This window comes from Streptomyces sp. NPDC111744 (assembly GCF_055634995.1).
Window position 1 is genome coordinate 112,245 of record NZ_JBVKCG010000016.1, and the last position, 53,793, is coordinate 166,037.

General features: G+C 71.7%; 56 protein-coding genes and 3 pseudogenes (2 of these 59 running past the window's edge). 29 read left to right on the forward strand and 30 right to left on the reverse strand.

What is annotated here, in order from left to right:
- Both ACZ7OO_RS30355 and ACZ7OO_RS30360 read left to right on the forward strand, forming a co-directional pair.
- Positions 1–142, forward strand: partial view of an ABC transporter permease gene (locus ACZ7OO_RS30355; RefSeq protein WP_471509557.1) — the final stretch only. The gene continues 2,510 nt to the left of window position 1, outside the view; the window shows 142 of its 2,652 coding nt (coding positions 2,511–2,652); its start codon lies off the left edge, out of view; its stop codon occupies positions 140–142.
- Positions 143–198: 56 nt separating this feature from the next.
- Entirely contained in the window at positions 199–945 is a 747-nt protein-coding gene (locus tag ACZ7OO_RS30360; RefSeq protein WP_471509559.1) for a response regulator transcription factor, read from the forward strand.
- A 69-nt stretch (positions 946–1,014) separates the two neighbouring features.
- Here the strand turns inward: ACZ7OO_RS30360 and ACZ7OO_RS30365 are convergent, their stop codons facing one another.
- Together ACZ7OO_RS30365 and ACZ7OO_RS30370 are read right to left on the reverse strand one after the other, a co-directional pair.
- On the reverse strand, positions 1,015–1,956 hold the full coding sequence (locus tag ACZ7OO_RS30365; RefSeq protein WP_471509563.1) for a lysylphosphatidylglycerol synthase domain-containing protein: 942 nt from the start codon (positions 1,954–1,956) through the stop codon (positions 1,015–1,017).
- Entirely contained in the window at positions 1,953–3,449 is a 1,497-nt protein-coding gene (locus ACZ7OO_RS30370) for a hypothetical protein (RefSeq protein WP_471509566.1), read from the reverse strand. Before ACZ7OO_RS30370 ends, ACZ7OO_RS30365 begins: the two co-directional genes overlap by 4 nt.
- A 745-nt stretch (positions 3,450–4,194) precedes the next feature.
- On the opposite strand from ACZ7OO_RS30370, the gene ACZ7OO_RS30375 reads away from it, so the two are divergent.
- Complete coding sequence (locus tag ACZ7OO_RS30375; protein WP_471509568.1) at positions 4,195–5,280, forward strand: C40 family peptidase; 1,086 nt, start codon at positions 4,195–4,197, stop codon at positions 5,278–5,280.
- Positions 5,281–5,284: 4 nt separating this feature from the next.
- A complete protein-coding gene (locus tag ACZ7OO_RS30380; protein ID WP_471509570.1) occupies positions 5,285–6,199 on the forward strand; it encodes a hypothetical protein in 915 nt (304 codons plus the stop codon).
- 257 nt (positions 6,200–6,456) lie between these two features.
- On the opposite strand, the gene ACZ7OO_RS30385 is transcribed toward ACZ7OO_RS30380, so the two are convergent.
- Positions 6,457–7,146: a M24 family metallopeptidase gene (locus tag ACZ7OO_RS30385; protein ID WP_471509572.1), complete on the reverse strand. Its 690-nt coding sequence runs from the start codon at positions 7,144–7,146 to the stop codon at positions 6,457–6,459.
- A 275-nt stretch (positions 7,147–7,421) separates the two neighbouring features.
- On the opposite strand from ACZ7OO_RS30385, the gene ACZ7OO_RS30390 reads away from it, so the two are divergent.
- Positions 7,422–7,841 carry a TOBE domain-containing protein gene (locus tag ACZ7OO_RS30390; RefSeq protein ID WP_471509574.1) on the forward strand — a complete coding sequence of 140 codons (420 nt, stop codon included), beginning with the start codon at positions 7,422–7,424 and terminating at the stop codon, positions 7,839–7,841.
- 372 nt (positions 7,842–8,213) lie between these two features.
- Here the strand turns inward: ACZ7OO_RS30390 and ACZ7OO_RS30395 are convergent, their stop codons facing one another.
- Entirely contained in the window at positions 8,214–8,576 is a 363-nt protein-coding gene (locus tag ACZ7OO_RS30395; RefSeq protein ID WP_471509576.1) for a hypothetical protein, read from the reverse strand.
- A gap of 88 nt (positions 8,577–8,664) precedes the next feature.
- On the reverse strand, positions 8,665–9,183 hold the full coding sequence (locus ACZ7OO_RS30400; protein ID WP_471509578.1) for a winged helix-turn-helix transcriptional regulator: 519 nt from the start codon (positions 9,181–9,183) through the stop codon (positions 8,665–8,667).
- 97 nt (positions 9,184–9,280) lie between these two features.
- Between ACZ7OO_RS30400 and ACZ7OO_RS30405 the strand changes: the two genes are divergently transcribed.
- On the forward strand, positions 9,281–10,780 hold the full coding sequence (locus ACZ7OO_RS30405) for an MFS transporter (RefSeq protein WP_471509580.1): 1,500 nt from the start codon (positions 9,281–9,283) through the stop codon (positions 10,778–10,780).
- Positions 10,781–10,862: 82 nt separating this feature from the next.
- On the opposite strand, the gene ACZ7OO_RS30410 is transcribed toward ACZ7OO_RS30405, so the two are convergent.
- The gene (locus tag ACZ7OO_RS30410) at positions 10,863–11,360 is read right to left on the reverse strand and encodes a PaaI family thioesterase (protein ID WP_471509582.1); all 498 of its coding nucleotides are present in this window, start codon (positions 11,358–11,360) and stop codon (positions 10,863–10,865) included.
- A gap of 93 nt (positions 11,361–11,453) precedes the next feature.
- Here ACZ7OO_RS30410 and ACZ7OO_RS30415 point away from each other — a divergent pair, with 93 nt between their 5' ends.
- On the forward strand, positions 11,454–11,924 hold the full coding sequence (locus ACZ7OO_RS30415; protein WP_471509583.1) for a winged helix-turn-helix transcriptional regulator: 471 nt from the start codon (positions 11,454–11,456) through the stop codon (positions 11,922–11,924).
- A gap of 189 nt (positions 11,925–12,113) precedes the next feature.
- Positions 12,114–12,950, forward strand: coding sequence for an ATP-grasp domain-containing protein (locus ACZ7OO_RS30420; RefSeq protein WP_471509584.1), 837 nt, complete (start codon positions 12,114–12,116; stop codon positions 12,948–12,950).
- 236 nt (positions 12,951–13,186) lie between these two features.
- On the opposite strand, the gene ACZ7OO_RS30425 is transcribed toward ACZ7OO_RS30420, so the two are convergent.
- Both ACZ7OO_RS30425 and ACZ7OO_RS30430 read right to left on the reverse strand, forming a co-directional pair.
- Complete coding sequence (locus ACZ7OO_RS30425; protein ID WP_471509585.1) at positions 13,187–13,834, reverse strand: superoxide dismutase; 648 nt, start codon at positions 13,832–13,834, stop codon at positions 13,187–13,189.
- A 48-nt stretch (positions 13,835–13,882) separates the two neighbouring features.
- A pseudogene (locus ACZ7OO_RS30430) lies at positions 13,883–14,341 on the reverse strand (sigma-70 family RNA polymerase sigma factor); the annotation flags it as partial.
- Between ACZ7OO_RS30430 and ACZ7OO_RS30435 the strand changes: the two are divergent.
- On the forward strand, positions 14,294–14,500 hold the full coding sequence (locus ACZ7OO_RS30435) for a hypothetical protein (RefSeq protein WP_471509587.1): 207 nt from the start codon (positions 14,294–14,296) through the stop codon (positions 14,498–14,500). The pseudogene ACZ7OO_RS30430 and the gene ACZ7OO_RS30435 sit on opposite strands and share 48 nt — an antisense overlap.
- Positions 14,501–14,593: 93 nt before the next feature.
- Here the strand turns inward: ACZ7OO_RS30435 and ACZ7OO_RS30440 are convergent, their stop codons facing one another.
- The gene (locus ACZ7OO_RS30440) at positions 14,594–14,743 is read right to left on the reverse strand and encodes a hypothetical protein (protein WP_471509589.1); all 150 of its coding nucleotides are present in this window, start codon (positions 14,741–14,743) and stop codon (positions 14,594–14,596) included.
- Positions 14,744–14,883: 140 nt separating this feature from the next.
- Positions 14,884–16,023: an SGNH/GDSL hydrolase family protein gene (locus ACZ7OO_RS30445; protein ID WP_471509591.1), complete on the reverse strand. Its 1,140-nt coding sequence runs from the start codon at positions 16,021–16,023 to the stop codon at positions 14,884–14,886.
- 297 nt (positions 16,024–16,320) lie between these two features.
- Between ACZ7OO_RS30445 and ACZ7OO_RS30450 the strand changes: the two genes are divergently transcribed.
- A complete protein-coding gene (locus tag ACZ7OO_RS30450) occupies positions 16,321–16,674 on the forward strand; it encodes a VOC family protein (protein WP_352223221.1) in 354 nt (117 codons plus the stop codon).
- A 46-nt stretch (positions 16,675–16,720) separates the two neighbouring features.
- Here ACZ7OO_RS30450 and ACZ7OO_RS30455 read toward each other — a convergent pair whose 3' ends face one another.
- On the reverse strand, positions 16,721–17,503 hold the full coding sequence (locus ACZ7OO_RS30455; RefSeq protein WP_471509593.1) for a DUF899 family protein: 783 nt from the start codon (positions 17,501–17,503) through the stop codon (positions 16,721–16,723).
- A gap of 536 nt (positions 17,504–18,039) precedes the next feature.
- Between ACZ7OO_RS30455 and ACZ7OO_RS30460 the strand changes: the two genes are divergently transcribed.
- Both ACZ7OO_RS30460 and ACZ7OO_RS30465 read left to right on the forward strand, forming a co-directional pair.
- Positions 18,040–18,876, forward strand: a complete 837-nt coding sequence (locus tag ACZ7OO_RS30460; protein WP_471509595.1) for an ANTAR domain-containing protein — start codon at positions 18,040–18,042, stop codon at positions 18,874–18,876.
- A 49-nt stretch (positions 18,877–18,925) separates the two neighbouring features.
- Complete coding sequence (locus tag ACZ7OO_RS30465; protein WP_471509597.1) at positions 18,926–19,777, forward strand: YihY/virulence factor BrkB family protein; 852 nt, start codon at positions 18,926–18,928, stop codon at positions 19,775–19,777.
- 8 nt (positions 19,778–19,785) lie between these two features.
- On the opposite strand, the gene ACZ7OO_RS30470 is transcribed toward ACZ7OO_RS30465, so the two are convergent.
- Both ACZ7OO_RS30470 and ACZ7OO_RS30475 read right to left on the reverse strand, forming a co-directional pair.
- On the reverse strand, positions 19,786–20,976 hold the full coding sequence (locus ACZ7OO_RS30470; protein WP_471509598.1) for a PP2C family protein-serine/threonine phosphatase: 1,191 nt from the start codon (positions 20,974–20,976) through the stop codon (positions 19,786–19,788).
- Positions 20,973–22,556, reverse strand: coding sequence for a sensor histidine kinase (locus ACZ7OO_RS30475; protein WP_471509600.1), 1,584 nt, complete (start codon positions 22,554–22,556; stop codon positions 20,973–20,975). The genes ACZ7OO_RS30470 and ACZ7OO_RS30475 overlap by 4 nt, the downstream gene beginning before the upstream one ends.
- Positions 22,557–22,727: 171 nt before the next feature.
- Here ACZ7OO_RS30475 and ACZ7OO_RS30480 point away from each other — a divergent pair, with 171 nt between their 5' ends.
- From ACZ7OO_RS30480 to ACZ7OO_RS30495, 4 genes and pseudogenes are all read left to right on the forward strand, one after another.
- Positions 22,728–23,048: a hypothetical protein gene (locus tag ACZ7OO_RS30480; RefSeq protein WP_471509602.1), complete on the forward strand. Its 321-nt coding sequence runs from the start codon at positions 22,728–22,730 to the stop codon at positions 23,046–23,048.
- A gap of 3 nt (positions 23,049–23,051) precedes the next feature.
- Positions 23,052–23,483 carry a response regulator gene (locus ACZ7OO_RS30485; protein WP_471509603.1) on the forward strand — a complete coding sequence of 144 codons (432 nt, stop codon included), beginning with the start codon at positions 23,052–23,054 and terminating at the stop codon, positions 23,481–23,483.
- 68 nt (positions 23,484–23,551) lie between these two features.
- On the forward strand, positions 23,552–23,731 hold the full coding sequence (locus ACZ7OO_RS30490) for a hypothetical protein (RefSeq protein ID WP_471509605.1): 180 nt from the start codon (positions 23,552–23,554) through the stop codon (positions 23,729–23,731).
- Positions 23,732–23,800: 69 nt separating this feature from the next.
- Positions 23,801–24,130: pseudogene (locus ACZ7OO_RS30495) on the forward strand (maleylpyruvate isomerase N-terminal domain-containing protein); the annotation flags it as partial.
- A gap of 117 nt (positions 24,131–24,247) precedes the next feature.
- On the opposite strand, the gene ACZ7OO_RS30500 reads toward ACZ7OO_RS30495, so the two are convergent.
- Positions 24,248–24,595, reverse strand: coding sequence for a helix-turn-helix transcriptional regulator (locus ACZ7OO_RS30500; RefSeq protein WP_471509768.1), 348 nt, complete (start codon positions 24,593–24,595; stop codon positions 24,248–24,250).
- A 121-nt stretch (positions 24,596–24,716) separates the two neighbouring features.
- Here ACZ7OO_RS30500 and ACZ7OO_RS30505 point away from each other — a divergent pair, with 121 nt between their 5' ends.
- A complete protein-coding gene (locus ACZ7OO_RS30505) occupies positions 24,717–25,649 on the forward strand; it encodes an ANTAR domain-containing protein (RefSeq protein WP_471509607.1) in 933 nt (310 codons plus the stop codon).
- Between the two features lie 122 nt (positions 25,650–25,771).
- Positions 25,772–26,761 (forward strand): NAD-dependent epimerase/dehydratase family protein, encoded by a 990-nt coding sequence (locus tag ACZ7OO_RS30510; protein ID WP_471509609.1) that lies wholly within the window; start codon positions 25,772–25,774, stop codon positions 26,759–26,761.
- Between the two features lies 1 nt (position 26,762).
- Here ACZ7OO_RS30510 and ACZ7OO_RS30515 read toward each other — a convergent pair whose 3' ends face one another.
- A complete protein-coding gene (locus tag ACZ7OO_RS30515; RefSeq protein ID WP_471509611.1) occupies positions 26,763–27,872 on the reverse strand; it encodes a sensor histidine kinase in 1,110 nt (369 codons plus the stop codon).
- 1 nt (position 27,873) lies between these two features.
- On the reverse strand, positions 27,874–28,614 hold the full coding sequence (locus ACZ7OO_RS30520) for a response regulator transcription factor (RefSeq protein WP_471509613.1): 741 nt from the start codon (positions 28,612–28,614) through the stop codon (positions 27,874–27,876).
- Positions 28,615–28,744: 130 nt separating this feature from the next.
- Between ACZ7OO_RS30520 and ACZ7OO_RS30525 the strand changes: the two genes are divergently transcribed.
- From ACZ7OO_RS30525 to ACZ7OO_RS30535, 3 genes are all read left to right on the forward strand, one after another.
- Positions 28,745–29,443: a glycosyltransferase family 2 protein gene (locus ACZ7OO_RS30525; RefSeq protein WP_471509770.1), complete on the forward strand. Its 699-nt coding sequence runs from the start codon at positions 28,745–28,747 to the stop codon at positions 29,441–29,443.
- A gap of 134 nt (positions 29,444–29,577) precedes the next feature.
- On the forward strand, positions 29,578–30,204 hold the full coding sequence (locus ACZ7OO_RS30530) for a TIGR04282 family arsenosugar biosynthesis glycosyltransferase (protein ID WP_471509615.1): 627 nt from the start codon (positions 29,578–29,580) through the stop codon (positions 30,202–30,204).
- A complete protein-coding gene (locus tag ACZ7OO_RS30535) occupies positions 30,201–30,911 on the forward strand; it encodes a class I SAM-dependent methyltransferase (protein ID WP_471509617.1) in 711 nt (236 codons plus the stop codon). Before ACZ7OO_RS30530 ends, ACZ7OO_RS30535 begins: the two co-directional genes overlap by 4 nt.
- Here the strand turns inward: ACZ7OO_RS30535 and ACZ7OO_RS30540 are convergent.
- The gene (locus ACZ7OO_RS30540; RefSeq protein WP_471509619.1) at positions 30,800–31,291 is read right to left on the reverse strand and encodes a hypothetical protein; all 492 of its coding nucleotides are present in this window, start codon (positions 31,289–31,291) and stop codon (positions 30,800–30,802) included. The genes ACZ7OO_RS30535 and ACZ7OO_RS30540 overlap by 112 nt on opposite strands.
- Entirely contained in the window at positions 31,291–32,529 is a 1,239-nt protein-coding gene (locus tag ACZ7OO_RS30545; RefSeq protein WP_471509621.1) for a molybdopterin-dependent oxidoreductase, read from the reverse strand. The genes ACZ7OO_RS30540 and ACZ7OO_RS30545 overlap by 1 nt, the downstream gene beginning before the upstream one ends.
- 113 nt (positions 32,530–32,642) lie before the next feature.
- Between ACZ7OO_RS30545 and ACZ7OO_RS30550 the strand changes: the two genes are divergently transcribed.
- The gene (locus tag ACZ7OO_RS30550) at positions 32,643–33,986 is read left to right on the forward strand and encodes a hypothetical protein (RefSeq protein ID WP_471509622.1); all 1,344 of its coding nucleotides are present in this window, start codon (positions 32,643–32,645) and stop codon (positions 33,984–33,986) included.
- Between the two features lie 200 nt (positions 33,987–34,186).
- Positions 34,187–35,950 carry a purine-cytosine permease family protein gene (locus tag ACZ7OO_RS30555; protein ID WP_471509624.1) on the forward strand — a complete coding sequence of 588 codons (1,764 nt, stop codon included), beginning with the start codon at positions 34,187–34,189 and terminating at the stop codon, positions 35,948–35,950.
- A 244-nt stretch (positions 35,951–36,194) separates the two neighbouring features.
- Here the strand turns inward: ACZ7OO_RS30555 and ACZ7OO_RS30560 are convergent, their stop codons facing one another.
- Both ACZ7OO_RS30560 and ACZ7OO_RS30565 read right to left on the reverse strand, forming a co-directional pair.
- A complete protein-coding gene (locus ACZ7OO_RS30560) occupies positions 36,195–37,322 on the reverse strand; it encodes an NAD(+)/NADH kinase (RefSeq protein ID WP_471509772.1) in 1,128 nt (375 codons plus the stop codon).
- Positions 37,323–37,383: 61 nt separating this feature from the next.
- Complete coding sequence (locus ACZ7OO_RS30565; RefSeq protein ID WP_471509774.1) at positions 37,384–37,542, reverse strand: LuxR C-terminal-related transcriptional regulator; 159 nt, start codon at positions 37,540–37,542, stop codon at positions 37,384–37,386.
- A gap of 32 nt (positions 37,543–37,574) precedes the next feature.
- Between ACZ7OO_RS30565 and ACZ7OO_RS30570 the strand changes: the two are divergent.
- Positions 37,575–37,700 (forward strand): annotated as a pseudogene (locus ACZ7OO_RS30570) (ATP-binding protein); the annotation flags it as partial.
- 30 nt (positions 37,701–37,730) lie between these two features.
- Here the strand turns inward: ACZ7OO_RS30570 and ACZ7OO_RS30575 are convergent.
- The 4 genes from ACZ7OO_RS30575 to ACZ7OO_RS30590 all read right to left on the reverse strand — a co-directional run bounded on the left by ACZ7OO_RS30575 (position 37,731) and on the right by ACZ7OO_RS30590 (position 40,995).
- Entirely contained in the window at positions 37,731–38,681 is a 951-nt protein-coding gene (locus ACZ7OO_RS30575) for a serine/threonine-protein kinase (protein WP_471509626.1), read from the reverse strand.
- Positions 38,682–38,773: 92 nt separating this feature from the next.
- Entirely contained in the window at positions 38,774–39,193 is a 420-nt protein-coding gene (locus ACZ7OO_RS30580; RefSeq protein ID WP_471509628.1) for a TIGR03668 family PPOX class F420-dependent oxidoreductase, read from the reverse strand.
- 15 nt (positions 39,194–39,208) lie between these two features.
- Positions 39,209–39,850 (reverse strand): phosphoribosyltransferase, encoded by a 642-nt coding sequence (locus tag ACZ7OO_RS30585; RefSeq protein ID WP_471509630.1) that lies wholly within the window; start codon positions 39,848–39,850, stop codon positions 39,209–39,211.
- A 122-nt stretch (positions 39,851–39,972) separates the two neighbouring features.
- A complete protein-coding gene (locus ACZ7OO_RS30590; protein ID WP_471509632.1) occupies positions 39,973–40,995 on the reverse strand; it encodes a DUF2278 family protein in 1,023 nt (340 codons plus the stop codon).
- 156 nt (positions 40,996–41,151) lie between these two features.
- Between ACZ7OO_RS30590 and ACZ7OO_RS30595 the strand changes: the two genes are divergently transcribed.
- Entirely contained in the window at positions 41,152–41,592 is a 441-nt protein-coding gene (locus ACZ7OO_RS30595) for an SRPBCC family protein (RefSeq protein ID WP_471509634.1), read from the forward strand.
- 84 nt (positions 41,593–41,676) lie between these two features.
- Complete coding sequence (locus ACZ7OO_RS30600) at positions 41,677–42,351, forward strand: Crp/Fnr family transcriptional regulator (protein ID WP_471509636.1); 675 nt, start codon at positions 41,677–41,679, stop codon at positions 42,349–42,351.
- Between the two features lie 201 nt (positions 42,352–42,552).
- On the opposite strand, the gene ACZ7OO_RS30605 is transcribed toward ACZ7OO_RS30600, so the two are convergent.
- From ACZ7OO_RS30605 to ACZ7OO_RS30625, 5 genes are all read right to left on the reverse strand, one after another.
- Entirely contained in the window at positions 42,553–43,710 is a 1,158-nt protein-coding gene (locus ACZ7OO_RS30605; RefSeq protein WP_471509637.1) for an XdhC family protein, read from the reverse strand.
- A 67-nt stretch (positions 43,711–43,777) separates the two neighbouring features.
- Positions 43,778–45,238 carry an NCS2 family permease gene (locus ACZ7OO_RS30610; protein ID WP_471509639.1) on the reverse strand — a complete coding sequence of 487 codons (1,461 nt, stop codon included), beginning with the start codon at positions 45,236–45,238 and terminating at the stop codon, positions 43,778–43,780.
- Positions 45,239–45,387: 149 nt separating this feature from the next.
- Complete coding sequence (locus ACZ7OO_RS30615) at positions 45,388–47,787, reverse strand: xanthine dehydrogenase family protein molybdopterin-binding subunit (protein WP_471509641.1); 2,400 nt, start codon at positions 47,785–47,787, stop codon at positions 45,388–45,390.
- A gap of 5 nt (positions 47,788–47,792) precedes the next feature.
- Positions 47,793–48,350, reverse strand: a complete 558-nt coding sequence (locus ACZ7OO_RS30620; RefSeq protein WP_471509643.1) for a (2Fe-2S)-binding protein — start codon at positions 48,348–48,350, stop codon at positions 47,793–47,795.
- Positions 48,350–49,240 carry an FAD binding domain-containing protein gene (locus ACZ7OO_RS30625; RefSeq protein WP_471509645.1) on the reverse strand — a complete coding sequence of 297 codons (891 nt, stop codon included), beginning with the start codon at positions 49,238–49,240 and terminating at the stop codon, positions 48,350–48,352. The genes ACZ7OO_RS30620 and ACZ7OO_RS30625 overlap by 1 nt, the downstream gene beginning before the upstream one ends.
- A 352-nt stretch (positions 49,241–49,592) precedes the next feature.
- Between ACZ7OO_RS30625 and ACZ7OO_RS30630 the strand changes: the two genes are divergently transcribed.
- From ACZ7OO_RS30630 to ACZ7OO_RS30640, 3 genes are all read left to right on the forward strand, one after another.
- On the forward strand, positions 49,593–51,266 hold the full coding sequence (locus tag ACZ7OO_RS30630; protein ID WP_471509776.1) for a PucR family transcriptional regulator: 1,674 nt from the start codon (positions 49,593–49,595) through the stop codon (positions 51,264–51,266).
- Between the two features lie 261 nt (positions 51,267–51,527).
- Positions 51,528–52,310 carry a hypothetical protein gene (locus tag ACZ7OO_RS30635; protein ID WP_471509647.1) on the forward strand — a complete coding sequence of 261 codons (783 nt, stop codon included), beginning with the start codon at positions 51,528–51,530 and terminating at the stop codon, positions 52,308–52,310.
- A gap of 75 nt (positions 52,311–52,385) precedes the next feature.
- Positions 52,386–52,886, forward strand: coding sequence for a DUF2231 domain-containing protein (locus tag ACZ7OO_RS30640; protein WP_471509649.1), 501 nt, complete (start codon positions 52,386–52,388; stop codon positions 52,884–52,886).
- Positions 52,887–53,132: 246 nt separating this feature from the next.
- Here the strand turns inward: ACZ7OO_RS30640 and ACZ7OO_RS30645 are convergent, their stop codons facing one another.
- Positions 53,133–53,793, reverse strand: partial view of a GntR family transcriptional regulator gene (locus ACZ7OO_RS30645; protein WP_471509651.1) — the 3' portion only. The gene runs 110 nt beyond the window's last position; only the last 661 of its 771 coding nucleotides appear in the window; its start codon lies beyond the right edge, outside the window — the gene reads right to left on this strand; the stop codon is at positions 53,133–53,135.

Genomic DNA, 53,793 nt, shown 5'->3' on the forward strand with positions numbered 1-53,793 from the left:
TCCGCCACCCGCGGCCCTGTCGATCCCCGGCGCCTACCTGGCACTCACCGGGGCAGCCGCCGTCGTCGCCATCCTGGCGGCGGCCCTCAACGGCATCCGCAGCAGCCACCGTCCCGCCGTGGAGGAGCTCCGCGACCTGTGAACACGGCGCGCACCGACGACGAGCCCCTCGCCCCCGCGGCTCCTAGGCTGTCGCGCATGCACACGCCCGCCGCACCGGACCGCAGCCGACTGCGCGTCCTCATCGTCGAGGATGACGAAACCATCGGCCGCCACCTGGAAACCGGCCTGCGTGGCCACGACTACGCCCCGACATGGTGCCGCACCGGAGCGAGCGCTCTGAAGGAAGCGGCTCGGGCACCATACGAGGTACTGCTGCTGGACCTGGGACTGCCGGACATGGACGGCCTGGACGTCGCCCGGCAGGTGCGCGCCCTCTCCCCCGACCTGCTGATCGTCGTACTGACGGCACGGACCGACGACATCGACATCATCGCCGGACTGGACGCCGGGGCCGACGACTACCTGGTCAAACCGTTCAGCCTGACCGTGCTGCTCGCCCGGCTGCGGGCTCATCTCAGGCGGCACGCGGGGGCCGCGCCGGCCCGGGAGCCGGTGCGGCTGGGCGATCTGGTCGTCGACGTGACGGCCCGGCGCTGCGCACTGCACGGTGTCGAAGTCCCGTTGCGGGCCAAGGAGTTCGACCTGCTCGCGGTGCTGGCAGCGCGGGTCGGCGAGGCGGTCTCGCGCGAGACGCTGATGGCCGAGGTGTGGGACGAGAACTGGTTCGGCTCCACCAAGACCCTCGACGTGACGTTGGCGGGCCTGCGCCGCAGACTGACCGAGGCGGCACAGGCGAGCGAAGAGCTGACCCGGTTGCCACGGATCACCACGTTGCGGGGGCACGGGTACCGGCTGGAACGGCCGCCGGATCCGCCGGATTGAGAAGGTGCGCACGGCGCCCCCGGTACGGCAGGCCCGGCGACCAGGAGGAAGGCAAGGCGTCGAGACGGTTCACAGTGCCGAGCGGCGGACCAGGAGCGCCAGGACCAGCAGCCCGGGGGCCATCGGCAGCCACCCGGTCAGCAGGCGGTAGCCGAGGACCGCCGAGACCGCCGCCGGTCCCGGCGCGCCGGCTGCCGTGAGCGCGAGGGCGAGCGCGGCATCCAGCGACCCCAGTCCGCCCGGCGTGGGCAGGAGCGCCGCCGCGCCGCTGGCGATCAGGTAGGCCATGACCACACGGCTCGCGGGGAGGCCGAGGCCGATCGCATGGCCCACGGCAACGACCACCCCGGCATGCAGCAGAGCGAACGCGACCGACCCGCCCCACAGCGCACAGGCCCGTGCCCGGCACCGGTGCACGGCCCGCACGTCGGCGAAGGCCCGGCTCACCACTCGTCTGAGGCGGCCGCTCATAGCGACCGCCAGGGCGACGGCTCCGACCGCCACCGGCACCAGCAGGACCAGCCCATGCGGGACCCGCGCCGAGAGAGGGACCGTGCCGGGCGAGGCGACCAGCAGGGCCACACCAAGCGCGCACCGAACGATCCCGCCGACGGCAGCCTTCACCGCCAGCGCGGTCGCCGAGCACCGAGTGGACAGCCCGCACCGGGTCAGGAACCGCAGGTTGACCGCCGCCGCTCCGGCGCCCGCCGGAAGGAGGTGGTTGGCGGCGCCGGCCGCGAACTGCGCGGCCACCAGCCGCCCCTTGGGCAGCGGTTCGACCACCGCACCCTGCTGCGCCACGGCCGCGCACACCCAGGTGGCCAGGGCGGCGAGGCAGGCGAGCACCAGCCACTCCCCGTCGCCGGCTGCCAGCCGGTCGGTGCCGCTGTCCAGCGTGGCCCGGTGCGCGGCGAGCATCCCGCCGGCGGCGGCGAGCACCACCAGGGTGATTCCCAGCTGGATGTACAGGCGCCTGCCCGCGGTGATCGGCAGGCTCTCGGCCGCGGTCACGACGGTCGCCTCCCCTGCCGTACATCGGGTGCCAGGTACGCCCGAAGAACGCCCACCTGCTCCTCGGGCCAGGTGCGCGCGTACGCGGGCGGACGGCCACCCGGCGGAGCGAGGACAGCGAAGGGTGTGCGGTGAGCGGCACGCGTCAGCTCGGCCAGGGTGGTGCTGGCGTCGTGCCCCGCCGTCTGGGCAGAGCCACAGCCGGTGTAGAAGGCGACTGGGACTGCGTCGTAGCCGCTGAGCAGGCACGGCGGCCGGACCCCAAGTCTGTGGAGGGCGGCGGCGGTGCGGGTCCAGTCGGCGCGGGAGGCGGCGGAGCTGTGCACGGTGTGCTCCAGGACGACGTACTGCACGGCCAGATGGCCTGCCAGGCCGACCGCCACCAGGCCGGCGGCCAGGGTACGTCCGGCCTTGTGGGTCGGGGCCGTGATCAGGTGGACGAGGCCGTGGGCGACGGGGAGGGCGAGCAGGGCGTAAGCGGGCAGCAGGAAGCGGGGGGCCGCGTAGCCGATGAGGAAGAGGTAGGGGACGGCGGCCGTGACGGCGCAAGCTCCCGGGAGCAGGACGGGCATCGCGCGCCGGGCACGTACGGCGACCACCGCGCCGAGGACGGCGAGCAGCGGCAGCGCGAACCACCACAAGGTCACCACCGGACTGGGGACCGATGCGGTGCAGGGCCGGCACAGGGTGCGCCCGCCGAGACTGCGCAACTGGTCGACCACCGCGAGGTGCCAGCCAAGGCCGCCCTGAATGGCGGAGGCGGCAGACAGGCGCTGCGCAAGCCCGCCGTAGCTTGCATACGCCTCGATCACCCACTCGCCGGCACCCGCCACCAGCCCCACGACCAGCACGACGAGAAGACGCGGGCGGCGCAGTGAGAGAGCGAGCAGGGGCAGCACGACGTAGACCGCGTCCATCGGGCGCATCCACGCCATCAGCGCCGCGCCCGCGAACACACCCCACCAGGCCGCCCGGTCCCGTGCGTTCGCCCGGGCGCGCAGGAAGCAACCGACGCAGGCCAGGGCGCCGATCGCGACCCAGTAGTTGGGCATGGCCTGCGGACCGTAGAACAGCGTCACCCACAACGAGGCGAACAGGGCACCGGCCAAGGCCAGGACACCGGGCCCGAGGTGGCCTCGCCAGACTCGCAGGGCGAGGTAGAGGGCCAGGCCGGAGAGGACGGCCAGGTAGATCCGGAGCAGGACGGTGGAGTCGGACCACGATGCGATCGGCGCGGCGAGGAGTGAGATGCCACGGGAGCGGGGGGCGCTGAAGTAGGCGGCAGGAACGTGACCGCTGACCTGGCTGACGTAGACGGTCTCGTCCCAGCCGAGACCGAGATCCGGCCGTACGAGGACGAGCTGGGCGAGCGTGAAGGCGGCCGCCACCGCCCCGAGCCAGGGCTCGCCCCGTGAGCGCCAAGGCCGGACGGCCTGCGAGGGGAGGCCGACGCGCGGGACACCGGTCATCGTGGCGTTCGAGCCGTCGGCCATCTTGCACCTCTCGTCGTCACACGCCACAGGACAGGATCCTCCTACAGCTGGCAGAGGACATCCCACCCTACGACTTGTAGGGTTAGAGGCAGGTGAGAAGGCGCCTTGGCGCTGCTGCCTTCCGTTCAGCGGGCGCCGGGGCGGGCGGTCCCTGATCGTAGGCGAAGATCACCGCCTGGGGCGGGGCGGGAACGACGAGGACCGCACGGCGGAGGACGACCGGGTGGCGGGGACGGACGTCGTCGCTGTCCTGGCTCCCACCTGTCATGCGGCGACGGCCCTGGGGACGGCCGTGATGCTCGCGGCGCAGCGCTCACAGCTCATACCGGTGACGAGGTACTACTTCGGTGCCGTGGCGCAACTCCTGGTGTCGGTGAGGCGGTCGTATGCCTCTTGACACGGATGCACCGGTTGTGCGGCGGTTTCCCCATCACAGGGGAGCACCACGTGGACGAGGCCCGGCTCAGCATCGTCGGGTTCGACACCCCGACCCGGACCAGGGCGGCGGCAGTCCGGGAGCGGTTGGCCACCGCCCTGCCGACCGCGTGACTCGACCTGAACCTGAACAACACTGGCGCCTTTGCGTGCGAGCGCGTTGACACGCGTGGGGATACAAGAGGTGGGCGTTCAGAGGGAGGTAGTGTGTTCGAGGCTCGAACGGTCCTCCATGAGAACCGCGGTGGCAACCGCGATGGGCAAGTCATCCGTCTGAGCCGCCTGCACGCGACCTCTGAAGATGGAGCCGATGAACGTGTCGAACGGCGGCAGACAGCTGCGGAGCGGGGCCACGATAGCAGCCCTCGTCTGTGCCATCACCCTGTTACCCGGCCCGAGTTACGCGGCCCCGCGCGAACCCGATCCGCAGAACGACAGGTCGATCCAGGAAATCCACGACGAGCTGAACGGCCTCTACCGTGCCGCCGAGGTGGCCACCGAGGCGTACAACACCGCGAACGTGAAGGCGACCCAGCAGGAGAAGCGGCTGACGTCGCTCCGCAAGGACCTGTCCCGCACCGAGGGCCGGCTGGACGATCTGCACGACCTCGCGGGTGCGGCCGCCCGGACGCAGTACCGCGGGGGCAATCTCGACTCCACGGGCATCCAGTTGCTGCTCGGCGACCACCCCGACCAGGCCCTGAACGACGCCTCCCAGGCCCGCCAGGCCCTGCGGAACCTGGTCAACGTGTCCGAGAGTCAGAAGAGCGCCCGCGCGGAACTGAGCCGGCAGACCGACGCCGCCGCGGAGAAACTGCGGGAGCTGAAGAGCAGCCGCGCGGCCAAGGCCGCGGCGAAGGGCAAGATCGAGAAGAAGATCGCCGAGGCCGAGCAGATCGAGGCGGGACTCAAGAAGGAACAGACCCGCAAGCTTGCTCAGTTGGAGCAGAAGGAGGCGCAGGAGGCCAAGTCCAAGTGGACGGTCTCCGATTCCGGCGGCGGCACCTCGACCGGTACCGGCTCGGGCAGCGGCCGGACGAAAGCGAGCGGAGCGGCCGCGAAGGCCGTCGACTTCGCGATGGCACAGATCGGCAAACCGTACGTGTGGGGCGCCGTGGGCCCCTCGTCGTACGACTGCTCGGGACTCACCTCCACGGCGTGGGCGGCGGCCGGGCACCCCATACCCCGTACCTCGCAGGCGCAGTGGCAGGGGCTGACCCGGGTCAGCCTGGCCTCCGTGCAGCCCGGAGACCTGATCATCTACTACGACGCCACGCACGTGGGCATGTACATAGGGGGCGGGCAGATCGTCCACGCCCCCCGCCCGGGACGCACGGTCACGACCGCGCCGGCCGCGTCCATGCCCATACTCGGTGTCGTCCGACCCGGAGTCTGAGCGGATGACCTACTCACTGACCCCCCGTAACGAGGGAAACCTCCCCGCGCTGAGCGCACCGCCGCTGATCCGGCTCGACGCCTATGTGGCCGAGGACGGGTCGACGGTGGTCAACGGCCATCTGCTGGACATGGGCGGCACACGGCCCCCCAACGAGGCGATACTCGACGCCATCGCCATGTTCGCCCGCACCCTGCGGGCCCCGGTGGCGGCCACCGTCATCGACCGCACCGTGCAGCAGGTGGCACGTCTGCGGGTGTACCCCGACGGTTCGAGCCGGACCATCGCCGACGAGGAGGACCTGCCGCCCGGGCGCGAGCGTACGGCCGCGGAGGAGGAGTCGTTCCCTCCGCTGGCCCGCGTCGAGCGCATCATCCAGCATGCGCAGCGCCAGGAGCTGCACGCCGCGTTCGTCCTCGCCAGCGCACTGCGGGAGCATCTCACGCTGCGCAGAGGCGCGGAGGACGAACTCTCCCTGGAGGCCCGGGCGATCGAGGCGTATCTCGCGTATCAGCGCGGCGACTACATGCTCTCCACCGTCCTCGCACTGACCGTCGCACGTATCCGCTGCCGCACCGATCTGAACCGGGCGGCACCCGAGGTGGCCCGCGCCACCGCGGCGTGGCAGCGGCTGCTCGACGAGGGCCAGGTGGCCACCCGGGGGCAGGAGTTGCTGCACATGTGGGAGCACCTCTCCTCGGAGGGCCTGCTGCTGGAACCGGCCCACCAGGCCATGGCCCAGGCCGTCCGGATCCGGCTCGAACGGGGCGGCCGGTCCGTACCGGCCGGAGCCACACCACCGGCCGTGACCGCGGGCCAGGGCCCGATCGCTCCCGAGGACAGACCCCTCAAGCCCACGCGACGGGGCCTGCGACGTTTCACCCGCCGGCCCGGCCGGTCCACCGAGCCATCGCCCTAGGGCCTGTCTGACAATTCCCGTCTGCCTCGCGACGCCATGCACGCTCCCCCAGCCTTCGGCCGGGGGGACCCCCACTCGCCGCACCGGGCGCAGACCCAAGTACGTCCAAGTACGAGGGCCTACGCCCGGCACGCCGAGAGCACGCACCTGACGCCGCGAGGCCGCCCTCCGGGCGACGACGGGAATTGTCAGACAGCCCCTAGGCCGGAGCAGCGGCCTGCTGCCGGGGAGGAGAGCCGAGCGCTGCCCGTGCCGGTTCAGAGTGTGAGCAGCTCCTCGTAGAAGCCGCCGAACTCCCGCTGCCGTTCGACGAGATGGATCTCCAGGATCCAGTGGCAGGTACGACCCGCCTTGTCGGTGCGGCGCAGGCGCGTGTCGTTGGCGGGTGCGATGTACGACTCGGTGTCCGCGCCGTCGATCTTCTCGTGCGGGAACTCGCCGACCAGGTGGCCGGCGTGCCACCCGCCCAGCTCCCAGCCCGCCTCGGCGGCCAGCCGCTCCACCTCGGCGTACAACTGCCTCCCGGTGATGTCCGGATCGGCCTCGAAGAACCGCTTGCCGGAGGTGAAGACCCTCGGCAGGTCGTCGCGGAGCCGTCGTTTTACCGGGTCGTCGCCGAGTACGAAGGTCCGCCCGAAGTCGGCCTCGTACTCCTCGAAGATCGGCCCGAAGTCGGCGAACACGATGTCGTCCGTGCCGATCACCCGGTCCGGCGGGTTCTCCCGGTACGGCTTGAGCGTGTTCGGGCCCGAGCGCACGATCCGCTTGTGCCAGTGCCGGGTCGTACCGAAGAGTTCGTTCGCCAGGTCACGGACGCGGTCGCTCACCGCCCGCTCTCCCTCGCCCGGCGCCACCAGCCCCCGCTTCTCCATCTCGGCGAAGAGCCGCACGGCCTTGGCCTGGGCGTCCAGCAGTCGTACCGCACGTGTGGGTTCGTCATGAGCCATAGCACGGAAGGTAGATTTCGCTGCACTCGTGAGTCAATCACATTGGACTAAGCCTGCTGTGACGACCTCGGTGCCGCGCCGGTGGGACGGCGGGCTCGGCGGCCGAGGATGCCGTTGCGCCGCTTTCTCGGATTCCCCAGGGCCGAACGGGCACACGGGTGGTGAATGAGACGGGAGGCACAACGGGCGTTGCCAAAGCGGCTGGTTTATGGACTCATGATCAGCACAAAGCATGGCAATTCACCCCTTTCCCTCTGTCTGTGAGGCGCCTCGTCATGAGTCTGAGCATCCGCAACCAGATCCCCGGCACCGTCACCGCCGTCACCCCCGGCGAGGTGATGGCGACCGTGAGGGTACGCCTGGACGGCGGTCAGGAACTCACCGCCGCGATCACCCTGGAGGCGGTCGAGGACCTGGGGCTGGCCGAGGGGTCGGCAGTCCGGGCCATGATGAAGTCGACCGAGGTCGCCCTCGCGACGGGCCCGGTGGAGGGGCTGTCCATCCGTAACCAGCTGCCCGGCACGGTCAGCGATATCGCCACGGGCGGGGCGATGGCCACGGTCAAGGTCGTGGTCGACGGGGGCGAGCTCACCTCGGCGATCACCAAGGACGCGGTCGCCGACCTCGGTCTGACGGCCGGTTCGCCGGTCGTGGCGCTGATCAAGTCGACCGAGGTGTCCCTCGCGACCGCGTGACTCCGGTCGTACCTCGTCAGGCGTTGATCGGCCCGGTTTCCTCACGCAGGACCCGGGCCTCGCGCCCGTCGAGAGCGGCGAGCACCTCGGCGCACACGGCGGGTGCCGTCTCGGCCGGGTGCGGGCGCCGAGGTCCAGGCCGATCGGGCCGTGGATACGTCCGATGTGGGTCTCGTCGAGGCCGGCCTTGGCCAGGGCCTGGGCGCGGGGCCTCAGCACGCCGTGAGCCCAGCGCCGCCGACGTAGGCGATGCCGTGGTCGGCGCGGGGTGCAGGGCCGGGATCTCGACGTCCGGTTCATGGCTGAGGACGATCAGGCAGGCGGCGGCCGGCTGCTCGGCGAGGAGCTTGACGGTGTCCTGGGCGGGGGCCGTCACGGTGGCCTGCCGGCCCAGCAGCCGGGCCTCGAGAAGGAGTTCGGCGAGTTCGCCGCCTCCGGCGATGACCGGACGGGGTACGGCCGGGGTACGGCCGGGAAGGCCTCGATGAGGACGAGTCCGTCGTCCGTGAACCGGGTGTCGCGGCCGGCGCGGCGGCGGGCGAGCAGGTGCAGGGCGCGTTCGACGGCCTGGGCGCACGCCTCGGCACCGGAACCGGAATCGGTGCCGTCCCGCTGCTCCGGTGTCGCGACGGTGCTGACGGCCCCTGCCTGGTTCATGGCCTTGACCGCCTCGTCCAGGCAGATACGGGCGAGTTCCGCGTCTCCCACGTCCGGGTGTGCGTCGCCCAGGCTCATAGGGACGCGGCCCTCGTTGCAGGGGTCACCGCCCGGCAGGTCGCCAGTGGTGTCGACGCGATCCGAACAGCAAGCCGGTATGCCGAGGTCAGGTGTGCGAGTCGCGCGACAGCAAGGAGAGCGAATCCGGAGTGATCTCTCCCTCGCAGTGCCGGCACCCGGACTCCATCCGCAGGGGGTGACCGCACTCGTGCCGGAAGGCGACCGCAGGGGTGTCCACCGCCCACCTGTCGCCCCATTGCAGCAGGCCGATCATGACGGGGAAGAGCTCCTGCCCCGCCTGGGTGAGGTGGTACTCGTGGCGGGGAGGGTGCTCGCTGTACTGCCGCCGCTCGATCACGCCCGCCGCTTCGAGCTTGCGCAGCCGGTCGGCGAGGATGTCGCGGGGCGCGCCCGTGTAGCCGGCGATCTTCGCGAAGCGGTACACGCCGTACGCCATCTCCCGCAGCGCGAGCAGTGACCACCGCTCGCCGACGATCTGCAGTGCGGCGGCGATCGAGCAGGGGCGTACGCCCACCGGCATGTCCGCCATCACCGAAAGCGGCTTTGTGACGGCCCCTGTGCCGGCCGTCTGCGGCTCACCGGCCGGCTGCGGTTGTACGTCCATGAGCCCACATTACCCCTGGTTGGTTGTGTTTCACGACTCACTCGGGGTAGCGTCGGGCGTGGTAAGTAGGAAATTCAAACTCAGTTGCGAGGACAGTATGGCCGTACCCGAGGGGGCCTCCACCGCCGCGCCTGCCGGGTCACCGACGGTTGAGGTGCCGGTCCAGGACGCCGCCGCGCGACGGCACGCGTTGCGGGTGCTGGCGCTGAGCAGCCTCGGCGTGTTCGTGGTGTTCCTCGACACCACGATCGTCAATGTCGCCTTCGAGACCATCGGCCGCAGTTTCCATGCCACGGCCGGCCATCTGGCGTGGGTGCTCAACGCCTACAGCCTGGTCTTCGCCGCCGTCCTCATACCGGCCGGCCGGCTCGCCGACCGTTACGGGCGCAAGCGGGTCTTCCTGATCGGCATCACCGGGTTCGCGGCGACAAGCGCCCTGTGCGGGCTGGCGCCGAACGTCGGAATGCTCATCGCGGGGCGAGCCCTGCAAGCGGCGTTCGCCGCCCTGGTCACTCCGACGTCGCTGTCCCTGATCCTCCCGGAGTTCCCGGCGGCCCGGCGGCCGGTCGCGATAGGCACCTGGGGCTCCATGGGTGCGGCGGCGGCCGCGCTCGGCCCCACCCTGGGCGCACTGCTGACCCAGTACGCCTCCTGGCGCTGGATCTTCCTGGTCAACGTGCCGATCTGCGCGGTGATCGCCTTCCTCGGGCTGCGCCTGCTGCGCGAGGCCCGCGACCCGCACGCCCACGGCCTGCCCGACCCGCTCGGCGTCCTGCTGATCGCCGCGACGCCCGCCGCGCTGAGCCTGGGCATCATCGAGGGCCCGAACTGGGGCTGGTCCGACCCGCGGGTGATCGGCGCCTTCGTGCTCGCCGCGCTGCTGCTCCCGGCCTTCATCCTGCGCGACCGCTCCACCGCGCAGCCCGTGATGGACTTCGCGCTCTTCCGGGTCCGGCAGTTCCGGCTGGTCAACGCGGCGACGCTGCTGTTCGCGGCCGCCTTCTACGGCATGCTGCTCAGCAACATCATCTTCCTGCAGACGGTGTGGCACTACTCGGTGCTGCGCGCCGCCCTCGCCACCGCGCCGAGCCCGCTGGTGGTCACCGCCGTGGCACGCACCGCCAGCCGCCTCTCCCACACCTACGGCGCACGGCGTGTGCTCACCTGCGGCGCCCTGTTCTGGACCGCCGGCCTCGCCCTCAACGCGATCGTCGTCGGCCCCACCCCGCACTGGAGCACCCACTGGCTGCCCGCGGCGCTGCTCACCGGACTCGGTGTCGGGCTCACCCTGCCCGCCCAGTCCGGAGCCGCCGTCCAGGCACTGCCGCCGGGGCGGTTCGCACTCGGCTCGGCGATCAACGCGAGCCTCCGCCAGCTCGGCGCGGTCCTCGGCATCAGCCTCTTCGTCGCCGTCCTCGGCACCCCCACAGCGGCCAACGCCGTCGGCTCCTTCCACCGGGTCTGGTGGCTCCTCGCCGCCCTGGGCCTGGCCGCCGGCGCCGTCCTGTGGACACCGGGCAGTCGCCGGGCCGACGCGGACACGGGGGCAGCCGAGCAGAAGCCGGTGTACGCGCCCGAGGGGGCGCACGACCACTGAGACGGGTCGGCGAAGGAGCGGTACCGCGCGCCCTGCTGTCACTCCGTGGGAGCGCTGGGCCCCCGGCCCCAGGCGGGCGGGCTCAGCGCGGCGGCGGCACCGGGAAGAGCATGCAGCTGCTGGTGGCGTGGGCGAGCAGCCGGTCCGTCCCGTCGACCAACTGCGCTTGTGCGAGGGCGGTTTGACGCCCCTTGCTGAGTACGGTGCCGATGGCGCGCACCGTACCGGTCTCCACGGTGATCCGGCGCAGGAACTTCACGGTCAGGTCGAGCGAGGTGTACGCCATCCCCCGCGGGAGAGTTGACTGCACGGCGCATCCCGCGGCCGAGTCCAGCAGGACGGCGAAGATGCCGCCGTGCACGCTGCCGATCGGGTTGTAGTGCTCCTCCCCCGGCGTCAGGGAGAAGACCGCCCGCCCGGGCTCAACCTCGTCCAGGACGAAGTCGACGGTGTGGTTGATCGGCGGACTCGGCAGCCCTCCCGCCTGCAACTCGCGCAGGAAGTCGATACCGGCCATACGTCCGGCGGCCTCCGCCAGGACCGCGGGATCGTCCCACTGATACGTACGTGTCCGCCCCACGGCACCGAGCCCTTCCCTCTGACTTTTCCAAATGAAGCTAGCTTCCCTCGCGCCTGACTGTCAATGACGAAGTCAGGCCCTTACGATGGTGTGATGGAGTGGCTTGAGGCGAGCACGGAGAACTGCCCCGTCCAGCGCACGCTCGACGTGGTCGGCGAGAAATGGACGCTGCTGATCCTGCGGGACGCCGTCAACGGAGTCCGCCGCTTCGACGACTTCCACCGCCACATCGGCCTGTCCGAGGCGGTCCTCAGCGACCGCCTCCGCAAACTGATCTCGGCCGGCATCCTGAAGACCGCCCCCTACCGGGAGCCCGGCAGCCGCGCCCGCAACGAGTACTGTCTGACCCGCAAGGGCTGGGATCTGTGGCCCGTGCTCATGGCGCTGACCCAGTGGGGCGAGACCTACGCCCTCGACCCCGGGGAGAACCCCCCGCTGGACGTTCGCCACACCGACTGCGACGCCCAGGTCCGCGTCGTCGTCCAGTGCTCCGCGGACCACTCGGCCCTCACCCCCGGGGAGGTCACCGCCCGGCTGCGCCCGGGTGCCCGGCTCCGTTCGTAAGCCGCCGTCCCCCGACCGGCAGACAGGTCCGGGCGGGGCCCTGGGCAGCTCCGGAGCGGCCGGACGACAACCCGGTGTCCCCCACCACCCCACCCGGGTCCGGGTCGAATCGACGGAGGCACGGCTCCCCGCTGGGGGCATGCCACCATCGGCTGACCGCACGACGACCACCAGTCGAGGAGAAGCGCCATGTCCGCCCGCCCGAGCCTGCTGTACGTGACCGACCTCGCCTACCCGGCGAGCGGGCGCCGGTACGGCGACGAGGACATATTCCTGACCGCCCGGCTCCGCGGGGACTTCGACGTCGCCCTGTGCCATCCGCGTGACGCCGCGGCCCTGATGGACCGCTTCGACGCGGTCGTGGTGCGCAACAGCGGTCCGGTGCTCCACTACCGGCAGGAGTACGACGCTTTCCGCGACCGGGCCGCGGCATCCGGAACCCGGGTCTACAACCCGCTGAACGGCCGGGCCGACATGGCCGGCAAGGGGTATCTGCTGGACCTGACCGCGGCCGGATACCCGGTCATCCCCACCATCGACCGGCCGCGCCATCTGGACCGCCTGCCCAAGAGCGACCAGTACGCGGTCAAGCCCAGGGCGGGAGCGGACTCCATAGGCCTGACCTTCGTGGCCCAGGACCGGCTGGCCGGCCTCGCCTACGGCGACATCCTGGTCCAGCCACGCATCGACTTCCGCTACGAGGTGTCCTTCTACTACGTCGACGACACCTTCCAGTACGCGCTCCACGCCCCCGACCCAGGCCGCCGCTGGGTCCTCGAACCGTACGAGCCGTCCGAAGCCGATCTTGTCTTCGCCCGGCGTTTCATCGACTGGAACACGCTCGACCACGGCATCCAGCGCGTGGACGCCTGCCGAACCCAGGAGGGCGGCCTTCTCCTGGTCGAGCTGGAAGACCTCAACCCCTATCTCTCCCTCGACCTCGTGACCGACCGGACCCGCGACGCCTTCGTCAGCTCCATGACCGCCTCCCTCCACCACTTCCTGGAAGCCGACTCCCGCGCCTGAGCCCCGCCTGAAGGAGCATCCGCAGCCGGGCCGCGGGGCGCGTCGTCGAGCGCCGGGACGGCCCTCGGGTTGGCGCCGCCTTCAAGGCCCGGGCAACCTTTGGGCCGTTGAGGACAGCACCCGGGCCGCAAGCCGGAAGGGCTCCCGCGGGCATCCGGCTCGCGGGAGCCCTTCTTCTCTCCGCCTGCCGACGTGAAGGGTGAGAAGACGATCACGAGGCAGGACGTATCAGTGGCTCAGGGAGCCAGCAGCAGGCTGTCGCCGCGCTCCTTGGCGGTGGCATGACGCCTGGCCACGTCCTGCCAGTTGACGACGGCCCACATGGCGTCGATGAAGTCGACCTTCTGGTTCTTGTACTGGAGGTAGAAGGCGTGCTCCCAGGCGTCGAAGACCAGGATCGGGGTGGAGCCCTGGCCGACGTTGCCCTGGTGGTCGTAGATCTGCTCGACGACCAGCCGTCCGCTGAGCGCCTCGTAGGCCAGGACGCCCCAGCCGGAACCCTGAGTGGTCGCGGCGGCCTTGGTGAGCTGGGCCTTGAAGCCGGCGAAAGACCCGAAGGACTCGGTGATCGCGTCCGCCAGGTCACCCACGCCGTCGGCGGCCAGCGGCTCGCCGCCGCCGTCCTCCGGGCCGGTCATGTTCTGCCAGTAGATGCTGTGCAGGATGTGGCCGGACAGGTGGAAGGCCAGGTTCTTCTCCAGGCCATTGACCGAGCCCCAGCTGTCCTTGTCGCGTGCCTCCGCGAGCTGCTCCAGCGTGTCGTTGGCGCCCTTGACGTAGGCCGCGTGGTGCTTGGCGTGGTGCAGCTCGATGATCTCGGGGCTGATGACCGGGGCGAGCGCCGAGTAGTCGTACGGAAGCTCCGGGAGCGTGTACACCGGCATGTCCAACGTCCTCCGACCTTATTGCGACCAATATGCAAGTGCAGCCTATCAGCAGTAAGCGTTTCTGTTGACGAGGCGTTCGACCTGGGCGGACGGATTGCGGTGCACGCCGAGGTGCCGCCGAGGCATCAGCGTGGCCCGGGCGCGGGCCACGCGGGAGCGGACCGTGCCGATCGGGCAGTCGCTGACCTCGGCCGCCTCCGCGCAGGGGAGGCCGAGCAACTGGGTGAGGACGAACGCCTCCCGGCGCTCGTCGGGCAGCGCGGCCAGCAGATCCAGCAGGGCGATGCCGTCGTCGAAGCCGGGCAGGTCCCGGGGCTGGGCCAGTTCGACAGCCGGCTGCCAGTCCGGTACGTCGGACAGCCGGGGCCGCGCGGCGGCGTGCCGGTAGCTGTCGACCACCGCCCGGCGGGCGATGGACAGCAACCAAGTGCGCGCCGAGGAGCGGGCCTCGAAGCGGTGCAGGCTGCCGAGCGCGCGCAGGAACCTGTCCTGGGCGACGTCCTCGACTGGCTATGCCGTTACTTCTTGGGCGGCTTCGGCTGGTGGGCCTTCTTCACGATCTGGGCCCTGGGGTCGGCGGCGAGCAGCGACTCGACGAGGGTGTTCTTCTTTTTGGCCTGGAGCCCCCGCTGCGTCTCCGAGGAGCGGGTCGGCTCCTGGTAACGGCCGTGGATCGGGTCGTCGCCGCCCTTGGAGATGAAGTGGTTGGCGATGACGAAGACCGTCTGGCCCCGGAAAGCGTCGCCCCGCAGTTGCCTACCGGCCGTACGCCTCCGAGATGACCGCGTTCGCCGCCGGGGTGGCGAACGCGGCGGGCAGCGGTGCCACGATGACGGCCGCCGTCGCCGCCGCGGCCACGAACGCGGCGCCGGCTACACGCGATGTGCCGGGTCTGTGAATCCGCACGAGGGTGACTCCTTCAACGTCCGCCCCAGTTGGGGCACATGACGTGCTTTCGACCGGTGGGATCCATGAGACCGGCTGAGGTTACGCGCGTAGAAGACGCAACAAGGGGTGTGCGGTTAAATCTGCGGGTCCACCAGGACCTAGCGCAACAGCCCCGCCGGGCCGAACGAGCGGGGCAGAAAGCGTTCGGCCATGCGGGCGTAGCCGGCCGCGTTCGGGTGCAGGCCGTCGGGGAGGTCGGCGATGTCCTCGGGGCCGAAGAGCGCGGTGCCGTCGATGAGGTGGAGACGGTGGTCACCGGCCTTCCGCCTGCGCTCGACGTGCTCGGTCAGCAGCTCGCGGACGCGCTTCAAGGTCATTGAGCCCAGCACGAGTTCGGCGGGGCGGTCGAGGGTGCGGACCCTGCCGTCGGCACCGGGCAGCGTGGGGCCGGGCCGGGTTTCGGCGGCCGGGCAGATGATGGGGCTGACGATGAGGATCGGTGTGTCCGGGTGCCCGTCTCGGATCGTGTCGAGGAAGCCGTGGAACGCCGGGACGAAGGCGCGTTCCCGCATGGTGTCGCCGTTCACGATGTTGATGCCCAGTTCGAGGCTGATCGCGTCGGCGGGCAGATCGCGGATGGCCCGGGCCATGAAGGGGTCGAGGTGGCATTCGCCGCCGAGGCCGAGGTTGACGAGCGAGCGGCCCGCGCGCCGGGCGACGATCGCCGGCCAGGTGCCGGTCGGGCGATCCGCCTCCGAGCACTGGCTGATCGAGCTGCCGTGGTGCACCCACACCGGGCCGCTCGCCGGAGCCGGCCGCACCGACGCCTCCGCCGGTACGCGTACGTCGACGAGTTGGGTCGCCCGTGAGTTGGACAGCCAGATCTCGACGCGGCGCTCCCGGGGCTCGGACCCGAGGGTGAACCGGACGGTGGCCGGTGGCGCCGGGTGCTCGTCCAGGGCCATGGTGGCGGGGTCGACATGGATGACGGTCTGGTCGGAGCTGGTGACGGGGGCCCGCAGTTCGCCGTCGACGACCAGGTCGAAGACCGCGTCGGACGGCTCGGATCCTGTCATCACGACCTGGGTGATCTGGGCGTCCAGCTCGATCCCGGTGGCGTCCGTGAGCATCTCCAGCCGCACTCCGGAGGGCACGGTGCTGATGAACTCGTATGTGGTGTCGGCCAGTTGGGCGCGCCCGGGGCCGGGAGCGCGATGCAGGGCGACCCCGGCAGGACCGGGGGTCTTCTCCAGTGCTCCGACGACACAGCCGAGCGCGAGAGCGAGGATGGAACGCACGGGGCGACTCTCCTTGGGGATGGCGTGGAAGGGTGCTTCTTCCCCGGATACCGGCCTGTGCTCAGAATGCCGCCGCCGACCGGCTCTCGGGCACGATGATGACGCCCTTTTTCATCCGATGGGCCGCCGAGGGAGCGGAAGAAGGAGACCACCGAGCTCGCCGACCCGCACCGCCGGCTCTCGGCCTTCCGGCCGGCCTCGCTCCGCCCCCCTCGCCCCGGCCGTGGAGAACGACGGCGCGCGCCTGACCGCGCCCGATCCCGTCCCTGCGCAGCGCCGTGCTGGCAGGATGACGGCATGGAACGTGTACTTGGAATCGGTGGATACTTCCTGCGGGCCACCGACCCGGCGGCCCTGACCGCGTGGTACCGCGACTGCCTGGGCCTGGATGCCGACGACCACGGCCTGTGGCGTCAGCAGGCCGGGCCCACGGTCTTCGCGGCCTTCGAGTCCGAGACCGACTACTTCGGATCCCGCACCCAGCAGACCATGCTCAACTTCCGCGTCCGCGACCTGGACGCCATGCTGGCGCAACTCCGCGCCACGGGAGCGGACGTGGCCGAAGAGACGCAGGACATGGACGGTGTCGGCCGCTTCGGCTGGGTCACCGACCCCGAGGGCAACCGGATCGAACTGTGGCAGCCCGCCTGAGGTGAACGCCGCGGGCCGGCAGGGGCGCCCCTGATCAGGGTCGGTGTCAGTGATGGTGGCCGTGTCGGCCGAGGGTCTCCGCGGGTGTCGCGCCGGGGCGGGTCCACTGCGGCACGGGGCGGCTGGTCGGGCCCCAGGTGGCGTTCCCGTCCGCGTCCGAGCGCCAGGACCAGCAGGGGTTGTCCCCCTTGGGCCAGCCCTCGGGCTTGTCCTCCCAGGCCTCGCCGCGGCCGTACGGCGTCATGTCGAGCAGGCCGAGGGACCCGTTGACCCGCTCGTTGCCACGGCCCGTCGTGGAGTAGGTGAGGAACACGCGGTCGCCGTCACGCAGGTAGCTGGCGAGGTAACCCATGGGGCCGCCGGCCGGCCCCTCCACGTCGCGCACCGAGTACCAGGGCTGGGTGTAGCCCATGAACTCGAGGTAGGGGGCCACCTCGTCCCACCGGCCCGTCGTCAGGACGGCGAATGAGACGCCGCGGGCGTTGAGGTAGACGTCGTCCTTCAGGTGCCAGGCCGTGGTGGTGCAGCCCTCGCACTGCCCCTGGTGCGGTGCGCCGTCGTGCCACATGTGCTTGTAGACCACGAGCTCGTCGCGGCCCTCGAAGAGGTCCAGGAACGGGATCGGGCCGTCGGGTCCGACGACCTCGACCGTCCCGTCGAACTCCACCATCGGCAGCCGGCGGCGGGCCGCGGCGAGTGCGTCGCCCTCGCGGGTGTGCGCCTTCTCGCGGACCAGCAGCTCGTCCCGGGCGGCCTGCCAGGTGGCCAGGTCGACGACGGGCGGGCGCCCGGGCAACGAGGTGGTCGATTCGTCCGGCGGGGTGGTCATGGTGTCCTCCGTGGTGTCCGGTACCGGGCAGCGTCGTACGACCGATTCCTACGACGGTCACCGGAACAGACTCCCGGCCCTGCCGAAACTCACCGCGACACGCAGAGACTCCCGCCGTTTCCTCGGGTTCAGTACTCCGTCGTCTGCGACTCCAGGTACGTCTTCAGGAAGGCGTACCTGGCTTCGCCGGCCGCCGCCGGAATCGGTACGACGAGACCGCGTCGGCGATCTCGTGGTCCCGGGCGGTCCACGGGCGGTCGGTGCCGTCGAGACCGCCGAAGAGGTAGTACAGGTCGGCACCGTGGAAGGCGCCGGCCGTCGAGGCGCCCTGGCCCGGCGTGATCGGGTTGCTGGTGTCGGTACCCGGGGGGACGTGGCTCCGCTACCGGCCCGTCCGCGGATGAGTCGCCTCATGGGGGGCATGCGTACAGCGAAGGCCGATCGGCGCGCTTCGAGCTGCGGACATCCTGGCACGGTGTTCCGGCACGGGCTGCCGGCCGGCCTCGCGTTCCCGTACCGGAAGAGGAGGTCTGCCTATGGTCGAGCATCCGAACACCCCTGCACCACCGCCCGCCGAGAAGGCCGCGGAGACCCAGGAGCAGCGGGCCCTGGACGAACGCAACAGGCGGCTGGCGCGTGCCGGTGTGGCCCGTGCCGAAGAGCTGTTGCTGACGTACTACCGGCTCTCGTCGCGCGAGGAGTCGTTCGAGCTGCTGCGCGACACCTCCCAGCGGTTCAACCTCAAACTGCACATCCTGGCCGCGGCTGTCGTCCGTCTTCCCGTCCCCGAGGCGACGGCTCCGCGATGGCTTGCGGGACGCCCGCACGCGGGCCCTCCCCCGCTGCCCGCCCTGCACCGGAACGGAACGCGTCCGGAGGGCCACGGGGCGGTCCTCGACGCCGCGCTGCAGCGCACCCTGGACATCACCGGGACCGGTATGGGAAATGTGCAGCTGGTGGAGAACCGGCTGCTGCGCATGGTGCGGCACACCGGGCTGAACCGGCGCTTCACCGACTACTTCACCTTCGTCGACAACGGGTCCACCTCGTGCGCGCAGGCGGCCGAGGAGGTCCGGCAGGTCACCGTGAAGGACGTCAGCTCCTGCGACACCTTCGACGAGCGCTCCCGGCAGACGATCCTGCAGGCCGGCAGCCGCGCCTGCCACAGCGTCCCCCTGGTCAGCCCGAAAGGGCAGGTGGTCGGCATGATCTCCAGCCACCACGAACACCCCCTGCACGAGCTCGCGCCGGCCCAGCTGTCGGCTCTGGAACAGCTCGGCGGACAGGTGGGCCGCTGGCTGCTCTGGCACCACAGCACCGTGGTGGTCGACGCCCTCAACGATCTCCATGTCCGGGCCACCCGCCGACGCTGATCCCGCCTCCTGCCCGTCCCGGGCAGCGAGGGGTGAGAGCATCCGTCTCATGAATGATGCGGGCGGTCGCGCGGCTCGATGGTGGGCGGCGCTGCGCCGCACGCCGGTGGCAGTCTGGAACGACGACATCACGGACTGGGCCGCCGCGCTGACCTATTACGCGGTCCTGGCCCTCTTCCCCGTACTGCTGGTGATCCTCTCGGTCCTGGGGCTGACCATCCCCACGGCCAGACCGGAGGTCATCGACCGCATCGCGCAGGCGGCTCCGGCCGCGTCCCGTTCCCTGCTGCGCGGGACCCTGCGGCAGATGGCCGGGCAGTCGTCGGCGGCGTGGACACTGATCGTCCTGGGCGGGGCGGGAGCGCTGTGGTCGGGATCCAGCTATCTGAGCGTCTTCCGGCGGGCGTTGCACGCCATGTACCGGATCAGCGCGCAACGGCCGCTCTGGCGGACCGCGCCACGCATCATCATCACGGCCCTCGTCCTGATCGTGCTGCTTCTCACGTCCGTTCTGGCGTTGTTCCTCACCGGCAGCCTGGCCGCGTTCCTGGGCCGGGCGCTGGAACTCGGCAGCGGGCCACAGGCGGTCTGGGACACGCTCCGGTGGCCGCTCGTGGTCGTGGTCGCCGTCGTCATGGTGCTCGTCCTGTACCACTCGGGCCCCGAGCCCTCCCGCCGTGTCAGAAAGATGGCACCGGGCGGTGTGCTGGCGGTGTTCCTTCTGTTGGCCGTCTCGCTGGGCTGCACCGTCTACACCTCCCATGTCGGCAGCTACAACCGCCTCTACGGTTCGCTGGGAGGCGTCGTGGTCTTCCTGATCTGGCTGTGGCTGTCCAACCTGGCTCTGCTGATCGGCGCCCAGTTCAACGCGGAACTGGCGAAGACCGCTCAGGGAGAGTGAGCCGCACCTCAGGACGCGTCCGTGTTCCAGTCCAGGCGCAGGACGGCCAGGTCGTCGGTGTGGCGGTCCGCGTTGAGGGCGCGGGTGCGGGCGATGAGCCGGTCCAGATGGGTGCCGGGATCGGGCGTGTGCAGCGTGTCGATGAGGCGCAGCAGGCCGTCCACTCCGAGCCGGGCGCCCGTACCGTCCGCGAAGCCCTCGATGAGCCCGTCGGTGTAGGCGATGAGCGCTCCGTCGGTGGGCAGGGCCAGCGTGGTGGCGGGCCAGTGGCCCAGTCCGGGTGCGATGCCCAGCGCGATTCCGTGGGCGGCGCTGACCTGCCGGGTGCCCTCGGGGGTGACGAGCAGGGGTTCGTGGTGGCCGGCCAGGTGCAGGGTGAGGGTGGCGGCCTGCGGGTCCAGGGTGATCAGGGCGCAGGTGGTGAACAGGTCGCTGCCCGCGCGTTCGGCGATGTGTATCTGTTCCAGCAGGTGCAGCAGGCGCTGGGCGCGGTGGCCGCCGAGAATGAGAGCGCGCCAGGCGATGCGCAGGCACACCCCGAGCGCGGCGGCGTCGGGGCCGTGACCGCTGACGTCTCCGATGATCGCGTGGACCTGCCCGTCGTCGGTCTGCACGACATCGAGGAAGTCACCGCCCAGCAGGGCCTGGGCCCGTCCGGGGTAGTAGCGGCTGGAGGCGGTGACAGCCGTGGTGGACAGCAGTGGTTCGGGCAGCAGGCCGCGTTCCAGGCGGGCGTTCTCCGCGGCGCGCAGGCGCCCGATCTGGAGGGCGGCGTTGGCGAGTTCGGCCTGCTTTCGCTGGACGGCGTAGCGGACGGCGCGCTGCATCAGGTCGGGTTCGACCTTGCCCTTGACGAGATAGTCCTGGGCGCCGACGGCCAGCGAGTCCACTCCGGCGCGGGGTTCGTCCAGGCCGGTCAGGACGATGATCGCGGCGTGGGTGTCCGCCTGGATGGTCCGGATCGTCTCCACCCCGGAGGCGTCGGGCAGGTGCAGGTCGAGCAGGACGCAGTCGACTGGCCGGGCCGCGAGTGCGCGGTGTGCTTCGGCGGCGGTGTGACACCGCGTCAGGGTGTACGGCAGATCGGTGTCGTGGAGCAGTTCCTCGACCAGCAGGGCGTCTCCGTCGTCGTCCTCCACCAGCAGGACGTCGTACTGCTCGGCGTGCTGCTCGCCACGGCCTGCGGATGGACCGGTCACGACTGTGTCTCTCTGTCCGGGACGGCCGTCGCGGCCGTGAGGGCGGAAAGGGCGGGAAGGGTGAAGACGACGCGGGTGCCGGGCCGGTGGTCGGGGCCGATGCCGATCGTGCCGCCGTGGAACTCCACGACCTTCTTGCACATCGCCAGACCGATGCCGGTGCCCGGATATGCCTCCCTGGTGTGCAGCCGCTGGAAGATGACGAAGACCTTCTCCTGGAACTCGGGCTCGATACCGATCCCGTTGTCGCTGACCACGAACTCCCAGGTCCCGTCGGTCTCGGTCGCGCCGATGTGGATCCGCGGCGGCCGATCAGGGTGCCGGAACTTGATCGCGTTGGACAGCAGGTTCCGCAGCAGCATGCCCAGCTGGGTCGCGTCCCCGAGCACGGTGGGCAGAGGGTCGTGGGTGATCTCGGCGCCGGTCTCCTCGACGCTCACGCTGAGGTCGTCCACGGTCGTGCTCAGCACCTCCTCCAGGTCCACGGTCCGTTGCTCGTTGTGGACCCGGCCGACCCGGGAGAAGGCCAGCAGGTCGTTGATGAGGTTCTGCATACGGTTGGCGCCGTCGACGGCGAAGGCGATGTACTGGTCGGCCTTCTCGTCCAGCTGCCCCCCGTAACGCCGTTGCAGGAGCTGGGTGAAGCTGGACACCTTGCGCAGCGGTTCCTGCAGGTCGTGCGAGGCGACGTAGGCGAACTGCTCCAGTTCCGTGTTGGACCGCTTCAGGTCCTCGGCCTGCTCGTCCAGCAGCCCGCGGGCCTCCTCGCTGAACCGCAGCTCCGCCACCAGGCGCAGGCGCATCGACTCCACGTCGGAGGCGAGCCGTCGCAGGTCCGCGGGGCCGGTGCCGTCGAGGGAACGGTCGAAACGGCCCTGCGCCACTTCACGGGCGGCCGAGCCGAGCATGCTGAGGGGGCCGGTGACACCGCGTCGCAGCCCCTCGAAGACGAGCCCGGCCACCAGCACGATGACGACGGCGATGACGGCGAACATCCAGTTCCGCAGGGTCACCGCCTGCCGCAGCTGACGGGTGGCCGTCGTCCGCTCCTGGTCCAGGTGGGCCTGCTGACGTGCCATCGCGCGGCGCAGGGAGTCGAACGAGGTCTTGCCCTCGTCGGCCCGTGCCGCGGCGACGGTCGTGGCCTCCTCGGGGGAGGCCGTCGCCACGGGGTGGGCGATGCGCTCCTGCCAGGTCCCGGCGAGTCTCTCCACCTCGGCCAGGTCCGCACGGGCCCGGCCGTCGTCGAGCAGGGGCCGCAGCCGCTTGAGCGCCGCCTGCTCGCCGGCCACACCCTGCGCGTAGGGCTGCAGGAAGTCCCGTTGTCCGGACAGGCCGTAGCCGCGGACGCCGGTCTCCTGGTTGACCAGAGCCGTCTCGACCCGGATCGACTCGATCAGGGCGGGCGAACGCCGGTCCACCAGCGCGGTCGTGATCTGCGAGGTCCGCCACATGGCCCAGCCGCCCAGCGACCCCAGCACCGCGAGGACGACCAGGGTGGCGGCCACACCCACCCGCAGCCAGCGCCGGGTCGTCCAGCCCGCGAACGCGCCCACGGCGCCTGACGGCTTCCTTCTCATCGCGGTGGGCTGCTCCCTCGGCCAGCTGTTCCGGGCCGCACCTCGGCGCGCGGCAAGCACACTGTACTAGCGGCCCGACAACGTATGTTGTCCCCTCCTGGATCAACGCCCTAGGGTGATGGCATGCCCGCTCTTCCTCCCCCTCCCCGTCCGCCGAGTGGGGATGCGGACGTGCTGGTGACCCAGGTGGTGGACGAACTGACCCGGCTCCTCACGCAGGAGACCGCCCACCCTCCGGCGGAGCCCGTCGACACGGCGGGCGAGGCCCGTCGGCATGCTCTGCTGCGGTTGCGGGTACTCGCAGGCGTCAAAGAGGCCGTCAGACACCTGGAGGACCAGGCCGCCCACGCCGCCGCCGCGAGCGGCGCCGGCTACCCCGAGATCGGCCGGGCCGTCAGTATGAGCCGCCAAGGAGCTCGGCGCCGCTGGCCCGGGCTGATCACGAACAGCACAGACCACTCGACCCGCCACCCCACACACCGGAGTTCGTGAATCATGGCTGCCGCCGCAATCCGCCCGTACGACGTGCTGCTGGTCGAGGACGACGTCGCCGACGCGATGCTCATCCAGGACGCCCTCGCCGAGCGCGGTACGCGCAACCTCACCCAGGTATCCGACGGTATCGAGGCCCTGAACTTTCTGCGCGACCCGGCCAACGAGCGCCCGGACCTCATCGTGCTCGACCTCAACATGCCCCGGATGAACGGGCGCGAGTTCCTCGCCGTGGTCAAGGAGGACGCGGATCTGCGGACCATCCCGGTCGTCGTGCTGACCACGTCCGTGGCTCCCGCCGACGTCAACGGCGCGTACCAGCACCACGCCAACGCCTATGTCACCAAGCCCGTCAACCTGGAGGAGTTCGAGACGGCCGTCCGCAGCATCGACGCCTTCTACCTCGACATCGCCGTCAAGCCCCCCAGGGAGTAGGAGCATCCGATCGTGACCGAGGTGCGGCCGCGCCTGTTCCGGGTACGGTCGACGCACGGCGAGGGCGCGTGCTGACCGGGTCGCCGGAGTCCGGAGACTGGGCGAGGACTTCCCCGCACCCGGTCCAGCGGATCTGGCGCGACCTCGGTACCGTCTCCCGCCACGGCGGCGTCAACCCCGACCTGGGCCGGGAGATCTACGGCCGCAGCCTGCTGGGCGTCGCCGAACAGCCCACCTTCGTCATCTGACGCCGTCGATGGTGGCGATCAGGTTGTGGGGGGCGTTTGGCCGGTGACCCGCCCGGCTGCCCGTGGCGCGTGATTCCCTCCCGGGTCGACGAGACCCTGCCGGAACTGGCCCCGTTCGTCCGCGCGGTGCAGGGGCGGCGGCCCGACGACGGTACGTGGTGCGAGGCGTGGACGGTGCGGGACGTCCTGGCCCACCGGACGGGCAACGCCGAGGAACTGGCCCGGGTGCTCCAGGCGTTCCTCGACCGGTCGCCGGTGGAGACCAGGGGCTTCGAGCGGGAGGCCCCCTGTCGTCGGATGTCCGACGCCGAACTCCGGGCGGTGTTCCTGAGCCGTTGCGAGAAGCTCACCGAGGTCCCCGCGGCCGCCGCACAGGACCTGTCCCCCGACACGGAGGTGCGGTGGACCGGGCGGTCGGTGAAGGTCCCGTTCTTAGGGTGCGCGCCCTCCTCAGCGGCTACTGAGACCGACCCGACGGCTGCTGAGAGACCCTCCCGCCCGGCGGGCCGGCCCCCGTCAGGAGTCGACCCGGCGCTGTTCGGCCGTGTCGTGGCGCTCGGCCTCGTCCTGGACCAGCATCGACAGCAGCGCGGCCACGGTCAGGCCGGCCTCGGCCGGGTGGCGCAGGACCTTGCCCGGGTCGATCCGGTAGTGGTTGGTGCGGCCGTTGCGCGTGTGGGAGAGGTAACCGTCCTGCTCCAGATCCGAGATGATCTTCTGGACGGCGCGTTCGGTGAGCCGGCAGCGCGCGGCGATGTCACGGATCCGCGCGTTGTGGTTGCCGGCGATGCTGGCCAACACCCGCGCGTGATTGGTCACGAACGTCCACCCCGTGTGCGGCTCAGGAACTCCGTCGTCTCCCATCACGCCCAAATCGTACGGCTACACGTTCACACATCCAAAAACACGAAAGCAAATTCGCGTATGCCTTGGCGTGTCACGGGGAACGCACGACCCTGGAGGAAGACTTGGGGAGGAGGCGACCATGCCGGAAACGCCCATTGAAGGGCCGTCGACGAGCCCGTGCTGTGTCCTCAGCCCGTCATCGTCCGCCGGCGCTCTGCGGGTGTGGACGGGACCGGACGGCGGACGGGTGACGGTCACCGTGAGCGGGAAGTGCTCTCTCGACGAGAGCGAGCACCTACGGCGTGCCCTGCGCAACGCCCTCACCAGGTCGGTCCACGGCGTGGACCTGGACCTCGGCGGACTGGTGTTCGCGGACTGCGCCGCGCTCAACGTCCTGCTGGGCCTTCGGAGTCAGGCCGTCGCGGCGGGCAAGACCGTGATCGTCACCGCCGCCGGCACCGCCGTGGAACGCCTGCTCACCCTCACGGACACATACGAACTCTTCTCGTCGGCGCACGACCACACCGATCGGCGCGAGGACCCCGATCCGGGCGATCACACCGGTCCGTGCGCGGACACCGGCGACCGGCTGCTCCAGACCGAGGTCGTCCAGCTCGGGCGTGCGCTGCGGACCCGGCCGGACATCGACATGGCCCGCGGAGTCCTCATGGCGTCCTTCGGTCTGAAGGCCGACGAGGCGTGGGAGGTGCTGGTCTCGGCCTCTCAGCACACCAACACCAAGCTGCACCGCCTGGCCCAGGACGTGGTGACGGCGGTACGGGGTGCGCCACACAGCACCACGGGGGCCGAGGTGCGTATCCCCATGACTGCCAGGAACAGCGAGGCCGCCGTCAGCAGGGCGACGGCCGGCCGCAGCCGGACCAGGCCGCGCCGAGCGCGCATCCGGCGCATGAAGCGGCGGTCGGCTCGCAGCTCCGCCTCGATCCGCGACAGGACGAGACGCCCGTGCGGCGAGAGCCGCACGTCCTTCGAGGGTTCCGCAGCTTCGGCCACGATGACGGCACCTCCCGGGGCAGTGTCAGCGGCCGAGTGCCCGCGATACCGCGGCTGATGCCGCCGTCCCGGACGGCGGGTGGCCGGCCGCGTCGCCGGCTTCGGCGGAACCTCTTACGGAGTCGTGACGTGCGGGCGCGCTCGCGTGGTCCGGCGCCCGTGCCGGCCTAGCGTGGCGGTATGCGTGTACTGGTCACCGGCGGTGCCGGGTTCATCGGGTCCCATGTCGTCGAGGCGCTGACGGCGCGCGGGCACGAGGCGGTCGTGTTCGACGTGCGCGACGATCCGGGCGCCGACGTGCGCAATCCGGCGGCGGTCGGGCGGGCGCTCGCGGGCGTGGACGCGGTCTGCCATCAGGCCGCGATGGTCGGTCTTGGGGTGGGGTTCGGGGACGCGGCGGAGTACGTCTCCCGCAATGACCTCGGTACGGCCGTGCTGCTCTCCGCGATGGCCGAGGCGGGGGTACGGCACCTCGTGCTGGCCGGGTCGATGGTCGTGTACGGGGAGGGCCGGTACGAGTGTCCGCGCCACGGTGTCGTACGACCGGGGCCGCGCGCGGTCGCCGATCTGGAGGCCGGGCGGTTCGAGCCGAACTGTCCCGTGTGCGGCGCCGAGTTGGCACCGGGGCTGGTCGCCGAGGACGCGCCGGTCGATCCACGCAATGTGTACGCCACGACCAAGCTGGCCCAGGAGCATCTGGCCGCCGCCTGGGCCCGGTCGACGGGCGGTTCGGCGGTGTCCCTGCGCTACCACAACGTGTACGGCCCCCGGATGCCCCGTGACACCCCCTACGCCGGCGTGGCCTCCTTCTTCCGGTCGGCGCTCGCCCGGGGTGAGGCGCCCCGGGTGTTCGAGGACGGGCGGCAGCGCCGGGACTTCGTGCATGTCCGGGACGTGGCCGCCGCCAACGCGGTGGCCCTGGAGGCGCGGCCGGAGCCGGGTGCGCTGACCGCGTACAACACCGGCAGCGGCGAGCCGCACACCGTCGGCGAGATGGCCCGCGCGCTGGCCGACGCCCACGGCGGGCCGACGCCGGTGGTCACCGGGAAGTTCCGGCTCGGGGACGTGCGGCACATCACGGCCGACTCCTCGCGGCTGCGGGCCGAGCTGGGCTGGAAGGCCGAGGTCGGCTTCGCCGACGGGATGCGGGAGTTCGCGCGGGTGCGGTGAGCTACGGCGCCGTCGGCAGCGTGACCTCGAAGCGGCAGCCGCCCGGGATGTTGTGTACGGTGGCCCGCCCCTGGTGGGCCTCCACGATCCCGCGCACGATGGCGAGGCCCAGTCCCGCTCCGGCAGGGGGCGTCCGCGCGTGACTGCCGCGCCAGCCGGTGTCGAAGACGCGGGGCAGGTCCTCCTCGGGGATACCGCCGCAGCCGTCCGTGACGGACAGGACGACCCCCTCCGGACCGCGCTCGGCGGCGACCGCGACCGTGCCGTCGGGCGGCGTCCGGCGGATGGCGTTCACCAGCAGATTGCCCAGCACACGGCTCATCTCCTTGCCGTCCACCTCGACCGGCACCGGCTCCACCCGGTCGCCGACCAGCCGTACGCCGTGCTCACGCGCCAGCGGGTCGGCGCCCGCGAGCGCGTCGCCGACGAGGTCGTACAGCGACATCCGGCTCGGGCTCAGCGCGAGCGTCCCGGCGTGGATGCGGGAGAGTTCGAAGAGGTCGCCGACCATGTCGTTGAGGCGTTCGACCTCGGTGCGGATCTGCTTCAGATAGCGGTCCGGGTCGGTGGCGACGCCGTCCTCCAGCGCCTCCGACATGGCGCGCAGACCGGCGAGCGGGGTGCGCAGGTCGTGCGAGATCCAGGCGACCAGTTCCCGGCGCGAGGTCTCCAACGCGCGCTCCCGCTCCCGGGACTCGGCGAGCCTCGCGCTGGTGGCCGCCAACTCGCGGCTCACCGCGGCCAGTTCGGCGGTGGCCGGAGCCGCGGGTACGGCGAAGTCGCCCTCCTCACCGAACGAGCGTGCGGCGAGTGCGAGTTCGCGGCTGCGGGCGCCGACCCAGCGGCCCAGTATCAGCGCGCTGGCAAGGGACACCACCGCCGCCATCGCGACCACCGTGGTCACCACCGACAGGTCGTGCGAGGAGAGGAGCATCGCCCAGGCGACGGCCAGGGTGCCGGCGAGCATCGCGACCACGCCGACGGCGGCGACCACGGCGATGGACAGGGTGAGCGAGCGGCGCCGGAGCAGGCGCAGCGCGGCCGCTCCGGCGAGCCCGGTGAGGGCGGCGCCCGCCAGGGCGTACAGAGCGATCAGCAGGGTGTCACGCATGTCAGTCCGTCTCCTGCTCGTCGGCCTCGGGGTCGAAGCGGTAGCCGACGCCCCACACCGTCTGGATCAGGCGCGGCCGGGCCGGGTCGTCCTCGACCTTGGCGCGCAGCCGGCGGACATGGACGGTGACGGTGGACAGGTCACCGAAGTCCCAGCCCCACACCTCGCGCATCAGGTCCTCCCTGCTGAACGCCCGCCCGGGGTGCCGCAGGAAGAAGGCGAGGAGGTCGAACTCGCGCAGGGTGAGGGCGAGTTCGGTGCCGTTCCTGGTGGCGCGACGGGCGCCTGGGTCGAGGGTGAGTCCGGCGGTGGAGAAGGAGTGCGCGGCGGGCGCGGGACGGGCGCGGCGCAGCACCGACTCCACCCGCAGGACCAGTTCACGAGGGCTGAAGGGCTTGGTGACGTAGTCGTCGGCGCCGACCTCCAGGCCCATGATCCGGTCGTCCTCGTCGCCACGCGCGGTGAGCATGATGACCGGGACGGGGGCGCGGCCGCGCAGCCTCCGGCAGACCTGCAGGCCGTCCATGCCGGGCAGCATCAGGTCGAGCACCACCAGGTCCGGCCAGTGGTCGGCGGCGCGGGTCAGCGCGGTGGGGCCGTCGTCGGCGTGGTCGACCAGGTACCCGGCGCGGTCGAGATACCCGGTGACGACCTCGGCGACGGTCGGGTCGTCGTCGACGACCAGGACCCGGGCGGCACCGGTGGTGGCCCGGTCCTCGGTGAGCTCGTACGGCTGCTGCATGCCTTTACCCTCGCACCGGGCCGTCGCGGGTGTCGCGCCCGAGGGTGGGCACGGGGCGCGACGTCCGTGTTTCGTAAGGAACCGACGCCCGTTATGTCCGGTTCACGTTCGTAGGGTGACAACCGTGACCATCTCACCATCCTCCCCGACGACGGACGTGGACGTCGTCCTCCCCTGCCTGAACGAGGCCGAGGCGCTGCCCTGGGTGCTGGGCCGGATCCCTGCGGGCTGGCGGCCCCTCGTGGTGGACAACGGCTCCACGGACGGCTCGGCGGACATCGCCCGGGCGCTCGGCGCGACCGTCGTCCACGAGCCGCGGCGCGGCTTCGGCGCGGCGTGCCATGCGGGGCTGACCGCCGCGACCGCCGACATCGTCTGCTTCTGCGACTGCGACGCCTCCCTGGATCCGGGGCTCCTCGTGCCGTTCGTGCGAGAAGTCCTCGCCGGGGAGGCGGACTTGGTGCTGGGCCGACGGCGGCCGCAGGGCCGCGGGGCCTGGCCGGCGCATGCCCGTGCCGGGAACCTGGCGCTGGCACGGATGCTACGGCGCCGTACCGGGCTGCGGCTGCACGACCTCGGCCCGCTGCGGGCGGCGCGCCGTGAACCGCTGCTCGCGCTGTCGCTCGACGACCGGCGCAGCGGCTATCCGCTCCAGATGGTGGTGCGGGCGGCCGACGCGGGCTGGCGGGTCGTGGAGCACGAGGTGCCGTACCGGCCGCGCACCGGTGTCTCGAAGGTCACCGGCACCTGGCGCGGCACCTGGCAGGCGGTGCGGGACATGAGCCGGGTACTGAAGGAGCCGCCCCGGGTGCGGGCCGGCGGGGGTTGAGCGCGCCCACGCGGCGGAGCCGCACATCGATACAGCCCCGCGCCCCCAGAGGGGCGCCGCACTCTCGCGAGCTGCCTGGCTGCGGGCAGTCGTAGGCCCTCCCCACCCCGCGTCTCCACTCAAGGAACCCCCACATGACCACCCTCCTCGTCATCGCCAAGGAGCCCAGGCCCGGTCGGGTCAAGACGCGGCTCACCCCGCCGTTCTCCCCCGAGCAGGCCGCCGCCCTCGCCGAGGCGTCCCTCGCCGACACCCTGCGGACGGTCGCCGACACCCCCGCCACGCGCCGCGTCCTCGCCCTCGACGGCAGCCCCGGCCCGTGGCTGCCGGCCGGCTTCGACGTCGTACCGCAGTGTGCCGGCGGGCTGGACGAGCGGCTCGCGCACGCGTTCGCCGGCTGCACCGGTCCCACTCTCCTCATCGGCATGGACACTCCGCAGGTCAACCCGGCCCTGCTCACCGTGGACTTCGCGGACTGCGACGCCTACTTCGGTCCCGCCGAGGACGGCGGGTTCTGGGCGCTGGGGCTGGCCGACCCGGACCCCACGCTGCTGCGCGGGGTGCCGATGTCCACGCCGGAGACGGGCGCGGTCCAGCGGCAGCGGCTCGTCGCCGCCGGGCTGCGGGTCACAGACCTGCCGAGGCTGCGGGACGTGGACACCGCGGCGGACGCGACCGCCGTCGCCGCCCTCGCACCGCGCGGCCGGTTCGCCGCCCGCCTGGCCCGGTATACGGCGCACAGCGGGACGGGCCACCGATGACCACCTCGCCTCCTGTCGCCTGGACCGGCGCCGACCCCTACGCCGCCGCGCTGCGCGCCGGCCGCGGCCCGCTGTTCCTGCGCCGCACCGACGGGTGGCTGCTTCCCCTGGACGTCGAGCGCTGGTGCGCGCGGGCCGACCCGGTCGACCGGGAGGTCCTGGACCGCTGCGAGGGTGCCGTCCTCGACGTCGGCTGCGGCCCCGGACGGCTCGTCGCCGAACTCGCCGCCCGGGGCCGTACCGTCCTCGGTATCGACGTCAGTGCGGCCGCCGTCGACCACACCGTGCACCTCGGCGGCCAGGCGCTGCGCCGCTCGGTCTTCGAGCCGCTGCCCGGCGAGGGCCGCTGGGGCACCGTCCTGCTCATGGACGGCAACGTCGGTATCGGCGGCGACCCGCGCGACCTGCTGGACCGGGTCGGCCAACTCCTCGCCCCGGCCGGCCTGTTGATCGCCGAGACCGCTCCGGTGGACGTCGACGAACGCGCCCATGTCCACCTCACCGACGCCCATGAGGCGGTCGGTGCCCCCTTCCTCTGGGCACGGCTCGGCACCGCGGCCCTGCTGCGGTACGCGTGGGGATGGGAGCGGGCCGGTCAGTGGGCGGCCGGTGGCCGCCGCTTCGTCGCGCTGCGCAGCCGGCGCGCCAGCAGCAGTGCCGAGCCGCCGAAGAGCACGGCGGTGATCAGCAGCCAGCGGGCGAGGTAACCGTCCGTGGACAGGCCGGTGGCCGACTGGTAATGCCCGGCCACCATCCCGCTGATCAGCGGGAACCACACCAGCAGGAGCAGCGCGGAGAGCGCGGCCGGGACCCGGACGTACATCGACCACCCCCGGCGCCCGGCGGCGCCCAGCCCGCGTACCGCCGCCCGGTCGGCCAGCGAGTACAGCGGCAGCAGTACGAGGTCGTGCAGCAGGGCCGCCCCCACCACCCACAGCGCCACGCCGAGCCAGTCACCGGACAGCAGTCGTACGCCGGCATAGGCGGCGAGCGCGAACGAGCAGGCCAGCAGCAGGATCTGCAGGGGGCTGCCGAGCTGGAGGCGCAGCCGCCTCAGCAGGACGCCGACGGGCAGGGGCGAGCGCATCACAGGTCTCCGAAGGTCATCCGGGCCACCCACTTGGTGTTGAGCACACCGGGTGCGGCGGGCACGATCACGCGCGCCGGGTAGCCGTGGTCGGGGGACAGGTCCTCGCCGTTCACCTGGAGGGCGAGCAGGGACCGCGGGTCGGCGACCTGGTTGGCGCGCAGGGCCGCACGGCGGAAGGCGCCGTGGAGCTGGATCGACTCGACGAGCACGTCCGGTGGGTCGCCGTCGTAGCCGACGAGCGCCGCGAGGTCGCGCAGCCGCACCCCGCGCCACCACTGGTCGGCGGTCGACCAGCCCTCGACGCAGGCGATGGGCAACGCGGCGCTGTGCAGGCGCAGTTGGAGCAGCTCGGTGCGGCTGAGGCGGACCGTCCGGCCGTCGCGTCTGGTGACGACCAGCCGCCAGGCCTCGCCGCCGGTCTCTCTGGCGTCGATCCCGGCGTACGCGGCCGTCTTGTTGATCTGGAAGCCGTTCGGCCCGCTGCCGGGGTCGGCTCCGCCGTGCGGTGCGAGCAGGGCGGTGCGCCGCAGCGCGCCCCCGATGCTCTGCCCGGCCGTGGTGACGAGCAGCAGCAGGGACGCGCCCCCGACGAACCACAGCGCCCCGCGCCGGGACACCGTCGGCGCGTCCGGCCGGGCGGACGCCAACTCGCCTTCGTCCCGCCGCCGTTGCCGGACCGCCCGGAGCGCCGCCGGCACCTTGAGCGCCGCGTGCGCCATGAACGCGGCGAAGAACACCCAGGCGCCGTAGAAGTGCAGGGGGTAGAAGGAACCGGGGAAGACGTAGTCGAGCTGGACGTTGAGGACACCGGTCGTGAACTCGAAGAGACCGCCGCCGACCAGCAACAGCAGCGAGATCCGCTCCAGGGCGTGGGCGAGCGAGCGGGCCGGGGGCAGCGTGAACAGCTTCGGCACCACCGACCACAGCTTGGCGAGCAGCACCGGGGTCAGGGTGACGCCGAGGGTGACGTGCAGGCCCTGGGTGAGCCGGTAGAGCCAGGACGGGTTCGTCGGCCACGAGAACAGGTAGAAGCCGAGGACGCCCTTGTCCGGCGTCTGGTCGTTCACCGGGGCCAGGTTCGGGTTGTACGCGGCGTACGACACCAGTCCGGTCACGAACAGCACGGTGATGCCGACGAGCAGCACGAGGCCCAGCACCGAGGTGAACCAGGTGCCGCGCAGCGGGCTGCGCCAGAAGCCGGGTGAGGAGGGAAGCCGCGGGTCGTCGTGTCGCATGGTCCGACGGTAGGCCGGGAGAACCCCGTGAAAGGGTGCGCAACCCATGACGAAAGTCTGACGTCAGCGGCCTGATCCGCTCTTTCGGACGGTCGTCCACCTAGCGTTCCGGTGTGACCCGCGCTCCCCACCGTGATCGGCACGCCGATCTGTACGCCGTCCTCGCCGCCGCCCTGCTGGTGCTCGTCGCCGTCCTGGTCGGTCGGCACATCCAGGACGCCTACCGCACCCTGTTCGTGCACTGGCCGCCGCTGTTCGCCGACTGGGACCCGCATGTGGGCCCGGGCACCCCGGCCGCCGTGCTGGTCGCGGTCGCCGTGGTGGCGTACGGGCCGAACCTGGCGCTGCGGCTGCCGTGGCGATGGCTGCTCGCTGCGGCCTGGGGCGCCGCTCTGGCCTGGACCTGGTCGCTGGCGCTGGTCGACAACTGGCAGCGGGGCGTGGCGGGCCGGCTCACCAACTCGAACGAGTACCTCACAGGCATCGGCCGCTTCCACGACATCCCGGCGACCCTGCGCGACTTCACCCACCACATCGTCAGCGGCACCCCCGCGCCCTGGCCTACCCATATCGCCGGGCACCCGCCGGCGGCCACCCTCACCTTCGTCCTCCTTGACCGGATCGGGCTGCACGGCGGCGGCTGGGCGGGCGCCTGGTGCATCACCGTCGGGTCGACGGCCTGTGTCGCCGTGCTGGTCGCGGTGCGGGCGCTGGCCGACGAGCGGCTCGCCCGGCGGGCCGCGCCCTTCCTGGTGCTGGCGCCGGCCGCGGTGTGGGTGGGCGCCTCGGCCGACGGGTACTTCGCGGCGGTCGCCGCCTGGGCGGTGGCGCTGCTGGCGCTCGCGGTGACCGGACGGTCCGTGGGGTGGGCCGCGGGTGCGGGACTGCTGTACGGCCTGACCTGCTATCTGTCGTACGGCCTGACGCTCTTCGCGCTGATCGGGGCGGCGGTACTGGTGCCCGGCCGGCGCCGGGTCCGGGCCCGGCCGGTCATCCTCGCCCTGCTGGTGGCGGGGACGGCGGTGGTCCCGGTCGCGTTCACGCTCGCCGGGTTCGACTGGTGGGAGGGGTACCGGCTGCTGGTCACCCGTTACTACCAGGGCATCGGCGGCACCCGCCCGTACGGCTACTGGGTGTGGGCCAACCTGGCCTGCACGGTGATCATCACCGGGCCGGCTACGGCGGCGGGGCTGCGGCGGGCGGGTTCCACGCTGATCCACCGCGGTACGGCGGGCTCCGCACCGACCCGCCTCGCCTTCCTGGTGACGGTCGCGGTGCTCGCGCTGCTGGTCGCCGACGTGTCCGGGATGAGCAAGGCGGAGACGGAGCGCATCTGGCTGCCCTTCGCGATGTGGCTGCTCCCGGCCTGTGCGTTCCTGCCCCGGCCGCGGGCCTGGCTCACCGCACAGGCGCTGCTCGCGCTGCTGCTGAACCATCTGCTGTTCACCGGCTGGTGACTCCCCCGGCCTCCGGCCGACCACTGACGGCGCACACCTCGGCGGTACGGCAGGCGCTGCCGCCCCGGATCGCCCCTCCACCCCCAGCTCTTCCCACGGGAAGTACCAAGCTCTGTCTTTTTAAAGGAGGTGAAACGTTCGGGAAACGGCGCGCCGCGACTCTTCGGTGCAAACGACCGGGGACGAGAGAGGGCAGAGTCGTGACGGAGATCGTCGGCAAAGAGGGGCCGCCGGCCGTGCTGGACGGCGGGACGGACGGGACGGACGGGACGGACGGGACGGACGGGACGGACGGGACGGACGGGACGGACGGGACGGACGGGAAACGGACGTACAACGACTGGGCGAAGAACGACACGCTGGAGGACTACTCGCTGCGCTACGCGCCGAAGTCCTTTCGCCGCTGGACTCCCTATGTGGTGGCCACCACGGCGCTCGGCGGTATCGCCTATCTCGCGGATTTCGCCATCGGCGGCTCGATCGCCATCTCCAACGGCTTCTCCAGCGCGATGGTGGCGATCCTGACCGCGGCGGTGGTCATCTTCCTCACCGGCATCCCGATCTCGTACTACTCGGCCAAGTACTCCATCGACATGGACCTGTTGACCCGGGGCGCCGGCTTCGGCTATCTCGGCTCGACGCTCACCTCGGTCATCTACGCCAGCTTCACCTTCATCTTCTTCGCCCTCGAAGGCTCCATCATGGCGCAGGCCCTGGAGCTGGGCCTGCACATCCCGCTCGCGGTCGGCTATCTGATCTGCTCGGTCATCATCCTGCCGCTCGTCGTCTACGGCATGACCGCGCTGTCGAAGATGCAGGTGTGGACGCAGCCCGTCTGGCTGGTGCTGATGGTCGCGCCGTTCGTGTCCATCGCCATCCAGGAGCCGGGTACGTTCTCGGAGTTCACGCACTTCGCGGGCAACTCCCCCACCGGGTCCGGCATCAGCATGCTCGGGGTGGGCGCGGGCGCCGGTGTGGCGCTGTCGCTGATCGCCCAGATCGGTGAGCAGGTGGACTATCTGCGGTTCATGCCGGACAAGACTCCGGAGAACGGCAGGAAGTGGTGGGGTGCGGTGCTCTCCGCCGGTCCGGGCTGGGTGGTGCTCGGCGCGGCCAAGCAGATCGGCGGCGCCTTCCTCGCCTTCTACATCGCCGGCAGCGTGGGCCTGGCCAAGGCCAACGAGCCGATCCAGCAGTACGTGCACGGCTTCAGGACCTTCGCCGCGCCCGTCGCCCTGGGCCTGGCCACGTTCTTCGTGATCCTCTCCCAGATAAAGATCAACTCGACGAACGCGTACTCCGGTTCGCTGTCCTGGTCGAACTTCTTCTCCCGGCTGACCCATCGTCACCCCGGCCGTGTCGTCTACATCTTCCTCAACGTCGGCATCGCGCTGGCCCTGATGGAGGGCGGTGTCTTCGGCTTCCTCAACACCGTCCTCGGCTTCTACTCCAACGTGGCGATCGCCTGGATCGGCGCGGTCGTCGCCGACCTGGTGGTCAACAAGCCGCTCAAGCTGAGCCCGTCGTACATCGAGTTCAAGCGTGCCCATCTGCACAACTTCAACCCGGTGGGCTTCGGTTCGATGCTGATCGCGTCGGCGGTCTCGATCGCCGCCTACTTCAACGCCTTCGGGGACTACGGCAAGGCATACTCGCCGTTCATCGCGCTGTTCCTGGCGATGGTGCTCTCGCCGCTGTTCGCGGTGCTGACCAAGGGGAAGTACTACATCGCCCGCGTCGACGACCTGGCGGAACCGCTCCTCGGCGCGGACGGGCTGCCCTCGGCGGCCGTGCTGACCTGCACGGTGTGCACGACCGAGTTCGAGCGGCCGGACGTGGCCAACTGCCCATTCCACGCGGGGGCGGTCTGCTCGCTGTGCTGCAGCCTGGAGAAGGACTGCCACGACTCCTGCAAGAGCGGGCCGGTCGCGCTCACCATGCCGGCGGTACGCGCCGCGGACTGACCGGCCCCACCGCCCCTCACCGCTCCGGCCGGCGCCCTTCGGCGCGGGCCGGAGCACCTGTCTGCAGGCCGTCCATGAGGAGCCGGATCTGCCGGTCGGCCTGCCCCTCGCGGCGCGGTTCTCGATGTGCCCGTGGTGCCGATCCCGGGGACGAAGCGGGTGAAGTGGCTGGAGCAGAACGTGGCCGCCGCCGGCATCGAACCGACCGCCGACGAGGTCGCCACGCTGGACACCACGGCGGTGATCAGCCGCGGCCGGGTGCCGGGGCGACATCGTCCTCGGCATCCTCGGCGCACAGCTCTTCCGGTTCGGCGTTCAGCGTGCTGGGGGGCAGCAGGGAGAGATGGGAGAGGTCGTCGGGCGGGGGTGTCCGCAGCGACCACAGAGGCGCGGCGGCGCCGTCGGCGACCGCGGCCGGGGCGTCGGTGAGGTTCATGCGCTCGCGCAGCCGGCCGTAGAAGTCCATCGGCGCGAGCCGGATCACGCGCAGCCGGACCGGGGCGGCGTACACGCCGATCCAGTCCCCCGGCCCCAGGACGCCCCGCACCTGCCCGTCGACGCTGACCGCGACCTGCCCCGAGTGTTCCAGGATGCGCAGTCCGACGGCCTCGTTCGGGGCCGTGACGACCGAGCGGTTGAACGCCATGTGCGGGGCGACCGGCGTGAAGACGAGCGCGTCGGCGCACGGCGAGACGACGGGACCGCCGGCGGCGAAGCTGTAGGCGGTCGAGCCGGTCGGGGTCGCCACCAAAAGCGCGTCGGCGGAGTAGGAGGCGAGCAGCCGCCCGGAGACATACACGCCGATGGACACCTGACGGTCCCGGGAGAGCTTCTCCAGTACGACGTCGTTGACCGCGGTGACGTGCAGGGGCACGCCCCACTCCGCGTTCTCCTCGCAGTCGGTGCGCACCTGGGGCGGCGGCAGCAGCGGCCCGCGGCCGTAGCGCATCAGCTCCTCCATGTCGGAGGGCATCTCCAGACGGCGGGAGGCGCGCATGGTGAGCAGCATCCGGCTGTCGACGGTGAACCGGTCCTCGCGGACCGCGTCCAGCGCCTCCCGCACGGAGGAGGCCGCCACCTCGGTCAGGAAGCCGACCCGGCCCAGGTCGACGCCGAGGACCAGAGCGTCGTTGCGGGCGGCGAGCCGGGCGCCGCGCAGGAAGGTGCCGTCGCCGCCGAGGGTGACGATCAGGTCGGGGTCGCCCGCGGCCGCGACCTCCTCCACGGAGTGGTGCCGTCCGCCGTCGTTCCACACGTCGATGTCCGTGCACCGCACATCGTGCTCCGCCGCCCACGCCCGCACGCCACGGGCGGCGTCCACCGCCTCAGGGCGGCCCCCGTGCACCACAAGTCCGAGCCCGTTCACCGTCATCTCCGCCTCCAGGACACCCGTGCTCAGCCGTTGCTCCCACGCTGTCACGGCCGGGCGGATCTCACAGGCCAAGGGAGATGGCCAGCCGGGTGAGCTCGGCCGTGGTGTCGATGTCGAGCTTGGCGCGGATACGGCGGAGGTAGGCGTCGACGGTGTGCCGGGAGAGCCCCATGTGCCGTGCCGCCTGCAGGTATGTACAGCCCGCGGCGATCTGCTTCAGCGTCTCGCGCTCACGCGGGGCCGGCGCGACGGCACATGCGACGGGCCCACACCTACGACGAGGGCGGCTGCGGCCTGCTCCTCGTCGGCCAGCTCAGCCGACGCTGGGGCACCCGGCACGCCGGCACCGGCAAGACCGTCTGGGCTGAGCAGTTCCTCCGGGAGGGGCGAGGTTCCGGCGGACAGGCCTCAGGGGCCGAACACCGGGCGGGCCCAGGTGGGCGGTGGCTCGGCGGGTCCGGTGTTCCGGCGGACGGTGGGGGTCCTTCGCGCGGGCCGGTCCGGCGGGGCCGGCTCCCCCGGTACGACGCCGAACGCGGCGAGTCGCAGCGCCCTCACGAACTCCAGGCAGGAGTCGTAACGCTCCTCGGGAACCTTGGCCAGCGCCTTGGCGAACACCTCGTCCAACCCCGGCGGCAACCCGGACCGCACCTCGCTCAGCGCGGGCGGGCGGTCGTACTGGTGCGCCCACAGCAGCGCGATGTCCTCGTCCCGGACGAAGGGCGGACCGCCGGCGAGCATCTCGAAGACCACGCAGGCGAGACTGTAGAGATCGCACCGGCCGTCCACCGGGCGGCCCGAGATCTGCTCCGGCGCCACATAGTCCAGCGTGCCGACGAACTCGCCGACCGTCGTGAACCCCGTCAGCGACAGCGACTTCTTGGTGAGCCCGAAATCCGTGAGATACACGTGCTCCGGGTGGTCGCTGTCCGTGCCCCGCGCCACCAGCACGTTGCCGGGCTTCACATCCCGGTGCACCAGATCGTGCTCATGTGCCGCGTCGAGCGCAGAGGCGACCTGCGCGGCGATCCGCAGCGCCGCCTCCACCGGCAGCACACCCTCCTTGTCCAGCAGCGCGCGCAGATCCGGGCCCGACACATAGCGCATCGCGATGTAGAGGACGCCGTCCGTCTCGCCGGCCTCGAAGATCGGCACGATATGGGGATGGTCGAGGGCGGCCGCCACACGCGACTCGTGGGTGAAGCGGCGACGGAAGGTGTCGTTGCGGGCCATCTCCGGGGCGAGCAGCTTCAGGGCGACGGTGCGGTCCAGGCGCAGGTCCGTCGCACGGTAGACGACGGCCATCCCGCCCCGCCCGATCTCACCCTCGACCTCGTACCCCGCGATGCGCGTCGCCATCACATGTCCACCCCGTAACGTGTCAAACCTGATCAAATCGTAACCATCGGTGCGGCGCCGCGCGCCTGGGGCGGCGGGCGGGAACTCAGCGCCTAAGAGACGGCCGCCTGCCAGCCCGTCCAGCGCGACACCGTCACGAAAATGACCGCACCGCTGGGGGGACGCTCCCGGTACTGCGGGTATTTCTCGCACAGTGGCTCGATGACCGACGCGTCGGCGGGAATCACTCGCGCGTCACCGTCCGCCCGGACCCACCACAAGTGGTCCCAGTTCTCGTCGTATGCGTCCACGAGCAGGCTCACGGACGGCTGTGCGGCGATGTTGCGCAGCCGTTTGAGGCGGGGCGTGGTCTTGGGCTTGTGGTCCACGGCGGTGACGATCCCGTCGGCCCCGTGCCGTGCGAAGACGACCGGCACGAGATGCGGGCGGCCGGTCTCGTCGACGGTGGCGAGCCGTGCCACGCGTGCCTCGGCGAACCGCCGACGCGCCTCACCCTCACCCAGTTCCGGCACGGCGCTCCCTCTCTCTCAGGCGCCACGCAGGGCGTCCAGTACGTCGGCGTCCGTCAGCTGCCCGAAGTCGTCGTACCACTGGCCGACCGCGCTGAACAGGGCCGGCCGGCACGGGCAGACGACGAGGTCGGCCTCGGCGGCGAGCGCGTCCAGGGAGTCCGGCGCGCCGACGGGGACGGCCAGCACGGTCCGGGCCGGGCCCCGGCGCCGTACGTGGCGCAGGGCGGCGCGGGCGGTGGAGCCGGTGGCCAGGCCGTCGTCGACGACGATCACGGTGCGGCCGCGCAGCTCGGGCGCCGGCCGCCCCTGCCGGTACCGGCGCTCGCGGCGGCGCAGTTCCCGCCGCTCGCGTTCCACCACTGGGGCCAGGGAGTCCTCGCTCATGCGCAGGTGGGCCAGGGTCGCGCGGTCGAGGAGCGGCGGGTCGTCCCCGGCGATCGCGCCGACACCGAACTCCTCGTGGTACGGGGCTCCGATCTTGCGTACGACGAGCACGTCGAGCGGGGCCGAGAGCTCCCGCGCGACCTCCGCGGCGACGGCCGCCCCGCCCCGCGGCAGCGCCAGCACGATGGGGTCGGGCAGGCCACCCTCGTCGCGCAACTTCCCCAGTACGGCCGCGAGTTCGCGACCGGCCTGGGCGCGGTCCCGGTAGCGCACGGTTCGTCCTCTCGGGCCGGCGTCGGTCCTCTTCTTCCATGCTCACACCCGAAGGCGTCGAAGACCGAGTCCATCCGAAAAATTCGCACAAGCGTTCTATAAGCTGTCCTCAAAGGGTCCCGTCAGAAGACGACCCACCATCCTTCTCGGGCCGCCTGTTCGGCCGTGTACGACGCCCCGTCCGCCTTGAGGCCGGCGGAGTCGAGGAGGGTGATCTCGCCGCCCTGGTTGCCCAGTTCGGCGCCACCGGACAGCGGCACGGCGAGGGTGGCACCGGCGGCCAGCGGGCCGGGCGGGACCGGGGAGGTCTGCCCGATGCGGTCGAGCAGGCGCCAGCCGGTGAGGTCGACCGGGGCGGGTGAGGCGTTGAGGAGGGTGACGGTCTCCGCTTCGGGCGCGGGGCCGGGCGGGTTGACCAGCGCGGCGACGATCCGGACCGGCTGGTCGCCCGGGGCGGGACGGGAGGTGTCGACGCCGTCGAGGGCGTGGCCGGTGACGTCGTCGGTGTGCCAGGCCTGGTTCTGGAAGGCGAGGAAGATCCCGACCCAGCGTTCCTGGACCTGACCGTCTCCGGGGAGACGGATGAGCAGCCCGCCGTCCTGCCACACCCCGTCGTCGCTGCGGAAGCGGCCGCTGTTGCCCTGGTTCATGTGGATGTCGTGGACGCCGTTGCCGGGCAGGAAGCCGAAGACCTTGTCCTTGACGGCGGTCTCGGGCCCCCAGCGCTCGCCGAACAGGTACAGCCGGGCACTGGGGTCGTCGACGGCACGGCGTACGTAGTGGTCGAGCAGGTCGGCCAGGTCGTTGTCGGGGCCCGAGCGGTCGGCCGGCAGGACGCGCATCTGCGCCGGGTCGAAGAGGTTGCCGCGCACGAAGTCGAGGTTGGGGCCGCCGGGCCCGGGTGGCAGGGTGTTCCAGCCGCTCGTCAGGCCCTCCAGGCGGACGGTGAGGGGGTGCTTGAAGTCGTCGTCGACGAGGTAGAGCAGTTCGGCGGGCTTCTGCTGCGAGAGCACGTTGACCGCGGCCCGGTAGTGGACGCCTGTGTCGTCGGTGAGATGGATCTGGTAGTGCGGGCTGTCGCCGGCGCCCTCCCGCCGGATGTCGACGGCCCGGGCGATCAGTACGCCATAGGTCTTCAACGGCATGTCGGCCAACTCCCCGTGAAGGCAGGGGGTTGCCCGCCCATGGCGGGAATCGTACGGGCCCGGGGCGGCTTCCGGTCCGTCTTGGACGTTTCCGTCGGTCCTGTGAACAGATGGTGTGCGCCCCGCGGAGCCTGGCCGATTCCCTACGATCGTTCCGTGGTCACCTTCCTTCTCCAACGCACGGCTCCGCTGCCCATCGACGAGGCGTGGCGCCGGCTCACGGAGTGGTCCGCGCACGCGGATGCGGTCCCGCTGACCCGGATCAGCGTGCTCACCGATCCCCCGACCCATGAGGGCACGGTCTTCGTGGCCCGTTCCGGGCTCGGGCCGCTGTCCTTCGAGGACCCCATGGAGGTGACCGTCTGGGAACCCCCGGAGGACGGCGGCTCCGGCCGGTGCCGCCTGGTCAAGCACGGCCGGATGGTGCTCGGCTGGGCCGAACTGGAGGTGCGTCCCGGGCCCGGCGGCCGTACCCGGGTGATCTGGCATGAGGAACTGCGGGTGCGGGGGATGCCGTCGGCCTTTGACCCGCTGCTGGACCGGGCCGCCCGGGCGGTGTTCGGGCGGGCGGTCAACGCGCTGCTCAGGAAACCGTAGCCGCCGCCCTGGCCTCCCCCCTTGGCAGATCCCGGCCGCACGATGGACAGTGGCCCTCCGGTGCCGAACGGTCACCGTGGGTCGATGCGGCCGGGAGGCTCGGAGGTGGCGTTCTTCGCGCCCGGGGAAGTGAAGCTGTTGCGGGAGGCCGGGCACCCGCGCGGATGGGTCCGCGGCGAGGTGCTGATGCGGGAGGGCGAGGCGGCCGACTCCGTCGTCCTGCTGACGGCCGGTCTGGTGAAGGCGACGGTCGACTCGGCCAACGGCTACACCAGTCTGCTCGCCCTGCGCGGCCCCGGTGAACTCCTCGGCGAGCTCGCCTGTGTCGACGGCGGCCCGCGGGGCGCGACGGTCACCGCGATGCGCCGCTCGGAGGGCGTGGTGGTCGCCGCGGACCCCTTCCTGCGGCTCCTGGAGCGCGACTCGGCGCTGTGCCTGGCGGTGCTGCGCAGTGTCGTGGGCCGGTTACGGGACTCCGACGGGCTGCGCGCCGAACAGGGCGCCCGCACCACCCGGGCCCGGGTGGCCGGGCTGCTGGTGAAGCTCGCCGTGCAGTACGGTTCGGCCGCGCCGGACACGCTGCCGGGTGCCGTCTCCGTCCAGGTCAACCAGCGAGAACTGGCCGCCGCCACCGGGGCGTCCAGGGAGTCGGTGGTGCGCTGTCTGCGGGCGATGCAGCAGGAGGGCCTGGTGGCCACCCGCCGGGGCCGCACCGTCGTACTCGACCTGGCGGGGTTACGGCGCTGGGCGGCGGAGTGACCCGGTCCGCTCGCGCCGCGAGGGCAGAGGAGTTGCACCGCGAAGGCATCGGAACGGAACTCCCCCCGCCGAACGCGTCATTTGACGCTGTACGACGCCCATGAAGGCGCTTCCATCGTCCCCTGGCGCCCGGACCGGTACGGCGATCGGGGGAACGGACCGGGCGCTCCGCTCCCTGAGGGGTGGCCTGGGCCGGGGGGACTAGGCCACCGACCCGATCCGCCGCGCGGGCGTCGATGTCGATGCCGTGTCGTGGTGGATCGGGGTGTGGGCGCCGGTCAGGGAGAGGCCGCGGCCGCCGCGGCGGTTGGCGACGATCTCGGCCGCGATCGACAGGGCGGTCTCCTCGGGCGTACGGGCGCCCAGGTCGAGGCCGATGGGGGACCTGAGGCGGGCCAGCTCCAGCTCTGTGACGCCGACCTCGCGCAGCCGCTGGTTGCGGTCCAGGTGGGTGCGGCGGGAGCCCATCGCGCCGACGTACGCGACCGGCAGGCGCAGGGCGAGCCGGAGCAGCGGGATGTCGAACTTGGCGTCGTGGGTGAGGACGCACAGGACGGTACGGCCGTCCACCTGCGTCCGCTCCAGGTACGTGTGCGGCCACTCGACGACGATCTCGTCGGCCTCCGGGAAGCGGGCCTTCGTGGCGAAGACGGGCCGCGCGTCGCACACCGTCACGTGGTAGTCGAGGAACTTGCCGACGCGGACCAGCGCGGACGCGAAGTCGATCGCCCCGAAGACGATCATCCGAGGTGCCGGGACCGAGGACTCGACCAGCACCGTGAGCGGTGCTCCGCAGCGGGAGCCCTGCTCTCCGATCTCCAGGGTGCCGGTGCGGCCCGCGTCCAGGAAGGCCTCTGCCTCGGCGGCAACCGTGCGGTCCAGCTCGGGGTGGCCGCCGAAGCCGCCCTCACAGGTGCCGTCGGCGTCCACCAACAGCGCGCGGCCGAGGAGTTCGGCCGGCCCGGTGACGATCCGCGCGACCGCCGCCGCCTCCCCACGCGCGGCGGCGGCCAGCGCGGCCGCGACCACCGGTCGGGCGGGGTCGTCCGCCCGTACCGGGGTGACGAGGATGTCGATGACGCCGCCACAGGTCAGACCCACGGCGAAGGCATCCTCGTCGCTGTACCCGAAGCGCTCCAGGACGGTTTCGCCGTCCTCCAGCGCCTGCCGGCACAGCTCGTACACGGCGCCCTCCACACACCCGCCGGAGACCGAGCCCACGGCGGTGCCGTCGGCGTCCACCGCAAGGGCGGCGCCGGGCTGCCGCGGGGCGCTGCCGCCGACCGCCACCACCGTGGCCACGGCGAAGTCACGGCCGTCCGCGACCCACCGGTTCAGCTCCTCGGCGATGTCCAGCATCTCTCGGTCTCCTTTGGACGACGTTGGGGAGAGGCGCCCCAAAGGGGCGGGGCTGTGTAGCGTCTAGCTAGTGGACGCCGAGCCAGCTCTCGATGGGATTGAGGGCGAAATAGACCAGGAAGATGGCTGTCAGGCCCCACATGAATGCCCCGACTTCCCGCGCCTTGCCCTGAGCTGCCTTGATGGCGGTGTAGGAGATGACGCCGGCGGCCACACCCGTGGTGATCATGTAGGTGAAGGGCATCAGGACGACCGTCAGGAACACCGGGATGGCGGTGGCCCGGTCGGCCCAGTCGACGTGCCGGGCGTTCATCAGCATCATCGCGCCGATGACCACCAGGGCGGCCGAGGCGACCTCCTGCGGGACGATCGCGGTGAGCGGGGTGAAGAAGAGACAGGCCGCGAAGAACAGGCCGGTGACCACCGAGGCGAGTCCGGTACGGGCACCCTCGCCGACGCCGGTCGCCGACTCGATGAACACGGTCTGCCCGGAGCCGCCGGCCACGCCTCCGATCGCGCCGCCCGCGCCGTCGATGAACAGCGCCTTGGACAGGCCCGGCATCCGGCCCTTGTCGTCGGCGAGCTCGGCCTCCGTGCCGACGCCGATGATGGTGGCCATCGCATCGAAGAATCCGGCGAGCACCAGGGTGAAGACGATCATCGCCACGGTCATCGCGCCGACCTTGCCCCAGCCGCCGAACTCGACGTGCCCGAAGAGCGAGAAGTCCGGCATGGAGACGGCGGAGCCGTGCAGTGCGGGAGCGGCGCCGGCCGCCCACTGCTTGGGGTCGATGACCCCGAGGCCGTTGAGTACGGCCGCCACGACCGTGCCGCTGATGATGCCGATCAGGATGGCACCGGAGACGTTCCGGGCCTGGAGCATGAAGATCAGCAGCAGCGTGCCGGCGAAGAGCAGCACCGGCCAGCCGGTGAGTTGGCCCGCGGGGCCGAGGGTGAGCGGGGTGGCCTTGCCCTGGTGCACGAAGCCGGACTTGTAGAGACCGATGAGGGCGATGAACAGGCCGATGCCCATGGTGATGCCGTGCTTGAGCGCGAGCGGGATCGCGTTCATGATCAGCTCGCGGAGGCCGGTGACGACCAGGAGCATGATGACGACGCCGTACATCACGCACATGCCCATCGCCTGCGGCCAGGTCATCTGCGGGGCGACCTGTGAGGACAGCACGCCGGAGACGGAGAGGCCGGCGGCGAGCGCGAGCGGCACCTTGCCGACGAAGCCCATCAGCAGCGTGGTGAAGGCCGCCGCGAACGCGGTCGCGGTGATGAGGGCCTTCTGGCCGAGGGTGTCCCCGGCCGCGTCCTTGCCGGACAGGACCAGGGGGTTGAGCAGGAGGATGTACGCCATCGCCATGAAGGTGGTGACGCCGCCGCGGACCTCACGAGCGACCGTGGATCCTCTCCGGGATATGTGAAAGTACCGGTCGAGCCGGGACCGGCCGGCCGTGACGCGGGTGCCTTCTCCCGCGTCTTCGGCGACGGTCTTCGGCTCGAGTGACTGCTGGGTCATATGGGCCTACTCCCAAGGTTCAAAGGGGCACCCGCGACGTGCCTTCGGCGTCTGGCGGGATTTGGGGAGGTGCCCGACCCGGGGGACGGCCCGAGGCGAACATTCAGGGGGGTCCTGGGGGACGAGGTCCCCCAGGACGACTTACCGGTTCAACCCCCGGAGGGTCCCGTGCCGGTGAGGTGTTCCGGGCGGACGGGCGTGCGGTTCAGCTCCAGGCCCGTCGCGTTCCGGATCGCCGCGAGGACGGCCGGGGTCGACGACAGGGTCGGGGCTTCGCCGATGCCACGGAGCCCGTACGGGGCGTGGTCGTCGGCGAGTTCGAGGACGTCGACCGGGATGGTCGGCGTGTCGAGGATGGTCGGGATCAGGTAGTCGGTGAAGGAGGGGTTCCTCACCTTCGCCGTCTTCGGGTCGACGATGATCTCCTCCATCACCGCGACCCCCAGGCCCTGGGTCGTACCGCCCTGGATCTGGCCGACGACGGAGAGCGGGTTGAGTGCCTTGCCGACGTCCTGGGCGCAGGCCAGCTCGATCACCTTGACCAGGCCCAGCTCGGTGTCGACCTCGACGACCGCGCGGTGGGCGGCGAAGCTGTACTGGACATGGCCGTTGCCCTGGCCGGTGTGCAGGTCGAAGGCCTCGGTCGCCCGGTGCCGCCACTCCGCCTCGATCTCGACCACGTCGTCACCGAGCACGTCCACCAGGTCGGCGAGCACCTCGCCGCCGTCGGTGACGACCTTGCCGGCCTCCAGGAGCAGTTCCGCGGTGGCCCAGGCGGGGTGGTAGGTGGCGTACTTGCGACGGCCCAGCTCCAGCACCTTCTCGCGGACCAGCTCGCAGGAGTTCTTGACGGCGCCGCCGGTGACGTACGTCTGCCGGGAGGCCGAGGTCGAACCCGCCGAGCCCACCTGGGTGTCGGCCGGGTGGATGGTCACCTGGGTGACGCCCAGCTCGGTGCGGGCGATCTGCGCGTGGACGGTGACACCGCCCTGGCCGACCTCCGCCATCGCGGTGTGCACGGTGGCGACCGGCTGGCCGGCCACGACCTCCATGCGCACCTTGGCGGTGGAGTAGTCGTCGAAGCCCTCGGAGAACCCGACGTTCTTGATGCCGACGGCGTAGCCGACGCCGCGTACGACGCCTTCGCCGTGGGTGGTGTTGGAGAGACCGCCGGGCAGCTGGCGTACGTCTGCCTCCTCGCCGGCCGAGAGCCACTGCTGCTCGGGCGGCATGGGCATCGCCTTGACCCGGCGCAGGAGTTCGGCCACCGGGGCCGGTGAGTCGACCGGCTGGCCGGTGGGCAGCAGGGTGCCCTGCTCCATGGCGTTCAGCTTCCTGAACTCCACGGGGTCCATGCCGAGTTGCTTGGCCACCTTGTCCATCTGCGCCTCGTAGGCGAAGCAGGCCTGGACCGCGCCGAAGCCGCGCATCGCGCCGCAGGGGGGGTTGTTCGTGTAGAGGGCGATGGCCTCGACCTCGACGTTGTCGACGACGTACGGCCCGACGCCGAGCGAGGAGGCGTTGCCGACGACGGCCGGGGAGGCGGAGGCGTACGCGCCGCCGTCCAGCACGATCCGGCACTTGACGTGGGTCAGCTTGCCCTCGCGGGTGGCCCCGTGCTCGTAGTAGAGCCGCGCGGGGTGGCGGTGGACGTGCCCGAAGAAGGACTCGAACCGGTTGTAGACGATCTTGACCGGCTTGCCGGTGCGCAGGGCCAGCAGACAGGCGTGGATCTGCATCGACAGGTCCTCGCGGCCGCCGAACGCGCCGCCGACGCCGGCCAGCGTCATCCGCACCTTGTCCTCGGGCAGGCCGAGGACCGGGGCGATCTGGCGCAGGTCGGAGTGGAGCCACTGGGTGGCGATGTACAGGTGGACGCCGCCGTCCTCCTCGGGCACCGCGAGACCGGACTCGGGGCCGAGGAAGGCCTGGTCCTGCATGCCGAAGTAGTACTCGCCCTTGACGATGACGTCGGCGCGCCTGGCGGCCTCGTCGGCGTCGCCGCGGACGATCGGCTGCCGGTGCACGATGTTGGGGTGCGGGACGTGGCCGCTGTGGTGGTCGTCGCGGTTCTCGTGGATGTGGATCGCGTCCGGGGCGGTCGCGGAGGCCTCGTCGGTGATGACCGGGAGCTCACGGTACTCGACCTTGATCTTGGCGGCCGCGCGGCGGGCGGTCTCCGGGTGGTCGGCGGCGACGATCGCGACCGGTTCGCCGTGGTGGCGGACCTTGCCGTGCGCGAGGACCGGGGTGTCCTGGATCTCCAGGCCGTAGTTCTTCACCTCGGTCGGCAGGTCGTCGTAGGTCATGACCGCGTAGACGCCGGGCTGCGCGAGGGCCTCGCTGGTGTCGATCGACACGATCTCGGCGTGCGCGACCGTCGAGCGGAGGATCTGGCCCCAGAGCATGTCCTCGTGCCACATGTCGGAGGAGTACGCGAACTCGCCGGTGACCTTGAGGGTGCCGTCCGGGCGGAGCGTGGACTCGCCGATGCCGCCCTTGGTCTGGGAGCCCTGGGTGATCTTGGTGGGAGTGCCGATGGTGGGCATGTCGCTCAGACCGCCTCTCCCTGCCGGGCAGCCGCGAGGCGGACCGCGTCCATGATCTTCTCGTAGCCCGTGCAGCGGCACAGGTTGCCCGACAGTGCCTCGCGGATGTCCGCGTCGGTCGGGGTCGGGTTGTGCTCCAGCATCTCGTCGGCGGCGACCAGCAGACCCGGGGTGCAGAAGCCGCACTGCACGGCGCCGGCGTCGATGAACGCCTGCTGGATGGGGGAGAGCTCGGTGCCCTCGCCGGTATGGGAGTCCGAGGGCTTGGCTTCCCAGCGCTTGGCCTCGTCGAGCGTCGTACCGCAGGAGCGGTCCTTGGCGTAGTCCGCGAGGCCCTCGACGGTGACTACCTCACGGCCCTCGACCTGACCGGCGGCGACCAGGCACGAACACACGGGGACCCCGTCGAGCCGTACCGTGCACGATCCGCACTCGCCCTGCTCGCAGGCGTTCTTGGAGCCGGGGAGACCGAGCCGCTCGCGCAGCACGTAGAGAAGGCTCTCGCCCTCCCAGACGTCGTCGGCTTCCTGCGGGCGTCCGTTGACAGTGAAGTTGACGCGCATTACGCGGCTCCCTCCGTGATGCGGCGGGCGCCGCGGTACGACTCCCAGGTCCAGGTGAGCGTCCGGCGGGCCATCACGCCGACCGCGTGACGGCGGTAGCTGGCGGTGCCCCGGACGTCGTCGATCGGGTTGCAGGCGGCGGCGCACAGGTCCGCGAACTGCTTGGCGACCGACGGGGTGATGACCTTTCCGTTGTCCCAGAAGCCGCCCTCGTCGAGCGCCGCGTTCAGGAAGTCCTCGGCGGTCCTCGCGCGCACCGGCGTGGGAGCGGCCGAGCCGATACCGGTACGCACGGTCCGCGTCCCGGGATGCAGGGCGAGCCCGAAGGCGCACACGGCGATGACCATGGCGTTGCGGGTGCCGACCTTGGAGTACTGCTGGGGTCCGTCGGCCTTCTTCACGTGCACGGCGCGGATCAGCTCGTCCGGCGCGAGGGCGTTGCGCTTCACGCCGGTGTAGAAGTCGTCGATGGGGATGAGCCGGGTGCCGCGCACGGACTCGGCCTCGACCTCGGCACCGGCAGCCAGCAGCGCCGGGTGGGCGTCACCGGCCGGGGAGGCGGTGCCGAGGTTGCCGCCGACGCCGCCGCGGTTGCGGATCTGCGGGGAGGCGACGGTGTGCGAGGCGAGGGCGAGACCCGGCAGCTCGGTGCGCAGGTTCTCCATGATCCGGGTGTACGGCACGGAGGCGCCCAGCCGTACGCTCTCCTCGCCGACCTCCCATTCGTAGAGATCGCCGATGCGGTTGAGGTCGAGGAGGTACTCGGGCCGGCGGTGGTCGAAGTTGATCTCGACCATCACATCGGTGCCACCCGCGATCGGCACTGCGGTGGGGTGCTCGGCCTTCGCGGCGAGCGCCTCATCCCAGCTGGCGGGGCGAAGGAAGTCCATGACCGGCTCTCTTCTCCGTCTCGTGAGTCTCGTGAGTCGTGCGGATTGAGCCAATCCGTGTGCGGCGGGCCCGGCTCGTTCATGTCCTGTTAACGCGGAATGAGGCCAGTACACCGCCCCGTACTCCACCGGGGTCAGTCACCGAAACCATGAAGGAGTTGGCTGGCCAGCACGGGCATCTTGTAGATTCGTATGAACGGAGGTCATCAGTAACCCCTTGGATTTCCTGTGGAAACGCGGGAAACGCCCAGGCACCCCGCGATCTCGGCCCGTGACCCCGCACGCCGGGCGCCTCATCCATGACACTGCAAGATTCATCGTAGATTTCGAGACACAGAACGGCGGCGACGAGATGCGGCTGCGCGCACTGCTGGACACCGATGCGCTGGGCCTGCGGCTGCTCGGCGGCGAGGACGAGCTGGACCGCACGGTGCGCGGGGTGATGACCACGGACCTGCGTGACCCCAGCCGCTACCTCTCGGGCGGTGAGCTGGTGCTGACGGGCCTGGCCTGGCGCCGGGACGCCGCGGACTCCGAGCCGTTCGTACGACTCCTGGCGCAGGCCGGGGTGGCCGCGCTGGCGGCCGGTGAGGCCGAGCTGGGGGACATCCCGGACGACCTGGTAGTGGCCTGCGCCCGGCACCGCCTCCCGCTGTTCGCGGTGCACGAGTCGGTGGCGTTCGCGACGATCACCGAGCATGTCGTACGGCAGGTCAGCGGCGAGCGGGCCGGGGACCTGGCGGCCGTCGTCGACCGGCACCGCCGGATGATGACCTCGGGCCCGGCGGGCGGCGGCCCGGACGTGGTCCTGGACCTGCTCGGCTCGGACCTCGACCTGCGGGCGTGGGTGCTCTCCCCGACCGGCCGCCTGATCGCCGGCTCCAAGGTGTCGGGGCCCGCGCTGCCCGCCGAGGCCTGCGCCCAGCTGGCCGCCGAGCACCTGGCCGCGACCCGCACCGGCCGCCGGGGCCCGCACCGCGTCCTCCTCGGCGGTACGACGTTCTCGCTCTTTCCGATCCGGTCCGGTGGCCGCTCCCCGCAGGGCGCGCGGGATGTGCGCGAGACCGTGCTCTCGGACTGGCTGCTGGCCGTCGAGGCGGACGCCGGCGACTGGCAGGACGAGCGCCTCGACCTGCTCCAGGGCGTCACCCAGCTGATCGCCGTGGAGCGCGACCGCCGCGACGCGGCCCGTACGGTACGGCGCCGGCTCGCCCGGGAGGTGCTGGAGCTGGTCCAGACGGGCGCGGCCCCGGCGGAGATCGCCGCGCGCCTGCGGGTGGCCGCGCCCGTCCTGCTGCCGGGTCTGGGCGCGGCCCCGCACTGGCAGGTGGTGGTCGCCCGAGTCGAGTGGGACGGCGGGGAGGTCGAGGGCGGCCCGGTCGCGCAGTCACTCCTGGAGGAGATCCTGGTCGACCCGCTGGCCACCGGCCCGGAGCCGTCCGACCGGATAGCGGTGGCCCACACCGGTGACGAGGCGATCGCCCTGGTCCCGCTCCCCGCCGTCGCCACCGAGCGCGACGGCTCCGAGTCCGGTATCCACGCCGACGCCCTCCTGAAGTCGGTGGCGGACCCACTGTCGGCGGGCCTGGACGACGACGGCCGGGTCACCCTCGGCGTCAGTGCGGCCGTGCACTCGGCGGAGGGACTGCGCGGGGCACTGGAGGAGGCCCGGCACGCCCGCCGGGTGGCCGCCGCCCGCCCCGGCCGGGTCTGCGCGGCCGGCCACCAGGAACTGGCCTCGCACGTCCTGCTGCTCCCCTTCGTCCCCGACGACGTCCGCCGCGCCTTCACCGCCCGGCTGCTGGACCCCCTGCGCGACTACGACCGCCGGCACCGAGCGGAGCTGATCCCGACCCTCGAGGCGTTCCTCGACTGCGACGGCTCCTGGACCCGCTGCGCCACCCGGCTCCACCTGCACGTCAACACACTGCGCTATCGCGTGGGCAGGATCGAGCAGTTGACGGGCCGGGACCTCTCGCGACTGGAGGACAAGCTCGATTTCTTCTTGGCATTGCGGATGAGCTGAGGTCACGCGGGCGTACGACCGGATCGCGCCAAGTGCCCCCGCCGTCCCACGACTTTGTGAAATTATTCACCCACCCTCTTGGCCTCGCGCGGCGATCGGTGCTGGAATGCGGCCACCACTTCACAGCTCGACGGCGCGCTGGGCCTGCCCTTCGGATCAGGTCGGTGTCGGGGCACCTCGCCTTTCGATGCCGATGAGTGGGGCGTGCCACGCCCCGCGACCCCGGGCCGAGCCGAAGGGCAGGACCCCGGGGAGGGCAACGTGGCGTATTCCGCCGTGTCTGGGAACGGAACGACCGCCGGTGACGATCCGCTCCAGACCGCGGTATGGCGGCTGCGCTCGCGGGCCTGCTGGGCCGACGCGGCGGCACTGCTGCCGACGGACACGCCGACGTACTCCCTGCAGCGGGCGGGGCTGATGGTGGAACGGTGTCTCTACACCGAGGGCGGCTGGGAGGAGGCGGAGGACGCGCTGCGGACGGCGGAGGCGGTGGCCCGCACCGACGAGGAGCGGGGCGCGGCCGCGTGCGAGCGCGGCCAACTCGCGTACGCGGCCACGCTGCACGGGGTGCGGGACCGGGCCGACGAGGCGCGGGCCGCGCTCGGCAGAGCGGCGGCGCTGATCCCTCCAGGGGCGCCGGGGCGGGCCCTTCTCGACTTCCGCCGGGGCCTGCTGGCGGAGAACCTGACCGGCTCCCCGCAGGCGGCGAGGGCTGCCTACCGCCGCGCGCATGCCGCCGCCACCGCGCACACCGACCCGCTGCTGCTGTCCTTCACCTGGCGCCACCTGGCCGGACTGGCCCTGCGTGACGGCGAGTTGGCGGAGGCACGGCACGGCTTCGCCGAGTCCCTGCGGATCAGGGAGGAGCTGGGCTACCTGGTGGGCACGGCACCGGCACTCGCGTCCCTGGCCGACACGGAGCCGGAACCGGAGGCGTCGCGGTTGCGGGAGGAGGCGGGGAGGTTGTTCCGGTTGCTGGGAGGCGTACCCACGTGGTTGGCGCGGCAGCTGACACCACCCGAGCCGGGAGCGGCGACCGCATAAGAGCGGGCTCAGAGGAAACTGAGAGTTGGCTGTGCCAGTGTGACGCGCCCCGACCCCCCTCAGGAGCGCTTTGCCATGAGCACTGTCAACGGCCTGCCGGCCCATGTCCTGCTGGTCCACATCGTCGTCGTCCTTGTTCCGCTGACCGCACTCGCCCTGGTGGCGGCCGCGTTGTGGCCGCGTGCCGCCCGGCGGCTGGGCGTGGTGCTGCCCGCGCTCGCGCTGGTGGCCCTGGTCAGCGTGCCGCTGACGACCCAGGCCGGCGAGTGGCTGGAGCGGCACGTGACCGACGACGCCCTGGTCCGCCGGCACACCGATTTGGGTGACGGACTGCTGCCGTGGGCGGTGGGTCTGTTCGTGCTGGCCACGGTCGTGTGGTGGGCGACGCGGAGCGGCGGGCCGCAGACGGACCGCAGCGGGGCCGGACGCCTGTCGGCCCTTCCGGTGCGGATCGTCGTGGGCGTGCTGTCGGTGGCCGTGGCGGCCGGTGCGGTCGTCGACGTCTACCGCATAGGCGACTCCGGCGCGAAGGCCGCCTGGCACGACGCGTACGACAAGACGGCGCAGGGCAGCTGAGGCCGGGCCGGCACCGGCGAGGGGGGCACTTACCGGCGCTTGTGGAGTGCCTCCCCATCACCCCCGCGCCCCGTAAGGGGGGCGGGGGTGTATCGATGTGCGGCTCCGCCGCGTGGGCGCGACCAGCCGCACACGGCCCGCAACCCACACCTCCACGGCGATCGCCCGACACCCACCGCGCCGCTTCCACCCGGCCTCCCGGGCGTCTCCACCGCAACCGGTCGCCGCGCGAACACCCCCCGCCCGTCACCTCACGGCGGCGAAATGCCCCGCCACCAACGCCCGAACCGCATCCAGTTCGCCCGCGATCAACGCCTCCAGCAACGCGGCGTGCTCCGCCGCGTCCGCCATCAACTCGCCCCGCGTCCCGCGCACCCGGGGCAGGGCCCGCCGCTGCAGGTCCTCCGCGATCTGTACCAGCTGCTCATTGCCCGCAAGGGCCAGCACCGCCCGGTGGAACGCCCGGTCGGCCTCCGCGTAGGTCGCCCTGCACCCCGAAGCCGCCACCCGCACCGACTCCTCGGCCAGCGGCCGCAACGTGGCCCACCGCCCGGCCGGCACGCTGCGCGCCAGCCGCATCATCACCGGCACCTCGATCAGCGCCCGTACCTCGGCCAGTTCGGCCAGTTCGCGCGCGCCCCGCTCCACCACCCGGAACCCGCGGTTGGGCACGACCTCGACCGCGCCCTCCAGGGCCAGCTGCTGCATCGCCTCGCGCACGGGCGTCGCGGAGACCCCGAACCGCTCCCCCAGCGCCGGCGCCGAGTACACCTCACCGGGCGCCAGCTCCCCGCTCGCCAGCGCCGTACGCAACGCGTCCAGGATCTGCCCCCGCACGGACGCCCGCTGCACGGCGGGCCTGTGCTGCGGGATCGGCCGCTCACCGTGAGTGTGCTCGCCGCGCGCG

What these genes read in the sequence shown, in the direction of transcription:
- ACZ7OO_RS30360 (WP_471509559.1), top strand. Translation starts at nt 199, where the DNA reads ATGCACACGCCCGCCGCACCGGACCGCAGCCGACTGCGCGTCCTCATC.
- ACZ7OO_RS30370 (WP_471509566.1), bottom strand. Translation starts at nt 3,449, where the DNA reads ATGGCCGACGGCTCGAACGCCACGATGACCGGTGTCCCGCGCGTCGGC.
- ACZ7OO_RS30375 (WP_471509568.1), top strand. Translation starts at nt 4,195, where the DNA reads ATGAACGTGTCGAACGGCGGCAGACAGCTGCGGAGCGGGGCCACGATA.
- ACZ7OO_RS30380 (WP_471509570.1), top strand. Translation starts at nt 5,285, where the DNA reads ATGACCTACTCACTGACCCCCCGTAACGAGGGAAACCTCCCCGCGCTG.
- ACZ7OO_RS30385 (WP_471509572.1), bottom strand. Translation starts at nt 7,146, where the DNA reads ATGGCTCATGACGAACCCACACGTGCGGTACGACTGCTGGACGCCCAG.
- ACZ7OO_RS30390 (WP_471509574.1), top strand. Translation starts at nt 7,422, where the DNA reads ATGAGTCTGAGCATCCGCAACCAGATCCCCGGCACCGTCACCGCCGTC.
- ACZ7OO_RS30395 (WP_471509576.1), bottom strand. Translation starts at nt 8,576, where the DNA reads ATGAGCCTGGGCGACGCACACCCGGACGTGGGAGACGCGGAACTCGCC.
- ACZ7OO_RS30400 (WP_471509578.1), bottom strand. Translation starts at nt 9,183, where the DNA reads ATGGACGTACAACCGCAGCCGGCCGGTGAGCCGCAGACGGCCGGCACA.
- ACZ7OO_RS30405 (WP_471509580.1), top strand. Translation starts at nt 9,281, where the DNA reads ATGGCCGTACCCGAGGGGGCCTCCACCGCCGCGCCTGCCGGGTCACCG.
- ACZ7OO_RS30415 (WP_471509583.1), top strand. Translation starts at nt 11,454, where the DNA reads ATGGAGTGGCTTGAGGCGAGCACGGAGAACTGCCCCGTCCAGCGCACG.
- ACZ7OO_RS30420 (WP_471509584.1), top strand. Translation starts at nt 12,114, where the DNA reads ATGTCCGCCCGCCCGAGCCTGCTGTACGTGACCGACCTCGCCTACCCG.
- ACZ7OO_RS30425 (WP_471509585.1), bottom strand. Translation starts at nt 13,834, where the DNA reads ATGCCGGTGTACACGCTCCCGGAGCTTCCGTACGACTACTCGGCGCTC.
- ACZ7OO_RS30450 (WP_352223221.1), top strand. Translation starts at nt 16,321, where the DNA reads ATGGAACGTGTACTTGGAATCGGTGGATACTTCCTGCGGGCCACCGAC.
- ACZ7OO_RS30455 (WP_471509593.1), bottom strand. Translation starts at nt 17,503, where the DNA reads ATGACCACCCCGCCGGACGAATCGACCACCTCGTTGCCCGGGCGCCCG.
- ACZ7OO_RS30460 (WP_471509595.1), top strand. Translation starts at nt 18,040, where the DNA reads ATGGTCGAGCATCCGAACACCCCTGCACCACCGCCCGCCGAGAAGGCC.
- ACZ7OO_RS30465 (WP_471509597.1), top strand. Translation starts at nt 18,926, where the DNA reads ATGAATGATGCGGGCGGTCGCGCGGCTCGATGGTGGGCGGCGCTGCGC.
- ACZ7OO_RS30475 (WP_471509600.1), bottom strand. Translation starts at nt 22,556, where the DNA reads ATGAGAAGGAAGCCGTCAGGCGCCGTGGGCGCGTTCGCGGGCTGGACG.
- ACZ7OO_RS30485 (WP_471509603.1), top strand. Translation starts at nt 23,052, where the DNA reads ATGGCTGCCGCCGCAATCCGCCCGTACGACGTGCTGCTGGTCGAGGAC.
- ACZ7OO_RS30500 (WP_471509768.1), bottom strand. Translation starts at nt 24,595, where the DNA reads ATGGGAGACGACGGAGTTCCTGAGCCGCACACGGGGTGGACGTTCGTG.
- ACZ7OO_RS30505 (WP_471509607.1), top strand. Translation starts at nt 24,717, where the DNA reads ATGCCGGAAACGCCCATTGAAGGGCCGTCGACGAGCCCGTGCTGTGTC.
- ACZ7OO_RS30510 (WP_471509609.1), top strand. Translation starts at nt 25,772, where the DNA reads ATGCGTGTACTGGTCACCGGCGGTGCCGGGTTCATCGGGTCCCATGTC.
- ACZ7OO_RS30515 (WP_471509611.1), bottom strand. Translation starts at nt 27,872, where the DNA reads ATGCGTGACACCCTGCTGATCGCTCTGTACGCCCTGGCGGGCGCCGCC.
- ACZ7OO_RS30520 (WP_471509613.1), bottom strand. Translation starts at nt 28,614, where the DNA reads ATGCAGCAGCCGTACGAGCTCACCGAGGACCGGGCCACCACCGGTGCC.
- ACZ7OO_RS30530 (WP_471509615.1), top strand. Translation starts at nt 29,578, where the DNA reads ATGACCACCCTCCTCGTCATCGCCAAGGAGCCCAGGCCCGGTCGGGTC.
- ACZ7OO_RS30535 (WP_471509617.1), top strand. Translation starts at nt 30,201, where the DNA reads ATGACCACCTCGCCTCCTGTCGCCTGGACCGGCGCCGACCCCTACGCC.
- ACZ7OO_RS30540 (WP_471509619.1), bottom strand. Translation starts at nt 31,291, where the DNA reads ATGCGCTCGCCCCTGCCCGTCGGCGTCCTGCTGAGGCGGCTGCGCCTC.
- ACZ7OO_RS30545 (WP_471509621.1), bottom strand. Translation starts at nt 32,529, where the DNA reads ATGCGACACGACGACCCGCGGCTTCCCTCCTCACCCGGCTTCTGGCGC.
- ACZ7OO_RS30560 (WP_471509772.1), bottom strand. Translation starts at nt 37,322, where the DNA reads ATGACGGTGAACGGGCTCGGACTTGTGGTGCACGGGGGCCGCCCTGAG.
- ACZ7OO_RS30575 (WP_471509626.1), bottom strand. Translation starts at nt 38,681, where the DNA reads ATGGCGACGCGCATCGCGGGGTACGAGGTCGAGGGTGAGATCGGGCGG.
- ACZ7OO_RS30590 (WP_471509632.1), bottom strand. Translation starts at nt 40,995, where the DNA reads ATGCCGTTGAAGACCTATGGCGTACTGATCGCCCGGGCCGTCGACATC.
- ACZ7OO_RS30600 (WP_471509636.1), top strand. Translation starts at nt 41,677, where the DNA reads ATGCGGCCGGGAGGCTCGGAGGTGGCGTTCTTCGCGCCCGGGGAAGTG.
- ACZ7OO_RS30605 (WP_471509637.1), bottom strand. Translation starts at nt 43,710, where the DNA reads ATGCTGGACATCGCCGAGGAGCTGAACCGGTGGGTCGCGGACGGCCGT.
- ACZ7OO_RS30610 (WP_471509639.1), bottom strand. Translation starts at nt 45,238, where the DNA reads ATGACCCAGCAGTCACTCGAGCCGAAGACCGTCGCCGAAGACGCGGGA.
- ACZ7OO_RS30615 (WP_471509641.1), bottom strand. Translation starts at nt 47,787, where the DNA reads ATGCCCACCATCGGCACTCCCACCAAGATCACCCAGGGCTCCCAGACC.
- ACZ7OO_RS30620 (WP_471509643.1), bottom strand. Translation starts at nt 48,350, where the DNA reads ATGCGCGTCAACTTCACTGTCAACGGACGCCCGCAGGAAGCCGACGAC.
- ACZ7OO_RS30625 (WP_471509645.1), bottom strand. Translation starts at nt 49,240, where the DNA reads ATGGACTTCCTTCGCCCCGCCAGCTGGGATGAGGCGCTCGCCGCGAAG.
- ACZ7OO_RS30630 (WP_471509776.1), top strand. Translation starts at nt 49,593, where the DNA reads ATGCGGCTGCGCGCACTGCTGGACACCGATGCGCTGGGCCTGCGGCTG.
- ACZ7OO_RS30640 (WP_471509649.1), top strand. Translation starts at nt 52,386, where the DNA reads ATGAGCACTGTCAACGGCCTGCCGGCCCATGTCCTGCTGGTCCACATC.